The following is a 56,956-nucleotide window of genomic DNA, read 5'->3' on the forward strand; positions in this document are numbered from 1 at the left end:
TGGTGCAGAGCAGACCCGAGTACAGGTGCCGGTATGTCGGCCGGGTCAGCAGCCGCAGCCCCGTACTGACATCGGCGAAGCTACCGGCACCCCGCCGGTATTTCCGGTGCCGATCGTGGGCGCGTTCGTCACCGTCGAGACTCACGCCGATCTCCACGTTGTTGCGCGCGCATATATCGAGGAAGTCGGTATCGATCAGGACACCGTTGGTCTGCATCCCGAGCCGGACCCGCGTGGTGGGTTCCAAGATCTCGCGGGCGCGGCATGCGAAACGATCCAGCGTCGTATGCCCGACCAGCAGCGGCTCGCCGCCGTGGAATACGAGACCTACCGCGGGGAGCGCGAATCGCGCGGCATGGTCGCGGATCATCCGGCAGGCGTGGTCGAAGATCGCATCCGACATGGTCTTGGGCTGGTTCTTCCAGCTCTGGTCCGACATCTCGTAGACGTAGCAGTAGTCGCAGGCCAGATTGCAGCGACTGTGGATCTTCACGACGAACTGGGTGAACGGCAGGGCCTGTGGGAGAGCCTCGTGAAGTTCTCGGGCGTTTCGTTCGCCGGCCGGCCATTCTTCCGCCGCCGGGTCCTGCGTGGATTGCGCATTCGCTGTCATAAGGACTTCCTCACCGATTGCGGCGCCCGGGGTCCCGGCGCGCCTGGCGAGCGCCGGGACAGGTTGTACACGTTGGTCAGATGCCCGGTTCGATGAAGGAGTTGAAGTTGCCCTTGTTCTCGATGAAGGAGTTGAAATTACCTCGTTTGCGTTTGTCCGAGGCGTTCAGGTGAGCCCGGAGGGCGGCCGGTACGGACGTCGCTCCGGTGCACCGCCCGGCGAGCTCGACGAGGCCGGACCCGGCGATGGTGCCTCCAGGTACGGTGTGAATGGGCATGATGTGCCTTTCTCTCGGTACTTCCGGGTGATCCGATGTCGCCTCACGCAACGCACAACCGGCTGCTGAACGATGTGGGAGTCGAGCGTGGGCGCCCGCGAATCGGTTTGGGCGCACGGCCGACCGGATCCGTCTCGGGTGTTCGGGATTCGCCTCTCGCCGATGTGCCGCCCACCGGTAACGCTACGTGGGCCCGGCCACCGGTGGTATCGGTCATTCACCCAGTCGTCGAACCGGTGATATCGGACTGTCGACCGGCCGGCCCTCGGGAATGCGGCGGATCGTCGAGGTCGAGCGTTACCCGGGCCAAGGTACGTCGATTGCTCACGCCGAGTTTGGGAAACGCCCGGTACAGGTGATAGGAGACCGTTTTGGGACTCAGCTGCAACCGGGACCCGATCTCCCGGTTGGTCGCGCCGGTGGCGGCGAGGCGCACCACCTGTAGCTCCTGGGGGGTCAGCCGAGCGGCCGCGGCCGGCCGCGTATCCACTCCCTCGCCCGCGGCGCGCAATTCCGTGCGAGCGCGTTCGGCCCACGGTAGGGCACCGAGGCGTTCGAAAGTGCGCTTCGCCCCCTGCAATACTGTGCGCGCCTTCGACGGGGAGCGTTCACGACGCAGCCATTCACCGTAGAGCAGACCGGTGCGGGCATGGTCGAACCAGCGCTGCGCGTCGGCATGCAGAGCCAGCGCACGCGCGAAGGCTGTGTCGTCCCCCTCGAGTAGTCCGCGGCAGCGGAGCAGGTGTGCCTCGATCCAGGGCGCGGGGTTGGCGTCATACCAGCCCCGCAGCAGCGACATCAATTCTTCCGTCCGTGCCCGCTCGCACCGCGCGACGGCTTCGAAGTGGTCGCTGATCAGGGGGATCCAGCAGCCGATGGCGCGGTCTCGATGGTCGGCCACCGCTTCGAAGTGGCCCGCCGCTGCCTCGTGGCGTCCGTGACCCAGGTCGAGCAGACCCAACGCCCAGCGTGCCTTCACCGTGCTGGTCGTATCGAAGGGCGAGGTCGTTCCGGGCATACTGTCCTCTGCCAGTCTCCGGCAGCGTTCCTGCTCGCCACGCACGGCGGCGAGAACCGCCAGATTGGCACCGGTGCGGGCGGCTCGGTCGGGCTGGTCTATCTCATGCGCCAGCCGCAGACTCTCCGTGAGTACTGTCTCGGCTTCCTGGAAGTGGCCGAGCAATATCTCGGCGGTACCCAGGGCGCTGCCGACGATCGAGAGCCGGCCCGCCATGCCCTGCTCATGACAGATTCGCTTCAATTCGAGCAGATCGGTGCGGGCATCGTCGATCTCGCCGACGCCGATCGCCTGCACAGCGAGCATGAATCGGATCGAATAGTCCTCGGCGAACTGGGTTCTGCCGATGTGCACAGCGCGGCGAACGGTACGAATCGCGTGGGCTCGATCTCCGCCGAGTTCGCCGCAAGCGATCTGGCCGTCCAGGACGGCCAGATATCCGTCGCGGGCGGTACCGAGTTCCAGGGCGGCGAGAGCGGCACGTGCGGTGCGTATCCGGGACAGGTCCGGGTCCGGCCATGCCGCTCCGGCCGCGTGGAGGTGCATCCGTGCCGCGGCGTCCGGATGCCCGGGGGACAGGTGCGCGGCGGCCTCGGCGAAGGCGTTGTACGCGCCGCGCGGGTCGCCCTGAGCCGACAGCATCCGGCCGCGCGCCGCGGACAGCCGTGCAAGGTCCGCGGGTTCGGCCTCGTACGAGGCGATTTCATCCGCCAGGCCGAGGGCCCGGTGCACCTGGCCGGCTTCGACATTGGCTTCGAGAGCCACCATGAGCCGACGGTGACGGTCGGCCGGGTGAAGTGACAGCCGGCCCGCATGTTCGGCGGCGACGGCGGCGCGCCGATAATCGGTATTGTGCCGGGCGTGGCCCGCGACGGCTTCCAGGGCGGCCGCGGCGGCTTCGTCGGGTGCGGTCGCGGCGGCGGCCAGATGCCAGGCCCGTAGCTCGGGGTCGTCGGTGTTCGCCGCGATTGTGGCGTGCACGAACAGCCGCATACTGAAGGGGGCCATCCGATAGGCTGCCGCCCGTTCGAGTGGATGCCGGAAGGTGATCGAGTATCCCGAAATGTTCACCACGCCGATTCGTTCGGCGGCATCCAGAGCGGCGGCGGTCGAGCCGAATTCGGTGAGGACGCGCATGGCGATGATCAGGCTTCCACTGTAGTCGGCGGCTACCACCAGCAATGCGATTCGGGTGTCTTCGGGTAAGGCGCGGATATCGCGCTCGTACTCGCGTTGCAGACGGTCGGACAGCGCCAGCGGACCCAACGTCGGGAGATCGGTGTTCGCGCTCGGCAGTTCGAGGAGCGCCAGGGGATTCCCGGCCGCGGTCTCGAGAACCCGCTCGCGGGTGTCCGTCGGCAGGCCGGGGAACCGCTCGGTCAGCAGCGCCCTCGATTCGTTCCTGCTCAGCGGCGTCAATTCTGTCGCCGGCAGCCCGTAGGCGGGGAATTGCTCGCGCGCGGTGACCAATACCGCGACCCGGTGCGTGGCGAGTCGTCGGGTGGCGAAAGACAGCGCGTCGATCGAAGGCCGATCCCACCAGTGCGCATCATCGATCAGGCACAGTATCGAGTGGTCGGCGGCCAGATCCGCCCAGAGCGCCAGGATCTCGAGACCGACCCGGTGACTGTCGTCCGGCCGCACCGGCCCGGTGCCGACCACCGAGTTCAGAGCCTCCCTGGCCGGCTCCGGTATCGCGCGCACCGCATCGGGTAGCGGAGCGAGTAGCTGGTGCAGACCGCCGTAGCGCAGATCGGCTTCACGCTCGGTGCCGCGGCAACGTAGCACGATCCAACTCTGGTCCACCAGATTCGTGGCACTGTCCAGGATCGTGGTCTTACCCAGGCCGGGCGCGCCGGTGACCAACAGTGAGCCGCCGTGGCCTGTTCGACTGCCTTCCACGAGCGTGGCGATCTGCTGAAGTACTTCGTCTCGACCGTGCGGCACGCGGTCAAAGTATCCTTTCCGGGTCATTCGCCGTCGCCGAGCCGCCTCCCTGCCGTGGGCAGTTCATCGGGCGCGTAACAACGCGGTGCGCGCAGGTCACGGCGGTCCTGGGTGTTCCGCGGCGGACCCGGTCAGGTGTATCGGCACCACGGACTCCACTCGGATACGCGAGGACGAACCGGCCGCGTCCGGTGCCGGCGATCGCGGCACCGGGTGCCTGGCACATCATCGGCACCCGCCCCGGCGGTAGGCGGCAGGTCGGCCGTCGCAGAACAATGGTTGGGCTGCCTCCGGGACTTCGTTGTCGATGCCGCTCCTCATGGTGCCTGTGCCATAGTGCTCAGGGACCGCAGCGAGAGGATGGTTCGCCCGGAATGCCGACTGCTCAACCGACCAAACGGGATCAGATCGTCGACGAGCTCCGTCGGATGATTCTGACCGGCGCGCTGAGTCGCGGGGAGAAGCTCCCCCAGGACGAACTGGCCCGACAATTCAATGCCTCGATCACCCCGGTGCGTGAGGCGATGCGATTGCTGGAGGCCGAGGGGCTGCTGGTGGCCGAGCCGCACCGCGGGGTGCGGGTGGCGGGGGTGGATCTGGATCGGGTCAAGGGCAGCTACGTCGTGCGCCGGCTCACCGAGAGCTATGCGATGAAGCGGGCGGTGGATCGGATGGCTCCGCGCGATATCGCCGCCGCCGAAGAGTTGATCGCGAGAATGAGAGATCATGCGGCTCGCGGGGATTCGGTATCGGTGCGCGAGCTCAATCGGCAGTTCCACTTCTCTTTCTACGAGCGGTGCGGCCTACCCGCCCTGTGCGACGAGATCGCCGGCATGTGGCGGTCCTTCCCCTGGGATCTGATGCTGAGCACCGACGCGTGGTGGGATGAATCCCAGCGCGAGCACCAGGCGATCGTGGATGCGGTGCGCGCCGGCGACGGCGCGAAGGCCGCCGAGCTGACCGAAGCGCATATCAGGAACGGGTATCTCGCGATCGCCGACCAGATCGCGGGGGAGTCGACCAGCGACCCGTTCGACCTGAACGTCGACTGAGCCGATGAGAATGCCGCGGTAGTGCACCTGCGCGCCGAACATCGCACCGAACCGGGCCGCGGCGTGATACAGGCGAGCGTGAAGGTGCCGGGTACGCGGTAGACCGTTAGGCCGGGAACCGGGTCGGGGCCGTCGGCGAAGACCCACGTGGACGGCGCGCGCCTCGGTGACGATCGTCCGGTGTACTCGGTCGCCGCAATCCGAACTAGATAATGCATGATCTGATCAATTTGTGCATTTTAGCGACTGTGATGCACCATCATGTCGGAGCATGACCCACGTCGAACGGATGTGCGCAGGTCAGACCGCAAGCCGAACCGACGCAGGAGCACCTCGATGGGTTATCAGGGGCAGGGTGAAAAGATCGCGATGGTGACCGGCGGGCCCATGACGCCGGGCGCACCACAGCCGAACCCCTCGGCGCGGCCGGTGACACGGTCCCGCCCGCCGACCTCGATCCACCGGGTGCACAGGTGCCGGCCGACGAGAATCGCGCACGGCGGTCGCGCACGGCATCGCGCGGGCCGAGCAGCCCGGCATCACGATGGCCGCCGTCGAGGAGGAGTTCCGGATGCTGGATCTCGTCGCCGCCCCGCCCACCGAAACCGTAGTTGTCGACCTGTGACAGGAGAAAAACGATGCGACGCCGCCGTGCGGTGCTGGTGGCACCCGCTTCCGATGAACGTAACGCGCGCAAGGCGCTGGCTTCCGGCGCCGACGAGGTCGTACTCGACCTCGAGGACGCGGTGACTCCGGACCGCAAGGACGAGGCCCGGGAGACCGCCGCCGCACTGGTCGCCGAATGCGGTGGCGAGCCCGCGATCTCGATCCGGGTCAACGCGCTCACCACCACCTGGGCGGTCGACGATCTCGCCGCCTGTGCCGCGGCCGGCTCCGCGCTGGGCTCGGTGGTGCTGCCCAAAATCGAATCGGCCGCCCAGCTCGCCGAGGTAGAGCGGTGCCTGGGCGACACGGACACCCGGGTACAGGCGCTGCTGGAGACCCCGCTCGGCATCCTGCGGGTGGCCGAGATCTGTGCGGGTTCGGCCCGGCTCGACGCGGTGATCATCGGTTACGCCGATCTCGGTGCGGCACTGGGCCGCGCGGCGGATGTCGCGCCGCAGGCCTGGTATCAGGTCCAGGAGTCCGTCCTGCTCGCCGCACGTGCCGCCGGGGTGTCGGCGATCGACGGCCCGCACCTGACCGTAGCCGACGACGAGGGTTTCCGATCGGCGAAACGGTGGGTACGAGACCTCGGCTTCGACGGCACCTGGGTGATCCATCCGGCCCAGCTCGCCGGGGCCACCGAGATCTTCACGCCGGGCGCGGCGGAGGTCGACTGGGCGCGCCGGGTGCTCGCCGCACTGGAGGAGGCCGCCGCCGGTGGAGCCGGCGCCGCACAGCTGGATGGGCGGATGCTCGATGAAGCGCTGGCGGTCGGCGCGCGCCGGGTACTGGCGCGAGCCGCGGAGCCCGCCTCTGGATGAGGGGCGCGCTCCGGGGCGTCGCTAGCTGTCGCGGACCGGCCGGCCGGCCGCCACCCATTTCTGGTGTCGTTTCACCGTGCGCTCGAAAATCCAGGAGATCTCTTTTCCGGTACGCCGGTCGAAGGCGAGCCCGATCATATGCGTGGGATCGTGAAAAGACGTCCACATCGGTGAGTCGATGACACATAGGGGGTCGGGGCGCTCGGGTGGATTCGCCGGCAGGAGTACCCAGATTCCCTCCAACGCCCGCCGAAAGGTCTCGCCGATGAAGTACATGAATCGCACCGCGACCTCGAGGTTCTCCTCGGTGGACATATCGTCGAAGTCCGAATAGCGGTGGAGCATCTCGTGTTCCGCCGTTACCAGGCCTTCGCGGGTCCACAGGTGGCCGGCGAGTTCGGGAACGTCGACCTCGACGAACTCGTTCTCCACGGCTTCCTGTTGCATCTGTAACCACGCCCGAAAGAGTTCGTCGTTCTGGACCGCCTGGTCCTCCGGCGTATCCCGGACCGTTGTCGGTTCACCTGTCGAGGGCATCGATTCTCCATTTCCGCGTTGCCGCGAGCTTATTTCATGACCCGGGTGGCGGCGAAGTCCCGGCACTCTCCTATTCCGATCCGGCACAATCCCTTCGGGCCGCGGAGGGTGGTCGCCGAACCGTTTCGCTACACCAGGTGCGGCGGCGCGGGTGGACCGGTAGCACCGACTGCGCCCGGTGGAACGGTCCCGGACGCCAGGCCGGCGGTCGAGGACGAGCTGATGCCGCACGGCGCCGATGACGGCCGGCCGGACCGAGCGAACGAGATCGGCCACGGTCACGTTCGCGCCGACGGCGATACGCAGCGGCACGACATTGAATACGGCACCGGCCGAGCGGCGCAGCACGGCCGTGGTCCGGGCCGCGAGGCCCACCAGCACATCGTGGTGGCGGATGAGCCGAGCCGGATACGACACGAACGCCGCCGTCACGAGGTCGGTGTCGATGCGGCCCAGGCGTTCGGCCGCGGTGGCGATCAACAGTATCGATTCCAACGCCGGGTCCACCGGCCGGGACGGGCCGGCGGCGCCGTCGGCGATTCGCACGTACGCCCACTCCAATTCCAGTCCCGCGGCGATTCCGGCTCTGCGCAACAGGCCCGTGTCGAGGTCGGCGTCGATATCCACGTACATCGCGATACTGATCGGAACATCCGGATGGAACTGCTGCAGTAGCCACAGCGCGGACTGTGCCGAGGACAGCCCGAACCAACCCCTACCCATCGCACCACCAGTAACCTCCCCGATCCCCCCGTTGACCATTTCCGCAATAACGTAGCGGCGGAAAGTCGGCGCGATACCCCTATAATTCGGGGCAGTGACCGCGAGTGGGGATTTCGATGTTGCGGCACGAATCCGGCGGACGTCGCGCAGTGACAGGTCCTTGCCTACCGGTCGTCGATACCGATCGTCGCGCACCACGACCCGCCGCTGCCCTGAGATCCGGTGGTGAATCGGGTGGCCGTGGCTGCCTGCACCCGTGTCGAGCTCAGTGCGGTGCGGTCGCGCGCCGTGATATCGGCCCGAGCGGGAGGATTGCGGTCGCGACGAGTGCCGCCGCGCCGAGGGCGATCATCGCATACGGCCACCATGCGCGATCGGCCGTCGTGACCACCTGGTCCGCCGGCGGTGCGGCGGCGCGGGGCAGGGCGTCGGTGGCCGATCGCACAGTGTCGGAGATTCCCGCGACGACACCGGCGACCGGGCCGACGCCCTCGACCAGTTGTCCGGTCCCGCCCGTCAAAGCGTGCCCACCGTCGTCGAGCAGTACGAGGCCGTCGCGCAGTTGCCCGGACCCGTCGGCCGCCAAGGCCATTCCCGCCACGAACTCGGCGTTCGGGTCGGTGAGTTCGTAGGCGAGCCGGCGTGCGCCGTCGCGTAACTGGGTGAGTTGATCGAGAGTGGACGGGCCCAGACCGTGGGTGTTCAGCGTCTCCACAAGCGTGCCGAGCTGTGCGGCGGCGGTCCGGGACGCCGGGTCCGGCGACCTGCCGAGAGTGTCGGCGAGGGCGGTGAGTTGCGCTGTCACTCCACCCTGCATGTCTCCGAATCCGGTGAGCCGGTCGACGACCTCGTCCACTCCTGCGTTGATCTGGGACGCGCCGTCGCCGAGTAGGCCCACGCCGCCGTTGAGCTGGTCGAGTCCGGTCGCCAGTTGCTCGCCGCCGTCTCGTGCCTCTCGGAGGCCGTCGGAGAGCTGATGGGCGCCGTCGTCGAGTTGGTGGCTGCCGTCGGTGAGCTGTCCGACGCCGGCGTCGAGTATCGCCAGCGGGAGTCCGGCCTGCTGCAGGTTGCTCCGGGCCGCGCCGATACCGCCGTCCGGGTCGGACGGTCCGGTCGATCGGGACACGGTCACCGTCGTCTCGGGGGTGTCGGAGTAGGCGAAGGTGGAGCCGCCCGCGACCAGGACCAGACCGGCTGCGGCGACGGATATCGGGACACTACGTGAACGCACGAGCGCCGACGTTAACGTGCCTCATTGTGAGTTCTCTGAGGCCGGTGAGCTGTCCGGCGTGCGGACTGCCGGGCCATGACAGCCGATCGAGGTCGTCCTGCGCATGCCGGGGTGGTCGATCGGGTGTCGCGCGTATACGGCACCGGGACCGCACGGTGGTTCGGCGCCGCCTCGGCGAGCGCCCGGAGCACGGTCGGAACACCCGTGCCGCCGAACCCGCTGCGCCCGGGGCGACCACTCAGGTTGTCGCGGTCAGTAGGTCGGCCAGTCGGCGGTAGTCGACTTCCCGGCCTTCGGTGAAGGTCGCGGCCTTGCGTTCACCGTTGCCCAGGGAGCGCAGGAATCCCTTCTCCTCGGGAATGCCGGCGGCATTGAAAACCATGAACGACACCTTGTCCTTGGCGACGGCGATCACGGCGACATGATTGCCGTCGATGAGGTAGTGCGGTTTGCCGTACTGCAGACGTTCTTCGACGCCGGGCAAGGTGTCGAAGACGAGCCGGCGCAGCTTCTCGCACAGTGTCGCCTGCCAGGGCTGGGTTCTGGCGATGTACTGGGTGACTTTGTCGTCCATGATGAAGTCCTTTGTCGATTCCTGCTGTGCTGGAGGGGTTTCGGGGGTCAGGATGCGGCGGTGATCGGTGCCCAGTCGTCGATCTCGTGGAAGCGGCGCAGTTCGGCCAAGCCGCTGAGTATGCCGAGCCAGGCGGGGTAGGGCGGATTGTTCTGGTCGAAGCCGCTGGACACCAGGGTGAGGCGGGTTCTGCCGCCGGAACCGGCGAGTTCCCAGGTGCTGATACCGCCCGGGCCCCAATCGATACCGACGCGTTCCCCGGGTACCAGTTCGACGATATGCGCGGGATGCGGGTCGGCGTCGAGTCCGCCCATGGCGAATCGGCCGTCGACCTCCGGTTCGATCTCCACCGGGTAGCCGAACCACTGCGACACCTTCTCCGCGGAGATCAGTGAGTCGTAGACCACGGCCGGCGCGGCATCGATCTCGACGGTCGCGTTCAGTTCGGCACCGGTGAAGTCAGCGCGGGCGGTGAGTGGGCGACCGTCGAGATAGTCGACCAGATTGGCCAGCGACAACGCCCAGAACGATTGGAGAACGCCGCGAATACTCGCGCCGGTGATGATGTCGTTGAAGTCGAAATGACTCTGCGTGAAGGTGATCCGTGTTTCGTCGTTCTCGACACCCACCGATATCTCGGTGGTGGTCCACACGCCGTCGAGCAGCCAGGACAACTGAATGGATGTCTCGGTGCAGTCGACGACTTTCTGATGGGGCGCATCGCCTTCCGGGATGGAAGGACCCCAGAAGTCGTATCGCCGCGGCAGGTCGATATCGGCCTTCTCGGCGAACCAGGCAGTCACTGCCTGCGGGTCGGTGAATGCCTCGAACGCGGCGGCGGGGGAGAGCCGGTCCGGACGCTGAGGATGAGCGGTTCGGTCATGATCGATCCTTCTCGAAGGGGTAGCAGGCGACGGCGAGTTTGAAGGACTCTCCGTCGCTACCGCCGTATTTGGTGAACAGTCTTTGCAGGGCGGCCTGTAGATCTGTGAGGAATTCGGCGCGCTGGTCCGGGTGTAGCGCGATCTGGCCGGAAATCCCCAGCGACGGCAGATCCGGATGGGTCAGGTCGATATCCGCGACATCTCGCTGCACCTCCTCGGTGAGGTCGAGGAGATGTCCCAGACTCATCGCGTCGCTCGACCGGCGGGTGCCGATATGCCCGACGAGCCGGGGCGAGAGCCAGTAGGACCGACCGGCCGCCTGATACACGCCTTCACGCAGATTGCGCACCGTGCGCTCGGCGATCTGCCGGACGAGCCCGTGCTCCACCAGTCGTTTGACGTGGTAGTTGACCCGCTGCGGGGACTGCTCGAGCAGTCGGGCCACATCGGCACAGGTCGCGGGCTCGGCCAGGGCGCGCACGATCTCGATCCGTCGTGGTTTGAGCAGTACCTCCGCTTGCTCGACCGAGTCGAGATAGATCACTTCCCTCACAAAAAAAGATTTTTACATACAAAACAAGGTTTGTGAACTGTTTCGCGGAAGTCTGCGACTGAGCCGGCGTCACCAGGAAGAACGCCTGCTCGCGATGGGGGGAGCTGCCGGTGGAATCGCCGGGGGCGATGTGCCACATCGGCCTGCGCCACGGGGCATGCAACTGCTGGTCCGAAGCGTCGGCGCTGACATTCGGGTGTCCGCAGGATCGGCACCGCGACGATGTTCTGGGGCCCTGTCCTCTGGGTGCGCGGTGGCCGGCGACGGGGTGACCGAGGAGCGGAACAGTGACGCGGTCGGCATGGGGCGAGCTGAAAATTGCCGATCATTCGATCGGCTGCATTCCGACTGGCCGGTGAATCGTTTGCGGTCGAGCGGCCGACTCGGAGTCACATCGAGGGATAACTCGGCCGTTAGTTGCGTGGTTTCGAAGAAGTCAGCGCTTGACATCCGCGCGTGTCTTCGGTCAAGCTGCCGATGTCGATGTTCAGATCGACCGTTCGATCGGTTGGTTCGGAGGTTTGCTGATGCCTGAGGCGGTGACACCACCGGGAGTGGTGATTGCTGCGCTCGAGTCGTTTCTCCGGACGGAGTGTCCGGGAATGGTGAACGGCCCGTTGCGTGTCGAACTTTTGTCGGGAGGGCGGTCGAACCTGACCTACCTGCTCACCGACGGCCGCGAGCGCTGGGTGCTGCGCCGGCCGCCACTGGGCCATGTGCTGGCCACCGCGCATGACATGGGCCGGGAGTACCGGCTGCTCAGCGCGTTGTATCCGACGGACGTGCCGGTTCCGCGCCCGCGGGTCGCCGCCGGGCCCGGCGTGCTGGACGCACCCTTCTACATCATGGACTTCGCGGACGGGGAGATCCTCCGCGAGCGCGCGCGGCTGGAGGCGTTCGCCGACCGGGCTCCGGCGGCGGCCCGGAGTCTGGTCGAAGTGCTGGTCCGGCTGCATCGGCTCGATCCCGAGACCGTGGGTCTGGGTGATCTCGGACGTCCCGTGGGCTACCTGGAACGGCAGGTGCGCCGGTGGGGTCGGCAATTGGCGGCTTCGCACAGCAGAGACCTGCCAGATCTCCTGGCGCTCGGCGACCGGCTGGGCCGGGCACTGCCCGAGAAGCAGCGTGCGAGCATCGTCCACGGCGACTATCGCCTCGACAATGTGGTCATCGATCCGGCCAGCACGAGCGTGGCCGGTGTCCTGGACTGGGAGATGGCAACGCTCGGTGACCCGCTGACCGATCTCGCCTCGATGGCGATCTGGTGGGACGGGATCAGCGGTCTGGACAGTCCGGTCGCCGCGGTACCCGGCGATGTTCCCGGATTCCCCGCGGGCCACGCCCTGATCGAGGCGTACGCGCACGAGACCGGCTGGGAACTGGACGAATTCGCCTGGTACCTGGGCTTCGCCTACTACAAGGTCGCGGTGATCTTCGAAGGTATTCACTACCGCGCCCAGCAGGGGCTGACCGTCGGTGAGGGGTTCGACCGCCTCGGCGGCATGGTCCCCGATCTGGTCGAACGTGGTCACGCGGCCCTGAGCGGAAGGGGCCCGCGGTGACCACGCGGGCGCGCCCCGCGACGTATCGAACCGGAGGGGCGCTACGCGACGGCCCACCCACGCCGCGGATGGCGGTAATCCGTCGTCGGGCAAGCATATTCGGGCCGGTGTGTTCAGAGGGGCAGCCGTACTGCGGGTTCGGGCCGCAGTACCGCCGTCGCGATCGACTCGATATGCACCTCGTCCGGTCCGTCGAATAGGCGCAGGGCCCGGTGTCACCCGTACATGGCGCCGAGCGGCGTGGCGGGAAGCTCGTTTGCGACCATGAACGGCTCCTTTGCAAAACCGATCGATTGATCGGTCGACCTATAGGTTCAGTCCGCGGGCCACGTCAATGACGGACACGCACGAGATCCGCCGCGAACTCGGTGTACTGCCGGGCGGTCGTTTCCGGCGACATGCCACCCGAGGGTGACCACCACTGCGGCAGCGCCGTGCAGAGGGTGACGATCGCGCGCGCCGCGTCGCGCGGGACCGGAGTGTCCATCAGGCCGCGCCGGCAGCCTTCCACGACCTCATCGTCCACCATGTCCTGGACATCGCGGCGGGCGCGGACGATGCGCGACCGGTGCGGCTCCTCGAGGCTGCGCATCTCGCTGGCCCCGAGGAAGCCCAGTTCGCGGCGGTAGGTGTGGAACAGCGCGAGGCATTCGACGAGGAGGGTCAGTCGTTGCACAGGACCGTCGCCTTCGGCGCGCGCGGAGCGGCAGCGCTGCTGCAGGTCGGCCATGGTCAGATCCAGGAGGGCGATGAGCAGATCCTGTTTGGTCGGCCAGTGGTGGTAGATCCCGGCCACGGAGAGGTCGGCGCGCTCCGCGACATCGCGGATGGTGGCCCCGTGGTATCCGAGTTCCACGAACGCCTCCAAGGCCCCATGCAGGGGAGCGGCGAGTCGGAGGGGCGGGAAATCACGCCACGACGCGGCGGCGTCGCTGCCGGGCACGGCGGCGCGCAGCAGTTCGTCGCGGTCGATACCGAAGAGCCGGGCGGCCGCGGTCAGCCGGGCCTCGGTAATCCTGGTCAGGCCGTTCTCGGTCGCGCTCCAGGTGCCCACACTCACCCCGACGGCGGCCGCGACCTCCCGGATGGTGAGTCGTTTGTGTTTCCTGGCTTCGCGGAGGCGGTGGCCCAGCGCTTCGCGATCCTCGTCGATGCCGCGCTCGTCCTGTGCCCGCTCTGTCAAGCCCGTACTCCTTCCCTGATGGCTGCGGTCGCGTCCGTACCGGCCGGCCCGCGGTCGCGACCTGCGTCGTTCAACCTACCGCTCGTCCGCTCGGTTCGGGATGCGGTGGCGTACCCCGGAATCGGGCGGTGGGGCGACGAATTGCCGGGCGCTGATGCCGTGGGTGAGGATGGCGGCGAGTTCGCGATAGGCGGCGGCGTCGTCGAGTCCGGTGCGCCCGCGGACGCCGCCCTGCTGGATGCGCACCATCATGGTGGCGGCCAGGTCGGCGGCGAACGCGGCGTGTACGCCGCGGAATTCCCCGGTGGCGACCCCGTCGTCGATGAGTTCCTGGACGCGGCGGGCGGCGATGCGGGTATTGCGTTCGTAGACCTCGCGGGCGGGGGCGAAGGCGTCGAGGTCGGTCATGAACCGGTCCGAGGCCGCGGAGAGGGCCGCGCCGACCGCGGTGAGGTAGGCGGCGATGCGCTCCAGGGCGCCGGAGGTCGCGGAGACCTCGGCCTCGACGGTTTCGGTGGCGCGTTTGAAGAAATGCACGGTGGCGGCGCTGACCAGCTGTTCCTTACTGCTGGCGAGGGTGTAGAGCGTGGATTTGGAGCATCGCAGGCGCGCCGCGATGGCGTCGAGCGTCAGGTGGGCGAACCCTTCGGTGAGGAACAGTCCCACCAGTTCGTCGAACAGTTCGGTGCGGCGGGGGGTCGCGAAGGTCGAGCGCTGCTCCATACGGGAAATAGTACTGCGAAGCTCCTTGCAGTACTGATTCCGGAACAGTACTGTGCTGGGGAGTAAAGTACTACCCTGCGTATCATCGGAGGATTTCCTGTGGCTGTCGATCGACTTCTGCCCACCGACGAGGCACGGGATCTCATCCGGCTGACCCGCGATGTGGCCGATAAGGTGCTGGCCCCGATCGTCGACGAGCACGAGAAGGCCGAGACCTATCCCGAGGCCGTATTCGCCACGCTGGGCGAGGCGGGACTGCTGAGCCTGCCGTACCCCGAGGAGTGGGGCGGGGGCGGCCAGCCCTACGAGGTGTATCTGCAGGTATTGGAGGAGATCGCCGCGCGCTGGGCCGCGGTCGCGGTGGCGGTGAGCGTGCACAGTCTCGCCTGCTACCCGCTGATGGAGTTCGGTAGCGCGGAGCAGCGGCGGCGGTGGCTGCCGGAGATGCTGGGCGGCGGCACGGTCGGCGCCTACAGTCTGTCCGAGCCGCAGGCGGGTTCGGATGCCGCCGCGCTGACCTGTAAGGCCACCGCGGTCGAGGGCGGCTACCGGGTCCGCGGGGCCAAGGCATGGATCACCCACGGTGGTATCGCCGATTTCTACAACCTGTTCGCGCGGACCGGCGAGGGTTCGAAGGGTATCTCGTGTTTCCTGGTGCCGAAGGACACCGACGGCCTGAGCTTCGGTAAACCGGAGGAGAAGATGGGTCTGCACGCGGTGCCGACCACCTCCGCGCACTACGACGATGCCTTCGTACCCGCCGAACGCCGGATCGGCGCGGAAGGGCAGGGCCTGCAGATCGCGTTCAGCGCCTTGGATTCCGGCCGGTTGGGGATCGCCGCGGTCGCGGTCGGGCTCGCCCAGGCCGCGCTGGACGAGGCGGTGGCCTACGCGCAGGAGCGAACGGCGTTCGGCCGCAGGATCATCGATCATCAGGGGCTGGGTTTCCTGTTGGCCGATATGGCCGCCGCGGTGGATTCGGCTCGCGCGACCTATCTCGACGCCGCCCGCCGCCGCGACGCCGGACTGTCGTATTCACGCCAGGCCTCGGTGGCGAAACTGGTCGCCACCGATGCGGCGATGAAGGTCACCACCGATGCGGTGCAGGTGCTCGGTGGTTACGGCTACACGCGGGACTTCCGGGTCGAACGCTATATGCGGGAGGCGAAGATCACCCAGATCTTCGAGGGCACCAACCAGATCCAGCGCCTGGTCATCAGCCGCCATCTCGCCGGCTGACCGGCCCGCCGCCGCCCGCGGCGACAGAGCGCGCCCGGTCTCGCCGCACTTCCTGGCGTACCGGAGTGGAGTCATCGGTGGTGTCGATGACCTCGACCATGGAGGCGGTGGTGTCCGCGGGCTCGCGTAGATTCTGGGACGAACAGGAAGAGGAGTCATGGCCCAAATGGAAGGCGCCGCGCACACCCGAACAGCCTCCGTCACCGCGGTCGGCCCGGTGGTGGTCCGGCCCGACGGCACCGCTCTCGCGTACCAGGTGAGCGGTCCTGCCACTGCTCCGCCGCTACTGCTCCTGCCCGGCCAGGCCAACTCCCACCGATGGTGGGACGGTGTCCGGCCCGGCCTCGCCCGCAACTTCCGGACGATCACCTTCGATTATCGCGGGACAGGCGACACCGAGGCGGACGATACGGAGGCCGCGGGCTGGACCACCGAGCTCTTCGCCACCGACGCCGCCGCGGTGCTGGATGCGCTGAGCTGCCCGTCCGCCCATATCTATGCCACCTCGATGGGCGGCCGGGTCGCGCAGTGGCTCGCGGCCCGGTATCCGGAGCGGGTGCAGCGCCTGGTTCTGGCCTGTACCTCCCCGGGCGGGAGACTCGCGCAGGAACGAGGCCCCGAAATACGCCGTTTGCTCGCGGATCCCGACCCGCGCCGTAGAGGCGCGGTGCTGCTGGAACTGATGTACACCCCCGCCTGGTCGGCCGCGCCGCCGCGCCGGTCGACCCTGCTGGGTGATCCGCGCATGACCGCGCGGGCGACGCGGGGGCATCTGCGCGCCAGCAACCGGCACGACGCGTCCGCGGTACTGGGTGAGATCCGCGCCCGGACCCTGGTACTCCACGGCGACGATGACCGTATGGTGCCTGTCGAGAATGCGGAGCTGCTCGCCGCAGCGGTTCCGGATGCCGTCGTCGAGATCTTCCCCGGTGGCAGGCACGGCTTCTTCGACGAGTTCCCGGCCGTCGGCGAGCGTGTCACGGAATTTCTCCTGCCGGGGTCCTGAATTCGCGCGGCCCGGTCGAGACGGACACCACCACCCAGGCGGCCGTGCGCTCAACCACCTCGTTCGTACAGCGCGCGAACGGTGTCGATCGTATCGGCCTCCGCCGGGGATTTGTCGTCGCGATAGCGCACGACACGGGCGAACCGGAGTGCCAGACCGCCGGGATAGCGGGTCGACCCCTGCACTCCGTCGAAGGCGATCTCGACGACCTGTTCGGGCCGCAGGCGCACGAGGTACCCCTCGGTCGGGCCGGCGGCGAGTTCGGTGAAGCGCCTGGTCTGCCACTCCAGCATGGCGTCGGTCATGCCTTTGAACGTCTTCCCCAGCATCACGAACTCGCCGGTGGCCGGATCACGAGCGCCCAGGTGAATATTGGACAGCGTGCCGGTGCGCCGGCCGGAACCCCATTCGACCGCGAGGACCACCAGGTCCACGGTGTGCACGGGTTTGACCTTGAGCCAGCCGGCACCGCGGCGCCCGGCCTCGTACGGCGCCGTCGGCGACTTCGCCATCACCCCTTCGTGTCCGGCGGCCAGTGTGCGGTCCAGGAACTGCTGTGCCGCCTCGGCCTCGGCGGTCACCAGACGATCCACCCGCTGGGCGCGGGGTACAAGTGCGTCGAGGGCGGCGAGCCGGTCCCGGGTGGATAGGTCGAGGAGATCGCTGCCGTCGAGATGCAGCAGGTCGAAAAAGAACACCGACAGCGGTTCGAGATCGCCCGGACGTTTGCGCCCGAACCGGGCGGCAGTGACCTGGAAGCGATCCGGTCGACCGTCGGGCCGCAGGGCGATGGCCTCCGCATCGGCGATCAGATCGGTGGCGGGCAGCGCGAGGGCGGCCGCGACGACCTCGGGGAGCCGGCCGGTGACGTCGTCGAGGCTGCGGGTATAGATCGAGACCTCCGATCCGGCGCGATGGATCTGCACCCGCGCGCCGTCCAGCTTGGCCTCGAGAACTGCTGTGCCGCCGAGTCGTTGGAGTGCGTCGGCGACCCCGGTTGCGGTCTGGGCGAGCATCGGCCCGACCGGCTGCCCCGCGCGCAACCGGAACTCGGCCAGCGCCGGCCGGCCCCAGGTGAGAGCCGCGGCCGCGACAGCGGGCAGCGCACCGGCCAGCATTGCCGCGCGCCGCACCTCGGCGGCGGGCACTCCGGCGGCTCCGGCGATCGCGTCGGACATCACGCCGGCCAGCGCGCCCTGACGCAATTCGCCGCTCAGCAGCCGGCGCAGGAAAGTCTGTTCGGTGGCGGTGGCCGTCTCGAACAGATCGCGCACCAGGTCGGCCCGCACGGTGCGGGAGCCCTTCCCGGCGACCCCACCGATCCGGGTGAACCGGGCATCGACGTCGGCGACCGTGAGCGTCGGTGTCGCGGCAGGCGGCGGCAGCGACCGCAACGCCGCCCAGCCCACACCGATCTGGCGTTGCGGCAATTCCCCGGAAAGCCAGGACGCGGTCACCGCGACCAGGTGCCCGTCACCGTCCGCCGCGACGCGACCGAGCAGCGCGGCGAGACGGTCGGTCTTGGCCCGCCGGGCGGACGTCGACGCGATATCGGCGGATGCGGCGGCGACCTCGGCTAGCAGCACGTCGACCAGCCTGGCACGCCCACTCGCCTCGGGCAATCAGCGCCACCGGTACAGCCCCGTGCCCGCCCGGGTTCACCCCGTTGTGGGGCCTACCGCCGGATGGTCTCCTTCGGCTATCTGCTGGGCGGTGGCGTAGGCGAGGTGCAGGAAGTCGGCGCGGCCGGCGCCGCCGTCGCTTCGGTCACCGTTCGGGTCGCTCGTGAAGCGAAGACGTGGCCGATGGCGTCGCTCATGGAACCAAGACCCCGCTCACCACTTCGGACCGGCCGGGGAGGCGGGAGAAGTTCCATTCATACTGCACCCCGCAATCGGGTCGGAACACCATGTGCAATGTGATGGCGGTTCCGGCCCGAGCTCGGCCGGCCACCCTGTGAGCTCGTACTTCCTCACCCTACGCCCGCCTTCCCCACGGTGTCGTGAAGAAAGAATTCCGCTACCGAGGAACCCTCGGTCGACAATGCGGATGCGCGCCGTCGGGGCCGGTGTGCTGTGCGGTGAGCGACACGGCGCTGAAATGACCTTGTGGTCGACCGGCCGGCCTCGGCGCATGGCGGCTTCGCCGGTCCGTAACCGGCAACGACCCACCTCCCGGAGCGAAGTTCCCGCGCCGGTCCGTGGCCTCCGGCACCCGGAGTGGCGGGAACCGCCGGCTCTTCGCCCTACCGCCGGCGGTCTCGGCGAGCCGGGCTTCCGGTCGGCGAACCTGTGGGTGAAAGCCGGGGTGTGGTCGCAGAGGAGAGCGATCGCTGTCTGGATGGTGGAACTCACAGCGCGATCGGCGATCGGCTGTGAGTGGCCCCCAATCCCCTCCACCGATGGCAAATTCGGCAGCGACTGTCGATACTGATGGAAATTGTTTGATTCGAGGGTGAGGGTAGTGAAGCCGCTTCTGGCAATCCTGGGAACTGTGCTCGTCGGTTGTGCGTGGTTGGGTGTATCCCCGACCCGCGCGTACGCGGATCCACCGGCCGACCCCGCGCAGCCGGAGGTCAACGATCCGTCACCGCTGCAGCAGTGGATCGACGGCACGATCCCGGCGCCGGCACAATTCGCGGGTGACGAGCCCGGATTGTCACTGTGGCGCGGGGTGTTGCCGTCGGCGACCGGCGATCCCATTTTCGATACCTGGCCCGCCGACCTCCCGAATTTCTCGCCCGGCCAGATCATCGAGCAACGGGACGTCACCGCGACGACCGCCGCGCGGATGGCACCGCCCATCTCGCGGGCGACGCTGCTGAAGTTCCGGTCCACCTCCGCCTCGGGCGGTCCCTCCTTCGGTACCGCGACATTGATCGTCCCGGCGGCCGCGTGGACCGGACCCGGGCCCCGGCCGGTGGAGGTGAACGCGATGCCGATCAATTCCCTCGGTTCGCACTGCACCCCCGGATTCCAGTTCTCGCACGACCTGCTGGATCGCCCGAACACCGATCTTCCGGTGTTCCTGCCGTCGGTCTGGCTGGCACTGAGCAAGGGACACGCGGTCCTCATGCCGGACCACGAGGGCCCGCTGATGGCGTACGCCGAACCCAATACCGCCGGGCATGTGATGCTCGACGCCATCCGCGCGGTTCGTACCTATGCGCCGGACGAATTCGCCGGCAGCCGTTACGTGTCCATCGGCTATTCCGGTGGCGCGATCGCCTCCTACGCGGCGGCCATGCTGCTCGACGAGTACGCGCCGGAGCTGCGCGACGTGCTGATCGGCGCGGCGGCGGGCGGTCTGGTCACCGACAATTCGAGCGTGGCCCACCAGTTCAACGGCAATATCTCTTCGGGGATCCTGTTGACGGTCGCGCTGGCCGTCGCGCGCGAACATCCGGAGATTCTGCAGTACATGAACAATCTCGGGCAGTGGGTGGCCACCTCGCCGCTGCGTGATATCTGTGGCGACGCCTCCGGCCCCCTCGGCGTGGTCGGCATTCCGATCGACGTCGCGGCGAATACCGCGAATGCGCTGGACAGTCCGTTCGCGGCGAAGATGTTCGAGCGGTTGGATCTGACGGGACGCACCTCCGCCGTGCCGCTGTTCATCTACCACGGCCTGCACGACCCGTGGATTCCGCTCGCCGACGCCGAGAACATGTATCGGCAGCAGTGCGGCCGCGGCGTATCCGCCATCTTCCGTGTCGTGGGCGGTGAGCACCTGCTCGGTTATGTCAGCGGCTATCCCGAACTCAGCGGCTGGATCGACGCGCGCTTGCGTGGCGAAGCCGCCCCGAGGGAATGTTGAGGTTCGCCGGCTTTCGGTCGGGTGGTTCGGGCTGTCCCGGCGCGCTGTCAGCATTCACTACGCGCCGGGATACCGCGTAGACGCTCGTCCAGCCAAATCATGGCATCGGGGTAGCCGAGGCCTACCGCGATGATGTGTTCGCCCGGCACATTGCGGTAGACCGCGGTGACACCGAGTGAGCACTGCTCCTGGTAGAGATTTCGTGCGCCCTCGGCCGGGATCCAGAACTCCTGTTCGCCGTTGTAGATGTAGAGCGGTGTCGCCGAGGCGCGCCCGGCCATCCGCGTCACCTCGTAGATATCGCGTGCCAGCGGCGAGCGCAGGGGGTCGGCGATATTCGCGGCGATATCGATCGGCAGCAGCAGCGCCCCGGGCAGCGCGAAAACGCTGATGCACTGGTCTTTCATCGGCGAGGTCGTCACCCACTGGGCGAGGTGGTTCATCCTGGCCAGGATCTCGGGCCGCTCGCGGGCGATACCGAAGACGGCCGCCATGAACACGCCCGAGGCCAGGTTTGCGTTCATACTGCGGGACAGGATCTCGAAGTCGGCGGGCACCCCGCCGAGTGCCGCACCGGCCAGTGCCGGTGCGAGTTCGGGCGCGTAACTCGCGATGAGTTTCGCCGCCCCGTGCGTGGCGATCGCGCCACCGGAGTAGCCGGTCATCGCGAACCTGCTCGCGCCGAACTCCGCCGCCCGCCAGCCGCGTACCGCGCGTACCGCATCCAGTACCGCGTGGCCCGCGACGTAGGGCTCGGCATAGGCCATCAGTGGGCCCTCGTGATCCGGAATGAGTACGGCGTAACCACGCAGTGCGGCCAGCTGGGTGGTGGGCGGTACGAAGTCGGTGACCGCGCTCTCGAACGAGAGACCGTGCGCCAGTGTGTAGCTCGGCGTGCACCGGCGGCCGAGCGCGTCGATCGGAAGGTTGTTGACCAGCACCGGCCGCGCCCCGGGCGCCGGTGAGCCGGTCGCCGGAATCACCAGCGTGGCCGTGGCGAAGGAGGGGCGACCGTGCGCGTCGGTGGTCCGGTACTTGAACAGCACCGCCTGCCGGATCGGCACGATGACCAGTGGCGCGGCCGCGGCGGTGATATCGCGGGCCTCGATCACCGCACCCGGGGGGAAGTCGGCGAGATCTGGCGGCCACAGATCGAATATCGGGTCGCCGACCGGCGCCGGCAGCACTGCCTGGCGCAGTGCTGCCAGCCCCGGCGCCAGGTCGTTCGTCTCCTCCAGGGGCGGCGCCGGTCGAGGTGCCGCCGCGATCGGCGGCGGCGGAATCACCTGGTCGATCCACTGCTGGATCCCGGGCAGGATCGTGCCGTGCACTTCCGCGGACAGCGGTGAGACGGGGAGTCCGGCGACCGGGAGAGCGGGCAGGGCGGGCGGCTGGGCGGCGGCCTGTCCGGTGAGCAACGGCGCGAGGACGAGCAACGCGAGAGTGACGGCACGCAAACGTCTCATGGCACACGCCCCTGGGTGCGATGTCGATACATCTGGCACCCGGGAGATGCGGTTTCCGTGCTCCGAAACATCCCCGGTCGTACCGGGGCCAGGGATTCAGATTACGTGATCTGCTCTCGATTACTGTGATACGTCACAAAATTGAGACGACCCGCTACTGATTCGAGACAGAGGCGCTGCGCATCATCCATCGAGTCGGCGCATCCGGGGTTCGGGACCGCGGACTCGGTCGCGGCGTCCGCGGTCAGGAGGCAAGCACCTGCGGGGCAAGTACTTTCAGCATGGAGTTGGCCCAGCGCATCTGGCGCAAGGTCTCGGGATGACAGCTCTCGGCGAGTTCGAGAAGGTCGATGTCTCTGGTCGTCTGTGCGCCCTGCGCGAGCAGCTCCCAGTCGAGTGAGACACCGGCGGCGACCCGATGCAGGTGGCGCAGGTCGACGAGCAGGAACAGCGCCGGTTCGCTGCGGCGTCCCAACAGGGTGCTGAGGCGTTCTTGGACGGGTGCGGTGCGTGGTTCGGTACGCGGATCGCTGTCGAGGTGGAGTCCGTAGTGGTGGCCGGCCCGGGCGAGTCGATGGACGTGCTCGGTGGACCAACCGGCGATATCGCGCGCCACGTAGTACACCTCGTGGTCGGCTCGGTGGCGGGCGGCCAGGGTGGTGAGGTCGAGGGCGAGTTTACGTTCGGAGCGGTGCAGCTCCCGGATCGCGAGGTCGAGTTTCACGGCTGTTCTCCCGCGGTCTCGAGGGTTTCGGTGGCGAAAGCCGTCCGGCCGCCGATGGTTTCCGCCACGTCGCCGCCGACGGGGTGTGAAGCCGTGGTGGTGGGTGCCGGCGCGGGGCCGTGGGTACCGATGGCGAGCACGGTGATCCGGGCGGCCGCGGTCTTGAAGATCGGCTGTTTGGAGGCCGGGTCCCAATCGGTGACGGTGAGTTCGTTGGCGGCGCGATCGTGTTCGGTACTCGCTCCGGTGGTGGCGTCCCAGTAGCCGTAATGGAAAGGTACGAACAGCACCCCGGGCCGGATTCCGCAGATACGGGCCTTGGCGCGCAGGGTGCCGCGCGCGGTGCCGATCGCCAGCAGGTCTCCCTCGGTGACGCCGGCGGCGTGCGCGTCCTCGGGTGAGATCTCCACCCAGACCTGCGGCGCGGCCGTCTGGAGCTGGGGTGCTCGGGCGGTTTTGGTGCGGGTGTGGAAGTGGTAGAGGGTGCGTCCGGTAGTGAGGACGAAAGGATAGTTCGAGCTCGGTGGCTCGTGCGGGGTGAGATACCCGGCCGCCTTGATGATCGCTTTGCCGGAGGGGTTCATCGCCCGGTACTCGGTGGGTTCGACGGGCGCTCCGGTGACCAGGTCTTTTCCGTAGGCTTCGCAGTAGTCCGGTGCGGCCGCGAATTCGCCGCCGGTGTAGAGGCGTTCGGTTCCGTCGGGATGATCGCTGGTGCAGGGCCATTGGATTCCGCTGCCGCCGCGGAGCTTGTCGTAGCCGATGCCGGTGTAATCGCACGGGCGTCCGGCACTGCACTTCTTCCACGCCTCGAACGCGGACTCCGGATCGTGCCACGGGGGGAGCGGTTCGCCGTCACGGTCGCGGAAATCCATGCGGCGCGCGTAATCGAGGAAGATGTCGAGATCGGCTCGCGCCTCGCCCGGGGGATCGGTCGCCTTGTCGGACAGATGCACGGTGCGGTCGGCATTGGTGAAGGTTCCGGTCTTCTCACCCCAGGTCGCTGCCGGCAGTACGACATCGGCGAGCGCGGTGGTCTCGGTATGGAAGATGTCCTGGACTACGACGAAAAGGCGCTCTTGGGCGAGGATCGAGCGAATGCGGCCGAGTTCGGGCATGGATACCGCCGGGTTGGTGGCGCTGATCCACAGCATGCGCACCGATCCCTGTTCGGCATAGCGCAGCATCTGCATGGCGTGGGTGGGCGGCGCATAGTGCGGGATCCGGTCGATATCGATATTCCACAGCTGCGCCAGCTCGGCGATATGGGCGTCGTTGTTCCAGTTCCGGAACCCGGCGAGGTCGCCGTCGGCACCGCATTCGCGGGTGTTCTGGGCGGTGGGCTGACCGTTCATCTGCAGCACGCCGCATCCGGGTTCGCCCAGCATTCCGCGGATCAGGTGCAGGTTGTTGACCTGCACGGCCGCCGCGGTGGCCTGATGTGACTGGTAGAAGCCTTGCAGTACCGTCGACAGCAGTGCTTCGGCAGTGCCCAGCACCCGGGCGGCGCGCCGAATATCGTCGGCGGGTACCCCGCACAGCTCGGCGGCTTTCTCGGGTGGGTATTCGGCGACCCGGTCACGTAGTGCGTCGAAGCCCACGGTGTGCCGGTCGATGTACTCGTGATCGATCCAGTCGTTGCCGATGATCTCGTGCAGGAGCCCGTTCATCAACGCGACATTCGTGCCCGGCAGCGGCGCCAGCCGCACGGTGGCGTATTCGGCGACCTTGGTCGAGCGGGGATCGACGCAGACGATCGCCGGTGGATCGTCGCCGGCGAGGCGATCCAGTATCCGGGCCCACAGCATGGGCTGGGTTTCGGCCATATTGTGGCCGAAGAGCGCGATCACATCGGCGTGGTCGATATCGGCGTAGGAACCGGGCTGTCCGTCACAGGCGAACGATTCCTTCAACGCTTCGGCCGCTGTCGCGGTGCACAGCCGGGTGTTGCCGTCGACGTGGTTGGTGCCGATGGCACCGTGCGCGATCACCCCCAGGGTGTAGTACTCCTCGAGGAAAAGCTGACCGCTGGTGTAGAAACCGATGGCGCTCGGCCCCTGCTCGGCGAGTAGGTGTGTGCTGTGTTCGACGATGCGGTTCATCGCGGTGTCCCAATCGGTGGCGACCAGTTCACCGTTCTCCCGGATCAGCGGCCGGGTGAGCCGTTCCGGGGAGGAGTTGGCCTGCCAGCCGAACAGGTCCTTGGGGCCCAGCCGTCCCCGGTTGACCCGGTCCACGGCCCGGCCTCGCACCCCGACCATGCGGCCGTCCTTGACCGCGATATCGAGGGCGTCGCCGTTGGAGTGCAGGATCGAGGCCGTCTGCACCCATTTCTCGACGTCCGCGCCGGCGAGGCCTTCGCCCAAATGCATATCCACCCGCACCGGCCACTCTTGTCCTGCCCCGTACGGCGTGCGGGTTCCCCATGGTTCGGCGATTCGATCCTTGGCCACCATGCCCGGCGCTTACCCGCCGTCTCCGCCGGACAAACCGGCGGGCACCAGGACGGGACCGGCGACGATGTCGCGGTCACCGGCCGCCGTACCGGCCGCGTTCCTAGGTGGTTCCGCGCTGCTTCCGGTCCGGATCGATCTCGTCGGCGCGCTCGAACTGCTGATTCAGCTCTTCGCGAGAGGCGGCCGCCTCACCGCGATGTGCGGCTGCCTGTTGCTGGAGGCCGGTCGCCCGGGCTTGCTGGGCATCGGCTTCGGCCGCGGCCGCACGGGCCTTGGCGGCGGTCTCGTCGGCGAGTGCCTCGCGCTGTCCGACCCGGTGGGCGCGTTCGGCCGCCTCGCCGCGGATATGCTCCGCCTCGATCCGGCGGTGTTCTCTGCGCTTGTTGGTGGCCGCCCAGATCAGTGCGGCAACGATCAGGACTACGACAACCGCGATGACAACGATCGCGATAATTGTGCTGGTTGCCATTTCTGTTCCTCACCTCGCGTGTGACTCGTCCATGGCATAAATCGACAATGGCCGCCGGCCGACGACGGGACCGGTCGCACGGCACCGTTTCCGAGGGCGTCAGTAGTAGTGGCGTCGCCCGCCGACCGCGCGGCCCATCGACCCCAGTGCCAGGAGCACCAGCCCGATGATGAGCAGGATGATTCCGATGATCCACAGGATCTGGATATTGAACAGGAATCCGATGACCAGCAGAATGATTCCGAGAATGATCACGACAGGACCTGGATTCGGTATCGGGAGTTACAGGACCAGCGGCCACTGTGCACCCCGGTGGTCCATATCGAGTGCGCCGGTGTGCGCAGGGCCGCACCGTGGCGCGGCCCCGTGGGGCCGGGAGCCGCGGCGACTGTTTGCCGGCGGGGCGCGTGGGCCGGGGAAACGGCCATCCGGGAGCATGCTGCCGTGGGCCGGGCCCGACGGGCTGTCGACCGGCGCGAGGCGAGCGAGAAAGGGTCGGCTTCGCGACGGATGGCGGTGTTGGTGACACACGCAAGCGCCATGACTTCGCCGGTTACGGCGTCCGCGCTGTTCATATCGCTCACCACACCCACCACCAGCTGCAACGGGCTCGATGTTCCAGATCTTCAGTACACGCCCGGCCCCCGGCAAAGTCAATGTCGTCACCGGCGGGCTCGGCCGGGACGCGGTATCGGGGTCACGGCGGCGAATCGCCGGGTGGGCGCGGCGCCGGCGTCCGGCGATCCGCCGAGGGGCATGATCGATAGGGGGCCATCGGCGCTCGAGGAGGATCCATGCGGAGTCCATCGATCCACGTCGCCTCGCTGTGGCAGGGCGAGGAAATCTATCGCAGCGAACTCGGCACCCTGACCAGGCTCACCGCCGACAATTTCCCCATCCTGTCGGGACTCTCCATCAAACGCCTCACATTGGCCCCCGGCGCCTTCCGCGAACCACACTGGCATGCCAATGCCACCGAGCTCACCTACTGCACGGCCGGCCGGGCGCTGGTCTCGGTGCTGGACGACGCCAGCCGCTTCTCCTCGTTTCTGGTCTCGGCGGGGGAGATGTTCCATATCGACTCCGGTGCCCTGCACTACGGCGAGAACATCGGCGATACCGATGCCGAGTTCGTCCTGGCGTTCCGGCACGAGCGTGCCGAAGATTTCGGTGAGCGCCTATTCCCGCAAGGTCGTGGCGGCCGCTCGACCCTTAGCCGGGCTGTCACCGGACCGGCCGCACGACCTTCTCGGGGGTGCGGCCCGATGTCGCCCGCCTGCCACGCCGGCACCGGTGGGGTCGTTCCCGGGGCTGCCCGGACGGCTCTGCGTAGATCCGCCGGACAGCCGGTCGGCGCGTACGCACCGACCGTGGTACCGGTGGGCTCGCCGATGCGGACGGGTTGTTCGCCGGGTCACATCCGCCGGCCGGAATAGTCCCACCGGCCCACGGGTTGGAAACAGCTGTCGGCGTCCGGACAGCCCCGGGCCTCACCCCTTTTGTCGCTACGAGCGACCACTCGCCGAGAGGCGCTTGTGGGACGTCGGCATCCGAGTCACGGCGCCCGACGGCGTCCGGCTCGACGCCGCCAGGTGGTTCACCTGGCGGCGTTCTTCATCGATGGCCGGCCCGGGTCAGCGCGCCGCGGCGGCACGGTGGGCGGCACCGACCGCGCGTTTCGCGATGGCCCAGCGGTGGACCTCGGACGGCCCGTCGTAGATGCGGAACGGCCGGACTTCGCGCGAGAGCCGGGCCAGCGGCATGTCCGCGGAGACGCCCAGCCCGCCGCAGAGCTGGATGCTGCGGTCCACGACCCGGAAGATGGCCTCGGCGGCGAAGGTTTTGGCGATCGAGGTCGCGTTCCCGGCCTGCTCGCCGTTGTCCAACTCCCAGCAGGCCCGGACCAGCAGTGCCCGGGTGGCCGCGATATCGATCTCGTTATCGGCCACCATCTTCTGCGCGAGACCGAGATTGCCGATGACCGAGCCGAAGCCTTCGCGTTCGGCGACGTAGGCGACGGCGACATCGTGGGCCCGGCGGCAGGCGCCGAGCCAGCGCATCACATGGGTCATCCGGGCCGGCCCCAGTCGGACCTGCGCGTATTCGAAACCGCGGTCGACGGCACCGAGGACCGCGTCGTCGGGTACGAACAGGTCCTCGAAGAAGACCTCGCAATGCCCGCCGATCATGGCCCGGTCCAGGGTGTCGATATGCCGGCCGACGCGCAGGCCGGGAGTATCGGCGGGCGCGAGGAACATGGTGGCACCGCCGCGCCGGCCCGGCTCGCCGGAGGTGCGGGCCATGATGATGAAGAAACCGGCACCGTCGGCACCGGTGATGAAGTGTTTGTGGCCGTTGATCCGCCAGCCGCCGTCCACCTTCGCCGCCCGGGTGGCCAGCGCCGAGGGATCCGACCCGGCGCCGGGTGCGGGCTCGGTCATCGCGAAGGCGGAACGCAGGTCACCGCGGGCCAGCGGTTCCAGGTAGCGGGCTTTCTGCTCGGGGTCGGCGATATGCGCGAGCATATGCACATTGCCCTCGTCGGGCGCGGCGATATTCAGCGCGGTCGGGCCGAACAGCGAATACCCGGCCTCCTCGAAAACCGGCGCGCGATCGGACATGGACAGCCCGTGCCCGCCGTATTCCACCGGGGCGTGCGGAGCGAACACACCGGCCGCCCGCGCCCGCTCCTGCAGGGTCACCCGGATCTCGTCGCCGCCGGCCGCGGTGATATCGCCGCCGTGGGCGTCCTCGACCGGCAGGACCGACTCGCGGACGAAATCGCGGGTGCGTTCCACCAAGGCTGCTACGTCGGCGGAATAAGTGAGATCGATCGGCACAGCGGTCCTCCTGGCGTTCCGGCGGATCGCTGAGACAACCGAGCGATCGCTCCGAGTGAACACTCTCATCGGCGCGGGCGGATGTCAAAATGATGCGCTCAACTGCACACAACAGTGCACAGCAATGTTCGGGATGGTGTTCGGTTATCCTGAACACTATGCCCGACCCGATCACCGACGACCCGGTACCGCCGCATAAGGCGATCCGGGCGGCGCGCCGCCGGGGCGGGTTGTCGCTCCGCGAGGTCGCGCGGCGCATCGGGGTGAGCCCCGCGACAATGAGCGCGCTGGAGAACGGGCACACCGGCCTCTCGGTGGACCGCCTCACCGATCTGGCCACCGCCCTCGGCGTTCCCGCGCGGGATCTGCTCGGCGGCTCCGGTGCGGCGCGCCCGGCGGTGCCGGTTGCGCGCGAGACGGCCGCACCGGGGGAGTGGCGGGAGTTCGGTCCGCCCGGCTTCGATCCGGTACTCACCGCCGCGATCGCTCTGTTCGTGGAGATCGGCTATCACGGCACCACGGTGCGGGCGCTGGCGCGGCGCGCGGGGACCAGCGTGCCCGGCCTCTACCACCACTACCGCGACAAACAGGAAGTGCTGGTGCGCATCCTCGACCTCACCATGGACGATCTGCACCGGCGGGTCCGCGGCGCGCGCGCCGAGGGCCGCGACGGCGTGGAGCGGGTGCGGCTGATCGTGGAGGCGCTCGCGCTGTTCCACACCAATCGTCGGGAACTGGGTTTCATCGGCGCCAGCGAGATGCGCAGCCTGCTGCCCGCCGACCGTGCCCGGATCGCCGGCTCGCGCCGCGAACTCCAGCGGATCCTCGACGACGAGATCGCCGCGGCCGCCGCCGCGGGTGGTCTCACCACCCCGCACCCGCGGGCGGCGGGGCGGGCGGTCGCCACCATGTGCACCGGGATCGCCCAGTGGTATCGGGAGGGCGGCGGCGCCACCGCGGAGCAGATCGCGGCCGAGTACGGGGAATTGGTCCTCGATATGCTCGGCGCCGCGGCGCGGCCCGGCGGATCCACCGCGCCCCGCCCGCCGATACCGTGACCACGCGCTGCGCTTCGCCTCCGACCGCGTGGTACGCCACCGTCGTGCACGCCGGATCCGGCGGACGGGTGACCGGCCGGATCGCCTCGCGCCCGGCCGAAGCGTTTCCGCGAGGCTTCCGCGTGCGCCCCCGGCGCAGCGCGGCCGGCAGGCTGTCGCCGAGGACGGTGCCGATCACCGCGCCCTCCACCATGTTCTCGGCCGAGTCCAGTCCGGCGAGGGCCCCGATATCGGCGGCTGCCGGCCGCGCTCCGCGGCCACCTCGTCGATCCGGCGCGCGGCCCATTCTCGGTCGGCCGCGGAGACGGTTTCGCAGGGCGCGACCGGTAGGCCCGGCTGGGCGGTGAGTACGTCGTGCAGTGAGCTACCCGGTTCGTCGATCGCGGTGAGGACGTCGCGCACGGCGGCCACCGAGAGTCCGGCCACCTCGGTGAGTGCCCGGACGAGCGCGAGCCGCCGCACATGCGCCGAACCGTAGCGGGCTTGGTTGGGCTGGTCGGTTCGCCGGGCGGCAGGAGTCCTTCGCGCTGGTAGTACTGGACGATCGCGACGCCCGACTCCCGGCGCAGTTCGCCATCCGCATCCGCTGCCGCCTCTTCGCTCGCGTCGTCCCGGGGTCCGATCATGTCAGCCGTCGTCCCGGCCCGGTGGCCTGGTCGTGGCTCAGGTGGGTGGCAGCTCTGCCACTCGCGGGGCGGCCGCGCGAACCGCTGCCGCTGACCGGACATTTCCGAGGCGGCCGGGCAGGAAGGTTTGGATTCAGAGTGATCGAGACCGGCGACGGCACGCCGGTCGCTCCTTAACGTCTTGTCCAGCATCCGGGAGTCCGCCGCGGGCGGCACCGGCCCGACGATGCCGCGGCCGGTCCCCGGCGCGGTGCGATCCGGAGAACTCGATGAAACGACCCGTTGCCCTGTTCGGGGTAGCCGCCGCGACGTTCGCCCTCGCGGCGTGTGGAGGCGGGGTGACCCAGACCGGTGTCAGCGGTCCGCCGCAGCCCGGCGGAACCCTGCGGTACGGCCTCTCCCAAGCGCCGACCTGCTCCGATCCGGCGCAGGGCGGTACCAACCAGACGATCTACGTCAGCCGTCAGATCGCCGACTCGCTCACCGATCAGGACCCGAGGACCGGCGAGATCCGGCCGTGGCTGGCCGAGCGCTGGGAGGTGAGCCCGGACGCGCGCACCTTCACGTTCCATCTCCGCGACGGGGTGACCTTCAGCGACGGCACCGCGCTGACGGCGGAATCCGTCCGTGGCACGCTCGATTCCATCGTGCACGTCCTGGGTGGCGCCAAAGCACCACTGGCCGCCACCTACCTCGCCGGCTACACCGGTACCGATGTGGTGGACGCGCACACCGCGCGGGTGCGCTTCGGCACCCCGAATGCGCAGTTCCTGCAGGCGACCTCGACCCCGCAGCTGGGCATCCTCGCTGCCGCCACCACCGCGAAAGAGGCCGAACAGCGCTGCCTCGGCGATACCGTCGGCAGCGGTCCGTTCACCTACGCCGAGTACCGTCAGGGTGATTCGGTGACGCTCGAAAAGCGTGCCGGATACGGCTGGGGCTCGGCGGTATTCGCGCACCAGGGTGAGGCCTATCTCGACCGGATCGAATTCACGGTGGTTCCGGAATCCGGGGTTCGCACAGGCAGTCTGGTATCCGGTCAGCTGGACGCGACCAGCGACGCCCTGCCCCAGGACGTGCCGCAGATCGAAGCCGCGGGCGGACAGGTGGCCACCGCCGCCAACCCCGGGATCACCTTCGGTCTGCAACCGAATGTGACGAGGGGCCCGCTGCGCGACCGCGCGGTACGCACCGCGCTGCTGTCCGCGGTCGACCGGCAGGAACTCGTCGATACGGTGCTGGGCCCGCAGTTCCGGCCCGCGACCGGCCCCCTGGCCCATACGACGCCCGGCTACATCGATCTGAGCGGGGAGCTCGGCTTCGATATCGACGCGGCGAAGCGGGCGCTGGACGCGGCGGGCTGGGTCCCGGGCGGCGACGGTATCCGCGCCAAGAACGGGGAACGGTTGTCGTTCGGGGTGCTGTTCAGCGCGGCATTCGCCGGCAACCAGGCAATTCTGGAACTCCTTCAACAGCAACTGCGGGGGGCGGGTGTGGAGTTGCGGCTGGAACCGGCCGCGATCGCCGACTACACCGTGCGGCAGAACACCAAGGATTTCGACACGATCTACTACAACGTGACCCGCGCCGACGGCGATATCCTGCGCACCAATTTCGGTCTGGATGCCCGGAACCTGAACGACCGCGGCGCGATCCCGCAGCTCGACGCTGCGCTGTCCGGCCAGCTGGCCACCGTCGACAGGGCGCAGCGGGGCCGGCTGATCGAGCAGGCGCAGCGGCTGCTGCTCGACGAGGGGCTGTGGATCCCGACCATCGAACTCGCCCAGGCCATCGGGGTCGCGAACACGGTGCAGGGTTTGACCTTCGAGGCGTCGGCACGACTGCAGTTCTACGACACCTGGTTGAGCGGCCGATGACCACGCTGACCCGTTATGTGCTGCTGCGTGTACTCCAGGCGGCCGGCGTGCTGTGGGCGGCGTTCACTCTGTCCTTCGCGGTGCTGTACCTGCTTCCCGCCGATCCGGTGCAGCTCGCTGTGGACGCCAACCCCGGCACCCCGGTCGACGCCGCCGCGGTCGCCGAACTGCAGGCCCGGTACGGGCTGGACAAACCGGTGTGGGAGCAGTATTCCACCGCGCTGATCCACGCGGTGCGCGGTGACCTGGGGCATTCGCTGAGTACCGGGCAGACCGTCGTCGAGGCCATCGGGGAAGCACTGCCCTCCACCCTGGCGCTGGCCGGTACGACGCTGGTGCTCGCCGTGGTGTTCGGCGCCACCCTCGCGCTGGCCGCCGCCTATACCGAACGCACCCGGTTGCGCGATCTGCTGACCGCGCTGCCGCCGGTCGGGGCGGCCATGCCCACCTTCTGGGTCGGATTGATCCTGCTGCATCTGTTCTCGTTCCAGTTGCGTTTGGTGCCCGCGTTCGGCGGTACCGGGTTCAGCGGGACGATCCTGCCGGCGATCACCCTCGCCGTGCCAGTGGGCGCGGTGATCGCGCAGGTGCTCTACACCAACCTGATCGCCACCTGGAATCAGCCGTTCGTGGCGGTCGCCTTCGCCAAGGGCGCGTCCCGCGCCTGGGTGCAGCGGCGGCATGTACTGCGCGCGGCGGTCGGACCGGCACTCACCATCGCGGGAGTCTGGGTGGGCACGGTGCTCGCCGGGTCGGTGATCGTGGAAACGGTGTTCGCGCGCGCCGGTGTCGGTCGGCTGACCCAGACCGCGGTGCTGAACCAGGACATTCCGGTCGTGCAGGGCATCGTGGTGTTCGGCGCGGCGGTGTACGTGCTGGTGAACCTGCTGGTGGATCTGGTGTATCCGCTGGTGGACGCGCGGGTGGTGGACGGGTTCCGCGGGAAGGAGACGGTCCGTGTCTGAGGTTCGCGAACTCATCGCACCGCCGCGCGAGAAGGCCCGGACACCGCGCCGCGGGCGGACCACGGCCGGGGTGGTGTTCGCCGGGGCGGTGCTGGTCCTGGTACTCGGCTGGGCGACCGTGCCCGCCCTGTTCACCCGGGGCGACCCGCTGACCGGTGTACCGAGCGAGAAGTTCCGCGGCCCGAGTCCGCAGCACTGGTTCGGCACCGACAATCTGGGTCGTGACCTCTACACCCGAGTCGTGCACGCGGCCGCGCTGTCGCTGACCGCGACCGTGCTCGCCGTGGCGATCGGGCTGGTGGCCGGGTCGCTGCTCGGGGTGGTGTCGGGTGTGGTGGGCGGAACCTTGGACAGCTTCGTCATGCGTGGTGTGGATGTGCTGCTGTCGATTCCGGAACTGCTGGTCTCGCTGGCCCTGGTGACGGTGCTCGGTTTCGGCACCGGCAATGTCGCGCTCGCCGTCGGTGTCGCGCTCATCGCACGGTTCGCCCGGGTGATGCGCGCCGAGGTGCTGCGGGTACGGCAGGCGCCGTACGTGGAGGCCGCCCGCGCCTGCGGGGTGCGCTGGTACGGGGTGCTCTTCCGGCACGTCCTGCGCAATTCCTGCGCCCCGGTCGCCGCGCTGGCCGCCGTCGAGTTCGGTCTCGCCGTGCTGGCCGTGTCGTCGCTGAGCTTCCTCGGCTACGGTGCCGCGCCACCGACGCCGGAATGGGGATCGCTGATCTCGGAGGGACGCAATTATCTCGCCACCGCCTGGTGGCTGACCACGTTACCCGGCCTGGTCATCGTCGCGGTGGTGCTCGCCACCCAGCGCCTCGGCCGGGCCTTCGCCCAGGAGGGACTGCGGTGACACGTCCAGAAGTCGTCCGTGCCCGGACCGATCACCCCGCCGCCCGCATGTGGACCGGCCACGAAGCGGCACCCGCCGGACCGGAAGCCGGTGATCCGCTGGTGGCCGCGGCGCGCCGGATTCGCGGATTCCTGCGCGCCGGCCGGCGGTTCCAGGCCGGACTGGCCGAACAGCAGCCGCGACTCTTCCTGACCGGGTGGTCGCTGTGAGCGCGACCGGGGGCCCGCTGCTACAGGTCGAGGATCTGGTGGTCGAATACCGTACCGCCGCGGCGTCGACCACCGCGGTCGACGGAATATCCCTCACGATCTGCACCGGGGAGACGGTCGCGGTGGTCGGGGAGTCCGGGTCGGGTAAATCCAGCCTGGCCCACGCGGTGATCGGGCTGTTGAGCGGTGCCGGAGCGATCACCGCCGGTAGGGTGACCTTCGCCGGAGAGCGGCTCGACCGGCTACCGGCCCGCGGATGGCAGCGGATCCGCGGCGCCCGGATCGGTTTCGTACCGCAGGATCCCGCGGTTTCGCTGAACCCGGTGCTGCGCATCGGTGACCAGGTCGCCGAAACGTTGCGGATCCACGGCCGCGCGGACCGGCGTACCGCCCGGGCCGAGGCGATCCGGATCCTGACCGAGGCCGGAATCGATCGCCCGGCCCTGCGGGCCCGGCAGTTCCCGCAGGATCTGTCGGGCGGCCAGCGCCAGCGGATACTGATCGGGATCGCTTTGGCCTGCGGTCCGAGCCTGGTCATCGCCGACGAACCGACCAGCGCGCTCGATGTCACCGTACAGCGGCGGATCCTCGACCATCTGGCCGGCCGCACCGCCGAATCGGGTACCGCGGTCCTGCTGATCACCCACGACCTCGGTGTCGCCGCCGACCGCGCCGACCGGATCGTGGTGATGCGGCACGGCCGGATCGTGGAATCCGGCACGGCCGCCGAAGTGTTCACCGAGCCGCGACACGAGTACACCCGCCGGCTGCTGGCCGCCGCCTCGGGAACGGGCCGGCCGCGCCGTCCCGAACGTGCCTCCGCCGTCAGACCGCTGTTGTCGGCTCACGGCCTGCACAAATCCTTCCGGGCGGCGCGCGGCACCACGCTCGCGGCCGTCACCGATGTCTCGTTGACCGTCGGCCGCGGCGAAACCCTGGCGATCGTCGGTGAATCCGGCTCCGGCAAGTCCACAACCGCGCGGATCATCGCCCGGCTGGAGCGACCCGACCACGGCACCGTGGAATTCGACGGCACCGATATCGGCGGGTTGCGCGGGGCCCGGCTGCGCGAGTGGCGGCGGCGCGTTCAGATCGTGTATCAGAACCCGTACGCCTCGCTGAACCCGAAACTGACCGTCGGCGCCATCGTCGCCGAACCGCTGCGGGCCTTCGGGGTCGGTGACCGATCGACCCGCGGCGAGCGGGTCGCCGAACTGATCGACCAGGTCGCGCTGCCCGTCTCCGCCGCGCAACGCCGCCCGGCCGAACTGTCGGGTGGGCAGCGCCAGCGGGTGGCCATCGCCCGCGCCCTGGCCCTGCGCCCGGATCTGGTGATCCTCGACGAACCGGTGTCCGCGCTGGATGTCTCGGTGCAGGAACAGATCCTGGACCTGCTCGACACGCTGCAGACCGAACTGTCGCTGAGCTACCTGCTCGTATCCCACGACCTCGCGGTGGTCCGCGGGATGAGCGATCGGGTGGCGGTTATGCGGGAGGGCCGCATTGTGGAGACGGGCCCGACCGCGGAGATCTTCGAAACGCCGCGCCACGAGTTCACCCGGGAACTGCTGCTGGCGGTCCCGGGGGGCGCGCGCCGGCACCGGCCGAGAGAAAGGACCGCCTGATGACGCAGGTGTCGCCCCTGCTGTTCGCCGTCGAATTAGTGGGTACCGGAGTGCATCCCGCGTCCTGGCGGCGCCCGGACTCGCGGGCCGAGGACCTCTTCACCGCCGGGTACTGGGTCGACGCGGCGGCCGCCGTGGACCGGGCCGGCCTGGATCTGGTCTTCCTGCCGGATTCGTTCACCCTGCAATCGGACGGTGCGCGGGGACGCCTCGAGGCGGTCGGTATCGCCGCCCGGGTCGCGACGTCCACCACCCGGCTCGGCGTGATCCCGCAGGCCCCGGTCACCCATACCGAACCGTTCCATCTGTCCAAGGCCATCGCGAGCCTCGACTACGCGACCTCCGGCCGGGCGGGCTGGGAGGTGACGGTATCGCCGGGCGCCGAGCAGGCCCGCCTGTTCGGCCGTAAAGCCGAGCAGTCCGAGGATTCGCTGTGGCACGAAGCCGGCGAGGCGATCGAGGTGGTCACCCGGTTGTGGGACAGCTGGGAAGACGACGCGGAGATTCGGGACGGCGCCACAGGCCGGTTCATCGATCGCGACAAACTGCACTACATCGATTTCGCCGGAGACAACTTCTCGGTGAAGGGCCCGTCGATCACCCCGCGTCCGCCCCAGGGGCAGCCGCTGATCGCGGTGCGCGCCTCCGGTCCGCTCGCGACCCGGACGGCGGTGCGGTACGCCGATCTCATCCGGATCACCGCCCCGGATCCGGCCACGGCCGCGGAGACCCGGTCGGTCCTGCGCTCCGCGGTGGCTGCGTCCGGTCGCGATCCCGGGCAGGTGCGGGTGCTGCTCGATCTCGAGGTCCATCTCGCGCCGACGGCGGCACTGGCCGCGCGGGAGGTGGCCGAACTGGAGGAGTGGACCGCCACCGCCGGTCCGGACGGTCTGCGCCATGTGGGGACTACCGACACCTTGCAGGAGCTGGCCGAGCAGGTGCGGCGGGAATGCGCCGCGGACGGGATCGTGCTTCGACCACTGGCCCTCGTCCCGTTTCTGGACCGGCTCCCGGCGCCGCTGACCACCCTGCGCGGCAGGCTCGGCCTGCCGCGTCCGCACAACCGCTACGCGACCGAACGGGGCTGATATGCCGAGAACGCAGCCGGGTAAGCAGATCCATCTCGCCGCACATTTCCCGGGCGTCAACAACACCACCGTCTGGACCGATCCCGAATCCGGTAGCCAGATCGACTTCGCATCCTTCGTCCACCTGGCCCGGACGGCCGAACGTGGACTGTTCGATTTCTTCTTCCTCGCCGAAGGGCTGCGGCTGCGCGAGCACCGCGGCCGGATCCACGACCTGGACGTGGTCGGCCGTCCCGATACCTTCACGGTGCTCAATGCCCTCGCCGGGGTCACCGACCGGCTGGGCCTGGCGGGCACCATCAACACGACCTTCAACGAACCATTGGAGCTGGCGAAACAGTTCGCGACCCTCGATCATCTGTCCGGTGGGCGGGCCGCCTGGAACGCGGTCACCTCCTCCGACGCGTTCACCGGCGAGAACTTCCGTCGCGGCGGCTACCTCGAGCACGCTCAGCGGTACACGCGAGCCGCGGAAGTGGTCGAGGCGACCCGCACACTGTGGGACAGTTGGCCGGCCGACGCGCTGGTCGTCGACCGGGAGCAGGGTGTGTTCACGGCGCCGCTCCCCGAGTTCCGGTATCGCAGCAGCCAGTTCGATATCGAGGGTACGTTCGTCCTGCCGCGCAGCCCGCAGGGATATCCGGTGCAGTTGCAGGCCGGGGATTCCGAGGAGGGCCGGGAATTCGGTGCCGCCACCGCGGACGCGATCTTCAGCCGGCACGGCGAACTCGAAGTGGGACAGCAGTTCTACACCGATATGAAGGGTCGGCTCGCCAAGTACGGCCGCCACCGCGACGATCTGCTGATCTTGCCCGCGGCCACCTTCGTCCTCGGCGACAGCCGGGCCGACGCCGAGGAACGCGCACAGCACATCCGGCGCCGGCAGGTCGGCCCGCACACCGCCATCGCCTTCCTGGAACAGGTCTGGGGCCGCGACCTGTCCGCCTACGACCCCGACGGCCCACTGCCCGATATCGAACCGCTCGACGATGCGACCATCACCCGGGGCCGGGTGCGGCACGCCCGGGATCCGGGTGCGGTCGCCGCGCAGTGGCGGGCCCGGGCCGAGGCGGAGAACCTGACGATCCGCGAACTGATCATCGAGGTCACCGCGCGTCAGCAGTTCGTCGGATCACCGGCGGAGATCGCCGCCGAAATCGACCGCTACGTGCAGGAGGACGCCGCCGACGGATTCATCCTGGTGCCCCACCTCACCCCGGCCGGGCTGGACGAATTCGTCGACAAGGTGATCCCGGAACTGCAGGATCGCGGCACCTACCGCACCGAGTACACCGGCGCGACCCTGCGCGAGCATCTGGGTCTGCGCCATCCCCATCGAGCCGACGAGAAAGTGCGCGCCTCATGACGGTCCCCCTGTCCGTTCTGGACCTGTCGCCGATCAGCACCGGATCCACCGCCCAGCAGGCGATCCGCAACACCATCGACCTCGCCCGGCACGCCGAGTCATGGGGTTACCGGCGGTTCTGGGTGGCCGAACACCATTTCGTCGCGGTCGCCTCCTCGGCGCCGACCGAACTGATCGCGCTCATCGCCGGCGCCACCGAGACCATCCGCGTCGGTTCGGCCGCGGTCCAGGCCGGCTACCGCACCTCGGCCTCGGTTGTCGAATCGTTCGGCACCATCGACGCCCTGTACCCCGGCCGTCTCGATCTGGGCCTGGGGCGTTCGGCACACCGGATCGGGCAGCTCCGATCCGCGGCCGCGCCGACCGCGCAACGTCGGACCGAGGTCCGCGACGGGGTGGTGCTCCCGCCACCCTTCGCGCCCCACCGGATCCGCGATACCACCCGCCTGGCGGCCTCGCTGGAAGCGCTGCGGCTACCGGGCGCCGAACCGCTCGACTACACCCGGCAGGTCGAGGAGATCCGGGCGCTGCTCGCCGGCACCTATGCGACCGCCGACGGCATCGCCCTGCACGCCGTGCCGGGGGAGGGCGCCGGGGTCGAACTGTGGTTGTTCGGCAGTAGCGGCGGCGAGAGCGCCCGGCTGGCCGGTTCGCTGGGCCTGCCGTTCGTGGCCAACTACCACGTGTCCCCGGGGACCCTCCTGGAAACCGTCGAGGCCTACCGGACGGCGTTCCGTCCCTCACCGCGCTATCCGCGACCGTACCTGGTGGTTTCGGCGGATGTCGTGGTCGCCGCGCAGGAGCCGACCGCCCGGCATCTGGCCTCCACCTACGGCCACTGGGTGGCGAGTATCCGCAGTGGCGCGGGCGCCGCGGAATATCTCGACCCCGATACCGCGCCGCCGTTGACCGACGACCAGCAGCGGCTGGTCGACGACCGGGTGAACACCCAATTCGTCGGAACCCCCGCCTCGGTCGCCGCCCGCCTCACCGCCCTGCGCGATCTCACCGGCGCCGACGAACTCGTCGTCACCAGCGTCACCCACCGGCACGCGGACCGTCTCACCTCACACCGCCTCCTGGCCGAGGAGTGGGGCCTGGCCCGTGCCCGCGCCGCCTAGCTACGCCCGTGGAGCTCAGAAGGCCCCGCCCGCCCGAGGCGGGTGGGGACGCACCGGTGTTCCACCGGGCCTCCTCGGACACGAGAAAGCCCACGATATCGGCGATATCGCCGGGCTCGCTCGGATATGGACAGTCGACATACTCGACTAACTATCCTGCCTCGTCAACTGTTGATCATCTAAACTGCTCGACGTGGCAGTGAACGATCACGACCTGGTTGCCGCCCTCGGCGGGCTCTATCGTGAGGTGAACGCGTTCTATGGGGCGATAGCCCGCGAATTCGGCCTCACCGCTCAGCAGATCGCGCTGCTCTGCCTGGTCCAGGCCCAGCATCCGACATTCGGCGAACTCGCCGCCGCGCTCGGCTGCGACAAAACCAATATCACCGGCATGGTGGACCGGCTGGAACGCCGCGGTTATGTGGCCCGGCAACCGGATTCGGCCGATCGCCGGATCAGCCGGGTGGCGCCGACGGCCGAGGGAGTGGTGATCGGCGCCGATATCCAGGCGGCGATCGCCGGAAAACTCGCCGCCACCCTGCCGCACGTCGCCCGGATCGAACTCGCCGCCGCCGCAACTGATCTGGTCACCGCCCTGTCCGACCGCGGCGCAGCGCGTTAGCCGTCGCTACCCGGCCACCGGCTGCGCCGTATGACGGCTCGCCGGTTTGGGCAGCCCGAAATGGTCGCGCAGGGTGGTTCCGGTGTACTCGGTCCGGAACAGCCCGCGCTGCCGCAGAATCGGGACCACGGTTTCGGTGAAGACCTCGAGGCCGCCGGGGTAGTAGGGCGGCATCACGTTGAAACCGTCCGCGGCGCCGGAGCGGAACCACTCCTCGATGGTGTCGGCCACCTGCTCCGGGGTGCCCGCGAAGACCCGGTGCCCGCGCGCGCCCGCCAGCCGGTGCAGCAGACCGCGCAGGGTCGGCTGTTCCCGCTGGACGATTCCGGCCACCACCTGCCGCCGACTCGCCGAATTGTCGGTGACATCACCGGCGTCGGCGAACAATTCGACCGGTACCGGTTCGTCCAGTTCCAGGTGCCGCAGTGATTCGTGGGCCAGCGACTCCAGCTGCTTGATCCCGTACTCGGGCACGGTGAGCTCGTTGAACTCCCGTTCCAGCTGCTTCGCCTCCGCCTCGGTCCCCGCGATGAACGGACTGATTCCGGGCAGGATCTTCACCTGGTCTGGTGCGCGGCCGAAATCCGCCGCCCGCTGTTTGATATCGCGGTAGAAGACCTGGGCGTCGCTCAGCCGCTGATGCGCGGTGAAGATCGCCTCGGCATACCGCCCGGCGAACGCGCGGCCGTCGTTGGACGCGCCCGCCTGGACCAGGACCGGATACCCCTGCGGCGTGCGGGCCGAATTGAACGGTCCGCGTACCCGCAGATGTTCGCCCGCGAAATCGATGGGGTGGATCTTGTCCGGGTCCGCGTACCGGCCGCCGGCGCGGTCCAGCAGGATGGCGTCGTCCTCCCAGCTGTCCCACAGTGCGGTGACCGCGTCGACGAACTCGCGGGCCCGGGCGTAGCGTTCGGTGTGATCGGGATGGCGGTCCAACCCGAAATTGGCGGCGGCCAGATCGGTGCCGGTGGTGACGATGTTCCAGCCCGCTCGGCCGCCGGAGATATGGTCCAGCGAAGAGAACAGCCGGGCCAGGTTGTAGGGCTCGTAGTAGGTGGTGGACGCCGTGGCGATCAGACCCAGATGTGTGGTCGCCGCGGCGATCGCGGTCAGCAGCGTGATGGGTTCGAGTCCGGGCGCGGCGTTGTAGGCCACATTGGTCCGCAGCGCCGGTCCGTCGGCGAAGAACACCGCGTCGAAGGTGGCGGCCTCGGCGGTCCGGGCGATCTCCTGGTAGTAGCGGACATCGTAGATTCGGTCGGGGCGGCTGGCCGGATGGCGCCAGGCCGCCTCGTGGTGTCCGGCGGGGTAGATGAACGCGTTGAGGCTCAGCCGGCGTGGTTCGGTCATCGTGCATCGTCCTCGTAGTGAGTGGGTTCGGTGGAGACACCGAGCGCGGCCAGGAGTTGTTCGCGATAGTGGGCGACGGCGGGATCGCCGTGCCGGCGCGGGCGGACCTGCGCGATGGACAGGTCGACGGCGATGCGGCCCTCGTCGAGGACGAGCACTCGATCGGCGAGCAGCACCGCCTCGTCCACATCGTGCGTGACCAGTAGCACCGCCGGGCGGTGCCGGGCGCAGAGATCCTGGAGCAGTCCGTGCATCCGGATGCGGGTGAGCGCGTCCAGCGCGCCGAACGGTTCGTCGGCGAGCAACAGTGCCGGTTCGCGGACCAAGGAACGGGCCAGCGCCACCCGCTGCTGTTCACCGCCGGACAATTCACGGGGCCAGGCATTTTCCCGGCCGGCCAGGCCGACCTCGGCCAGTGCGTCACGACCGCGCTGTGCGGCACCCGGACCGCTCAAACCCAGGGTGACATTGTCGAGCACTCTGATCCACGGCAGCAGCCGGGAATCCTGGAACACCACCGACCGCTCCCGGGGGACGGTCAGTTCACCGTCGCCCGCGACATCGTGGTCCAGTTCGCCGAGTGCGCGCAGCAGGGTGCTCTTACCGGAACCGCTCCGGCCCAGCAGCGCCACGAACTCACCCCGCGCGATATCGAGATCCACCCCGCGCAGCACGATCCGGTCGCCGAACCCGCGCCGCAGAGCGCGGACTCGTACGGTCAGTCCGACAGTGTCTGTCGCCATGCGAGCGCCCTCCGCTCCAGCGCGCGAACGGCCAGGTCACCGAAAAGACCCAGCAGCCCGTAGATCACCAGTCCCACCACGATCACGTCGATCTGCCCGTAGGTGCGCGCCTGGGTCATCAGATAGCCGATACCGCTGGTGGCGTTCACCTGCTCGACCACCACCAGAGCCAGCCAGGAGATGGTGACCGCCAGCCGTAGTCCGGTGAAGAATCCCGGCAGTGAACCGGGCAGCGCGACCCGGCGGACGAAACCCCACCGGGACAGTCCGACCGTCCGCGCCAGCTCCACATACCGCGCGTCCACTCCGCGCAGGGAGGCATGCGTATTGATGTACACCGGCACCAGCACACTGGCGGTGATGACGACGAGTTTCATCTCCTCGCCGATCCCGAACCACACGATGAACAGGGGGATCAGCGCGAGGGTCGGGATGGAGCGTTTGATCTGCACCGGACCGTCGACCAGTGCTTCGCCGATTCGGCTCAGCCCGGAGACCAGCGCGAGCACCACGCCGATCGCCACCCCGAGTACGAGACCGATCGCGGCACGCTGCAACGAGGTGAGCAGGTTGGACTGCAGGGTGCCCTCGGCGATCAGATCACCCGCGGTCCGGGCCACATCCCACGGCGCCGGCAGTGTTTCGGCATCGAGCGCGCCGGACAGCGACCCGATCACCCAGGCGGCCAGCAGCAGTACGGGCCCCAGCGCGAAACCGAACGGTATCGGCCGGCCGGGCCCGAGGCGAACCCGGCGGCCGGTCCGGGCCGACCGGGCCGGGGGTGCGAGCGGGACGGAATCGGCCCGTGCGCCCGCGGAGATACCCAAGGTGGCCATTAGCGCCCCTCCTGTTCGAATCGTGCGCCCACGGCGGGCACGGTTTCACTGATCACCTGGTCGAACCGGGTGTCGAAACCGTCCGCGGCCTCGACCTTGCGCGGCAGCTGACCGGCCGCGTCGATGACATCGATGGTCGCCTGCTGGGCATCGATCAGTTTCTGATCCAGATGGGGAAAGGTGAACTCCCCGAGTGAATCGACGATCCGGCCGGCGTCGTCGGCGCTGAGCTTCTGATTCTCGATGTAGTAGATCCGGGCCCACTCGTCCTGGTGCGTATTGGTCCAGTGGAACGCCCGCACGAAGGCCCCGACCAGGGCGCGCAGCGCGGCGGACTTCGCCGGATCCTGGGTCGCCTCCCGCCGGGAGTACAGATAACCCACGCCGTAATAGATACCCGTGGCTTCCGAATCGGCGATCACGGTCGCGCCCGGAGTACGCAGGAACCGGGTGAGCCGCGGCTCGTTCAGCGGGGCGATATCGACCTGCCCGGTGCGGACCGCATCATTGAAATCGGCCAGCTGTAGCCGCACCAGCTCGACATCGGACGTGGTCAGACCGGCTATGTCCAGGGCGCGCAATACCGCCGCCTGCTGAGCCGTCCCTTCGGCATAGGCGATCTTCTTACCCTTCAGATCGGTCAGCCGGGTCGCGAGGACATTTGGTGCGACAGCGAGTTTTATCCCCGCCGGATCGGTCTGATAGGCGGCGATGATCGGTACGTCCTGGCCGGCGGCCAGGGCATGGATCGGCGGCACATCACCCACCGGCGCCACATCGGCCGCCCCCGCCCGGAATGCCTCCAGGATCTCCGGGCCGCCGATGAAATTCGCGAACTCCACCTCGAACGGCAGTTTCTCCAGTTCACCGGAGGCGCGCAGCGCGGTCTGGAAACGCTCCTGCTGGTCGGCGACCACCAGGGTGGTGCCCGGCGGAACCTCGGTGGGTAGCGGCGTGTCGAGCGCGGCGCCACCGGGCCCGTCACTGCTGTCGCACCCGGTCAGCGCCATCCCGACAGCGGCGGTAGCGAGAAGCATCGCGACCGACCGGAGTCGGAAACGTGCGGTAAGAGAACGAGACTGGTGCATAGCGGCATTGAAACAACGTCGCGGTCACGAGGGAATGATTAATAAGACGGTGATCCGAACTGTATCCCACCATCCCGCCGCCGGAGCCGGCGCGGGCCCGACCGCGGAAGCCGGCCGCCCGAGTGAGCGGTCGAAACGACTCCCGGCTCCCGCGGACGGATCACCCGCCCGGCCGGAGGCGGCCGCCGTGGGGCAGTTCCCAGGCCGCCGCTGTCCGGACGCCGGTGCGCGCGTCGGTGACATCACCAACGTGATACCACTCCATCCGCACCCGCGCGGGTACGAGTTCGACGACGCCGTAGCCGTGGGAGTCGAGCTCGGTGTAGTGGATGTGCCGGTTGAGTGCCCGCACCGACTCCGCGAGCGCGACCGAACCGGTGCGCGGCGGGGTCGGCAGCATATCTCCGATCCCGGTGGAGGTCACCGACGGGACCACGAATTCGACTCCGGCGGTAGGTCCGCCGGGGTATCGCGCGGCGTCGAGCGGGGCGTCGGAGGCCCAAGAGCTGTGGATATCGCCGGTGAGGAAGACGACGTCGCCGCCGCGGTCGGTCAGGGCCTGGAGGAGGCGGTGGCGGTCGGCGGGGTAGCCGTCCCACTGGTCGGTGTTGAGCACCACCCCTCGCGGGGGATACCGAATACCTCGGTGACCGCCGCGCTGGTCTCGGGGTCCAGCGGTGGGAACGCCAGCGGCGCGATCATGACCGAATTGCCGACCACCTGCCAGCGGGCGGAGCCGGAGACCAAACCGGCGGCGAGCCATTCCATCTGGCGCGCTCCGGTCAAGGTACGGGCCGGGTCGTCACCTTCCCGGGTACCGAGCTCCGGCTGCCTGTCCCGGTAGCTGCGCAGATCCAGCATGGACAGTTCGGCGAGGGTGCCGAACCGGAGACGGCGGTAGATCCGGGTTTCCCCCGCTGTGGTCTGCAGCCGGACCGGCATCCATTCCGTGTACGCGCGGATCGAGGCGGCGCGCCGATCCGCCCAGCTGCCCTCGGACGCGGGGTCGTGGTTTCCCGCGCCGCCGGACCAGGCGTTGTTCGCGGTTTCGTGGTCATCCCAGGTGCAGATGAACGGCACCCGCGCGTGCAGGGCCATGAGGTCGGGGTCGGTTTTGTACTGGCCGTGCCGGATCCGGTAATCGGTGAGCGAGATGATCTCGTGCACCGGCTCGTGCTGCCGGACCGTCCCGGCGTGGCCCTCGAACGATCCGGAGCTGTATTCGTAGAGGTAGTCACCCAGATGTATGACGGCGTCGAGATTATCGCGGGCGGCGAGATGACGATAGGCGGCGAAATAGCCCGCTTCCCAGTTGGCGCACGAGACCACACCGAAACGCAGGCAGGCCGGGGAGTCCGCTTCGGCCGGGGCGGTACGGGTCCGGCCGGCGGGCGACGTCGCACCGAGGGCATGGAACCGGTAGTGGTAGTCGCGCGCCGGGGCCAGACCGCGTACATCCACCTTCACCGTGTGATCGGAGTCCGCGTCCGCGATGAACGAGCCGGCGGCGACCACCATGGTGAATCCGGCGTCGTCGGCGATCTCCCATCGGACGGTGGCCGGGGCGCCGATCCCCGACCCCGGCAGGGCCTGTGGTCCGACGGTCACCCGGGTCCAGAGCACGACGCCGTCGGGTAGCGGATCACCGGAGGCGATGCCGTGCCCGAACACCGGACTCGCCGCATACGCGGCCGGTGCGGGTAACGCGGCCGCGGCGGCGGTCACCGCCCCCGCGCGTAGTACGGTCCGGCGGTCCAGTGCGACCGGGACCCCGATGTTCGAAACGCTGCCGTTTCCGCTCACGTTCTCCGATCACAGCCGATCGAGCGGGAATCGGCAACTCGGGGTACGCTCAGGCTGCTTCGGCGGCCCGCTGACGGAGTTCGAAGAGCACCCGGCGCGCGAGATAGCCGGCCGCCCAGGGGGCGAATTCGCGGGCGATCCAGGCGCCGTGCCGGTCGTCGAGCCCGAGAAGTCGGCAGGTGTGTCGCAGGTCCTCACGCATCCACAGGGTGTCGCGCTGGGTGGTGTCGCTCATAGCCGCTCCGATGTGCCGGGAAATTGCAAAGCGCGTTGTGCGAATATCGTCATTGCGGCACCGGATGTTTCGCGTAGCGGCTGGCTCGCCGTCACCGGCGGGTATCGAATTCCCGGTGTTTCGGGTGCTTCTGCTTACGGCGGTACTGTTTACCCGACGGGATCGGCCGGGCGGCGTTCGACGAGCGCCGAGCATGCCGGCGTCGCCAGCCGGCCAGATCCGGGCGTTCATCGGGTGGCCGGGAGTCGGGCGGAGGCGGTATCGAGATTCGTGGTGGCATACGGCAACGATCCTGATCGTGCCCACGGCGCGCAAGCGAAATATGGTCCGGCGCGCAGCTGTGGCCGCCCGGTTCCGAAATCGCCGCCGCGGTCTGCCCGGATTTCCGCCACGGTCGCGGCCTACGGGTTGACCCCGCCGACGCCGGCGGGCATGGTGAGTCGATGACCGGTGACGAGGTCCGCCGCGGGGTTCCGGTGACGAACTCGGACCAGCCGCTGTTCGACGGCGCCGAGGCGACCAAGCGGGACCTGCTGGATTATTTGGAGGCGGTCGGGGAACGCCTCCTGCGGGTACTGCGGGACCGCCCACTGTCGGTGGTTCGCGTCCGGCCGGGGCAGGAACCGTTCATGCAGAAGAACCTGCCGAAGTACACCCCCGAATGGGTCCGGCGGACAACAGTCTGGGCGGATAGTTCGCGGCGCGAGATCTCCTATGCGCTGTGCGACGATATGCCGACCCTGCTCTGGTTCGGTAATCAGCGCGCCGTCGAATACCACCCGACTCTGACCACCTCCGATCCCGGTCCGGGGCCGACGCATCTCGTCCTCGACCTCGACCCTTCGCCCGGACAGACCTTCCGGCACGCGGCCGAGGCGGCCCGGCTGATCCGGGCGGCATTGACGGACGCCGGATTGACCGGCGCGGTGAAGACCAGCGGCGCCAAGGGCGCCCATGTGTTCGTGCCGATCGCGCCGGGTACCCGCCACGAGGACGCGGCCGCGGCGACGCGGGCGATCGCCGCTCGGGCCGAACGCCTCGATCCCGGATTCGCCACCACCGCGTTCATCAAGGAGGACCGCGGAGGCAAGGTATTCCTCGATCCGACACGTACCGGCGGCGCGACCGTCGCCGCGGCCTACAGTCCGCGTATCCGTCCCCGGGTGCCCGTATCGTTCCCGCTCGCCTGGTCCGATCTGGACGAGGTGACGCCGGCGGATTTCACGATGCGGACGGTACCGGCCCTGTTGGCGGATACCGACCCCTGGTCTGCCGCCATGCCGGCACCGCAGGCGCTTCCGGCCGATCTGGTCGCGGAGGGCCATACCATCCCGATTCCCAGGGTCCAGGCGATGCATGAGGGCAAACGGCGCGCCCGTGCCCGCCGGACCACCTGACCGCGCCGTTTCGCGGACGGGAACCGGTGGCCGCGGCACCGAGCCACCGCGACGTGCCGGATACCGAGCGAGCGGGTGGGTGCCAGTGCGAGTATCGACACGGGCGTAGCGGAATCCGGACCGCCGCCGGCGGCGGGTAGGACGGCGCGATGTACTGGGTGGCGGGTGTTTTCGCGGTCTTGCTGGCCGGGTGTGCCGACCGGTACGGATACCACCGGGACGAAATGTACTTCCTGGCCGCGGGCCGGCGGCTCGACTGGGGATATGCCGATCAGCCACCGCTGGTGCCGTTGCTGGCCCGGGCGATGGCCGCGATCGACGCGGATTCGCTGGTGGTGCTGCGGCTCCCGGCCATCGTGGCGGCCACCGTGGTGATCGTATGTACCGGATGGGCGGCCCGTGAACTGGGCGGCGGCCGGGCCGCGCAGACTCTGGCCGCCGCGGCGGCGGCCTCCTCCGCGCTCCTGCTCGGCGGCGGTCATCAGCTCGGCACCGTGATCTTCGATCTGGCGGTGTGGTCGGCGGTGGTGGTGACGGCACTGCGACTGCTGCGGCCGGAATCGGATCGGCGCTGGTGGTTGCTCGTGGGTGTGCTGGCGGGGATCGGCGTGCAGAACAAGACGCTGCTGGCATTACCGCTGCTGGTTCTCGCGTGCGCACTCCTGCTGCTCGGCCCCCGAGAGGTTTTCCGCACCAAGTATTTTCCGGCCGCGCTCGCGATCGCCGCGGTGATCTGGGCGCCGAATCTGTGGTGGCAGGTGCGCAACGGGTTGCCGCAGGTCGAGATGAGCCGGGCCATCGCGGGCGGTTCGTCGGGCACCTCGGACGGCCCGGCCGCCTTCGTGTTGCTGCAGTTCGGCCTGATGGGTCCGCTGATGGTGGTGCTGTGGGGCGCGGGACTGTGGTGGCTGGCCCGGCAATCTCGCTACCGCGCCTTCGCGCTCGCCTACGCCCTGCTGTTCGTGGCGTATCTGGCCGCCGGGGGCAAGGCCTACTACCTGGGCGGGATGTACCCGGTGCTGCTGGCCGCGGGCGCCACCGCACTGGTAGCCGTTCTGACCCGCACCCGCCGGCGTCGCGCCGCGACGGCGGCGGTTGTCGCGCTGAACGCCGCCGTATCGGCGGTATTGTTCCTGCCGGTTCTCCCCGTGACCGCCCTGCGCGATTCGCCGATTCTCGCCCTCAACTACGACGCCGGCGAAACGGTCGGCTGGCCGCTGTTCACCGACCGGATCGCAGCGGCCAGAGCCCGGCTGGCACCGGACGCGGACATACTCACGGCCAACTACGGCGAAGCCGCGGCCATCGAGCGTTTCGGCGACGCACACGGTCTCCCGGTCCCGCACAGCGGTCACAATTCCTATTGGTGGTGGGGGCCGCCGGCTGATTCCCGCCCGATCCTCACCGTCGGCCTCACCCACGCGGAAGTCGCGCGCTTCTGTGCCGATTCCGTTCCGGAAGCGGCGGGCCGGATCGACAACGGGCTCGGAATCGATAACGACGAGCAAGGAGCGGCGATGTATGTGTGCCGTACCGTCCGCGCGCCCTGGGCGCAGCTGTGGCCGGCGCAGCGGGAGCTGGGTTAGTCGTCCCGGCCACCGGCCGGTCGTTCGCAGCGATCCGGACCCACTGGTTCCGGATCACCGAAGGCGCGGTGCGTGAGCACTGGGCGAATCGCGACGATCTCGGTCAGGCCCAGCAACTGGGCCGGGTGCCACCGACAGGGGGCTTACCTGTTCGGATGCGGCCGGTCCATGAGTCCGGTGCGGCGGGCGCCGGTGCCGTCCGCCGCCACCCCGTGAGACCTTCCGGACGCTCGGCGGGAGTCCGAGCGAAAGCCCGGGTGGGGGCCGTCATATCGGTTGGGCGGCCGCCCGAGAGTGTGTGGCGGCGGCCAATAGGGGAGAGCGCCCGGCCCGTGGCCGGGGCGCCGGCTGCGGACCGGATGGACTTCCGCCCGGTCACGGTGTCGTTTGGCTCGGGGTCCGGCGGGTATCCGCCCGCCGGACAGGAGGTAGCACATGACTCGGACGGCACAGCCGCCTACGCGGCAGTCAGCGGACGACCGGTCGGTCGGCGAACTCGTCGATGTGGCCACCATCCAGGTGAGCAGGCTGGTTCGCGACGAAATGCGCCTGGCCAGGCTGGAGATGCAGGAGAAGACAAGCGCCGCGGCCAAAGGCGCCGGGCTCGCGGGCGTGGGTGGGCTGCTGATTTTCTACGGCGGCGCGGCAGTGATCGCCGCCGTGGTCCTGGCGTTGGCGCTGGTCCTGCCGGGGTGGGCCGCGGCCCTGATCGTCGGCGCCCTATTACTCACCGGTGGGGCCGCCCTCACCTGGTTCGGGAAGCGGAATATCACGGCCGGCGCACCACCGGTGCCCACGGACGCCCTGGCGGGGGCCCGCGCCGATTTCGAGACCGTCACCCACCGGAGGTAGCGATGACCGAGAACGGAGGACGATCCGTCGACGACGACCGGGACGCATTGCGGCGCGACCGCGATCAGGTCCGGGAAGAACTTCGGGAGACGGTGGACGAGCTCGCCGGGAAGTTCGATGTGCGGGCGCGCGCGGAGGAATCCGCGCATCACGCCGCCGACGAGGTGCGGCACCGGGCCGGGGAGGTGGAGCGTACGGTCCGCGATCGCGCCGGTCAGGTGCAGGCGCAGGCCCATCAACTCCTCGAACGGGCCGAAGCCGGGACGCCCGCGCCCGTGGCGGCGAGTGGCCGGAAGACCGCGGCATTCCTGCGCGGTTATCCGGTACCGGCCGTGACCGCGGCTCTCGCCGCCGCGGTGGTGGCCTGGCTGATCGTACGAGGCAGGAAATCATGAACCTGCTGTACAAGCCGATCGGCACCGTGGCCGGGGTGCTCGGCGGGATCGCGGCGCACGCGGTGTTCCGTCAGCTCTGGCGCCGGGCCGCCGGACAGGACGAGGCCCCGGCCGCGACTTCTCCCGACTACGGCTGGCGGCAGGTCCTGTTCGCGGCCGCTCTCCAGGGCGCGGTGTTCGGTCTGGTCAAGGCATCCGTCGATCGTGCCGGGGTGCTCGCGTACCACCGGATGACCGGGAAATGGCCGACCTGAGAGATCGGGATCGACGGCGGCGCCCGCCCGCCGTCGAACCGAACAACGGTGGCCGCGGCGTGCGGAGCTCAGCGGCCGGGTCCGGCCCCGTCACGGTGACCGTGATCCGGCAATCAGCGGCAGGTGATCCCGGCGCAGGCAGTGAGGGTGGTCAGGCGCCGGTCGAGGGTGGCGACCAGGCCGGCGTGTGCGGCGCGTCCCTCGGGGGTCTTGATGAGGTTGGTCAGCTGGTACGGGTCCGTGTGCAGGTCGTACAGCTCGTATTCGCGCTGGTCGAGCGGGCGTTCTCGTTCGTACCAGCGGGCGTAGAGGTAGCGGTCGGTGCGGACGGCGCTCCAGGACGGCATATCGAGCGTGTAGATGAGCGGGGTGTCGGTGCCCGGAATCTGTTCCTGGGCTATGCCGTCGCGGCCCGTGCTACCCGGACCCCCGTACTCGGCGACGAAATCATTACGCCATCCGGTGGTTTCGCCGGCCAGTACGGGTGTCAGGGAGCGGCCGTCGATCCGGTCGGGGATCGGGAGGCCGGCCCAGTCGAAGATGGTCGGGGCGAGATCTGTGGACAGGGCCATGGTGCCACGGCGGCCGGGCCGGATTCCGGGCCCGGTGACGGCGAGCGGCACCCGCATGGATTCTTCGTAGGGCGCCATCTTCTGGGTCAGCCGGTGCGCGCCGAGGCTGTAACCGTTGTCGGAGGTGAAGATCAGGTAGGTGTTATCGAGTTCCCCGGTACGGTCGAGAGTTTCGACGATCCCGGCAACCATCTCGTCCAGTGATTTCAACGCCCCGAGCCGATTGGTGTAGTCGGGATCGTTGGTCACGGTGATGGTCGCGGCCCGCGGGCCCGCCGTATCGATCAGCCACGACGGCTTGTCCGATACGTCGGACTCCTGATAGTTCGGGGACCGCGGCGCGGCGGTCGGCCGGGTCTCGGCCACGTGCCGGGGTGCGGGCGGGATCGGGAAGTGTGGCGAGGTGGAGGCGGCGTACCAGAAGAACGGCTGCCCCGCGGCGGCGGCGTCGGTGATGAACTGCTCGGACTTGGCACGGATCACGTCGGTTTCGTAATCCTGCGGCGCCACACCGTATTTCACGAACGTGCCGTTCTCGTTCAGCGTGTAGTTGTAGCCGGAGTACAGGAAGTTGTCGACTCCGGCGTGCCAGTCGTCCCAGCCGGGCGGGATATGCGCGGGGTCGTCTTCCAGCCCGTTGAGGTACTTGCCCGCCATACCGGTTCGGTAGCCCGCGTCGTGCAACGCGGTGGCTATGGTGTGGGATTCGTTGCCCCGGGCGCGGAAGGTCTCGAAGCCGCCGACCTCGCCGGAATTGGTGAGGACACCGGTGTTGTGCCCGTACCGGCCGGTCAGGATGGCGGCACGGGCCGCGCAGCAGATCGGCATCGGCGCGAACGCGTCGGTGAACTCCACCCCGCGATCACGGACGAGTGCGGCGGTCCGCGGCATCGCCTGCCACACCGGCGTGGCCGCCGAATCCAGGTCGTCCGCCAGGATCACGACCACGTTCGGCCGCTGATCGACGGGTTCCGGGGCGGCGGCCACCACGGATACGCCCCCGGTCGCCCCGAGCAGCACCGCGACCACCGCGGACAGGGAATTACGCACTGATCGAGCAGAACCCATGAGAACTCCTCGCGAGCGTTGGTCGACGGCCGTACGAGCCGGTTCCCGGCATCCAGCGGCCACAACCCTAGCCCAGTGAGGCGGGCGGACACCCGCGATCGCGGGCTGGGAGATATGCAGTCGCTCGGCCGGTGGGCGTGTACCCGCGCGGCGCCGACCTCGTCGCCCCCTTGCGTGGAATCGCGGATGCGTTCTTCGCGGCTCGCACACCGGCCCGGCCCGGCGCATGACCCGCGACTCGCGCGGTGCACCGAGGCGCCGGGTTCACCACACGTGGCCGCTTCGGTTCGGCCTCGCCGTCACCGAAGCGATTCCACGTCGCGGTCCGCACGCCAGGCCTGGGCCAGCAACATCAGCAGGTGCTGTTTCAGCTGAGACGTCCGCGGATCGTCGGACCGTCGCGCGGCCAGCGCCGCACCGGTCATCCGCAGGAACTGCTGCCGGGTGACGCCGAAATTCACGAAGAGTTCCTCGGCGGTGGCGCCGCCGAACGGAGCCCAGCGGATCGCGAAAACGAGCATCGGCTTCGTCCCCGGGAGCAAGGATCTCGTGGCGTCCAGGGCAGCGCATTGCCGTAGTGCGGTCCGGACCCATGTGGTGGCAACGGAGAAGTCGGTGTCAGGTGCGGGCATGTTCGCCTCCGGAGCGGTCGGCGGCGCGGTGGCCGGGGGTGTCGGTCTCGGTGACGACCGCGAAAACCGGGAATCTGCCGTCCCGTGGCCGCGGCCGGAAACGCACCCGTACCGGGCCGCTGGTGACCAGCGGAACGTGGCCTTCGATCGAGGTGTACACCCACGGGCCGTCGTCGAGTTCGACCACGGCGACCGTCAGCGGCGTCGTCTCCCCACGCCCGCCGATGACGCCGCGATCCACCACCCGCCACGACAGGATCGAACCGGCGCCGTTGGACGGCACCCATTCCAGGCTGTCGGACGCGCACGACGCGCAGTCGACGGTCAGCGGTGCGTAGAGCCTGTCGCACCGTGCGCACCGGCGGATCATCAATATGTCTTCCGAGGGCGGAACGCCCACGTAGCCGCTGGTGCCTGTGTGGTTCGAATCGGAGGGGTACATGGAGACCTTCACGGAGGGAGCCGACGGATGCCTCCAGCGTGCTCGGCGTGTGTTATCTCGACCACGGTCGAATGACCGGGGGTATACCTATTTGTGACATGAACCCCGTCGATTCCGTAACACGGGGCGCCGCCCGTCCGGGCCGTTCGGTGAGGATCACCGACGGAGTCGGCGCCGTTCCTAGTGGTCGCGGTGGAACAGTGGCCCCGCGACCAGGGCTATCTGAGCGACGGCGCGGTCGATGGTCCCGGCGGGCTGGAAGAGGTGGCTCAGTGCCAGCCGCACCACCGCTTCGACCCGAGTGTCGAGCTCCGGCTCGTTGAACGCGTCGAGGGGATACCGGGCGCGGAGGATGGCGGTAAACGCGGCGGTGGCCCGGCCCAGTACGGGTTCGGGTTCGGTCATCAGAGTGGGGAGCAAGGTGGTGTCGGCGCCGGAGCGGCCGGCGAGCACCGCCTTGAGCAGGGTGTTGTCGGCCGCACTGCGGAGGGTGTATTCGGCGGCGGCGGTGATCCCGGCGAGCAGGTCGCCGGGCTCGGCGGTGACGGTTTCGGTGACACCGGCGAGGAAGGAGTCGAGTTCCCCCGCGATGACGACCTCGGCCAGATCCTGTTTGGTGCCGATCTCCTTGTAGAGCACGGGGCGGCTCACCCCGACCTCCTTGGCCACCCGGGACATGTTGACCGCGCCCCACCCCTCGGTGCAGGCCAATTCGCGCGCGGTCTCGATCACTCGCTCCCGGAGTAGTCGGCGCATCTCGTTCTGGAAATTCGGCGCGTCAGCCACGGCAATCACCTTACATCACATGCGCGAATGTTCTTCTATTGACAGAGATGGCATACATGTATGTAATAAATACACTTATATGCAAAGTGTAAAGGACGGTGCCGGTGATGCGCGCGCCGACCGAGGCGCCCGTCGCCGAAGCGGCGGCCGCACGGAAGTGAGGAGGGCGACGATGACGACGTCCGAGCAGAGTTCGCACGACGCGGTGACGCCGCAGTGGCGCGACCGAAAGCGGTACCTGTGGTTGTTCGGGCTGGTGGCACCCACCTCGCTCGGTCTGGCCGCGGTGCTGGTGTGGGCGAGCCACCGGCTGGGGTGGGACCGGCCGGCGGCGGTGTGGTGGTGGATCGGCCCACTGCTGGTCTATGTGCTGCTGCCGATCCTGGACCGGTTCTTCGGGCCCGACGGCCAGAACCCGCCCGAAGAGGTGATGGAACAACTGGAGCGCGATCGCTACTACCGCTGGTGCGTCTACGCCTTCATCCCGTGCCAGCTGGCCAGCCTGGTGTTCGCCGGCTACCTGTGGACCGCACCGGACCTCTCCTGGCTGGGTATCGAGGGCGGGCTCGGACTGTGGTCGAAGATCGGGGTCGCGCTCACCGTCGGTGTCATGGGTGGTGTGGGTATCAACACCGCACACGAGCTCGGGCACAAGAAGGACGAACTCGAACGCTGGCTGTCCAAGATCACGCTGGCGCAGACCGGTTACGGGCATTTCTATATCGAGCACAACCGCGGTCATCACGTCCGGGTCGCCACGCCCGAGGACCCGGCCAGCGCCCGGTTCGCCGAATCCTTCTGGAGTTTCCTGCCGCGCAGCGTATGGGGTGGGCTGCGGTCGGGGTGGGCGCTGGAGCGAACGCGGTTGCAGCGGATGGGTAAAAGCCCGTGGACCCTTCGCAACGATGTGCTCAACGCGTGGGCGATGACGGTGGTGTTGTGGGGTGTGCTGGCGGTGTTGTTCGGACCGGGCGTACTGCCGTTCCTGCTGCTCCAGGCCGTCTACGGATTCTCGCTACTGGAGACGGTGAACTATCTCGAGCACTACGGCCTGCTCCGGCAGCGCACGGAATCGGGCCGCTACGTCCGGTGCACGCCCGAACACAGCTGGAACTCCGATCACCTGGTGACCAATATCTTCCTCTTCCACCTGCAGCGGCACAGCGACCATCACGCGGCGCCCACCCGTCGGTACCAGACCCTGCGCAGTATGGATGGCGCGCCCGAACTGCCCGCCGGCTATGCCGGCATGATCACCCTGGCCTACTTCCCGCCGCTGTGGCGGAAAGTGATGGACCATCGCGTGCTGGCCCATTACCGGGGCGATATCACGCGGGTGAACATCCAGCCGAGCAAGCGGCAGCGCGTGCTCGCCCGGTACGGGGTCGCGAGCTGATGGCGGTCTTCTCCTGCCCGGTGTGCGATTACCGCTACGACGAAACCACCGGCGCCCCGCGCGAAGGTTTCCCCGCGGGCACGGCGTGGTCGGCGGTGCCCGACGACTGGTGCTGCCCGGACTGCGGTGTGCGAGAAAAAATCGATTTCGAACCGGCCGTCCCGATGAAAGGACAGTGATATGACCACCGGATACAAATTGTTCCAGTGCGTGCAATGCGGTTTCGAATACGACGAAGCGCTCGGCTGGCCCGAGGACGGTATCGCGCCCGGCACCCGCTGGGACGATATTCCAGACGACTGGTCGTGCCCCGATTGCGGAGCGGCGAAAGCCGATTTCTTCATGGTCGAGGTGGACCGCGCCTGAACGGATCACCGAAGCCACCGATTCGGCTCCGGCCGCTGGGCTCAGTAACGGGCCTCGTCGACGCTGCCGCCGAGCAGGGCCGTGGTCGTCGGCTCGGAGGCGTCGGCGATCGTGCACGATCACGGATTGGCCGAGTTCCCGCCGCGACCGCGGCATGTCCGCCCACCGGCTGGCACCCGGCCACCCGCGTGCCGCGTTCGCTGACATAGGCGACACCCGCTCATCCGGCACTTCGATCTCTACCCGGAAAACGGGGTCCGCCCGAGAACCACCGTCCCGCCACCGGCGAAGCCGCGCGCGAAGGACCCGGACATGACGCGCCGTCGGCACGGGCCGGCCGGTTCGGCTCCGGCCGCTCGACCGCTTCCTCCCGTCCACCCACCGGTGCACTTCGGGTACCGCGCGGCGCGGACCGTGCGTGCCGTCGTCTCGACCCTTTGACCGCAAAGGATCGGGCGCTGCCGGTCGTATGGTTGCCGAGGCACCGGGAGGCTGTCCCTCTTCGTGATCACGGTTTAGTAACAGGTGTGGTGGGTAGCACGGCCGATGTCGGCGCTCCGACGCACTACCGGAGCGAGTAGCGCACCCAGTGAGGAGCCGTGATGGCCAACGGATACCGCGAGTCGGATCTCGAGTCGGAAGTGTTACCGCTGTCGGGAATGCGGTTACAGTGGCGCGCCACCGACCGCTGCTTCCGGGTGACCCAGCCGCGACCGGGCGGGGAAATCGTCACCGAGGCCGGCGAGGACGAGCTGCTGTGGCGGTCGTGGTCGGGTCGCGCGGATATGGCCGTCGGCGTGTCGGGGCCGACCGAATCGAATACCCCGGGCCGGTGGTGGGTGGTGTGGGGCGAATACGTGGGTGACCCGGTGACGGTCGTACTCGCCGACGGCGCCGCACCTCCGGTGCGGATCGTGGGCGGATTGTGGGTCAGTGAATGGAGCGGACCCGAACAGGCCGCGGTGGTCACCACGGCGACGCAGCGCACCGAGGTGCGCTTCGCGCCGCCGTCGTTCCTGCCCCCGCCGCTGGCCGCGCTGGGCGATGGCACGAGCGGCTGCTGGGTGCACGTGGCGACCCCGGCCGTCTTCCGTCGCCGCGGCACCGTGGCCCACGCGTAAGCTGCTGCGGCCCTGCATGCCCGGTCGCCCGGCGCGATCTCGGCGATGATCGCCGATACGATGACCCCGGTGGCATTCGAACACGCTCATATCCGGATCGGGTTGATCACCGTGGCCGGTTTCCTGACCGCTTTCGCGCCGGCCCGACCAGGCACCTGACGACCGCGATCACCCGGTGGTCCCGTGCGGCGCCGACCGGGTCACCGGCACGTCCTCGGCGAAGTCGACCACGAGGTCCCGCCGG

The 56,956-nt window shown here is 68.8% G+C and carries 51 protein-coding genes and 5 pseudogenes (2 of these 56 running past the window's edge); 26 read left to right on the plus strand and 30 right to left on the minus strand.

Annotation, left to right across the window (positions count from 1 at the left end):
- The 3 genes from NGR01S_RS11935 to NGR01S_RS11945 all read right to left on the minus strand — a co-directional run.
- Nucleotides 1–613: the beginning of an FxsB family cyclophane-forming radical SAM/SPASM peptide maturase gene (locus NGR01S_RS11935; RefSeq protein ID WP_063036231.1), read on the minus strand. It extends 623 nt beyond the left edge of the window; the window shows 613 of its 1,236 coding nt (coding positions 1–613); it begins with the start codon at nucleotides 611–613; its stop codon lies beyond the left edge, outside the window.
- A 76-nt stretch (nucleotides 614–689) separates the two neighbouring features.
- Nucleotides 690–890, minus strand: a complete 201-nt coding sequence (locus NGR01S_RS11940; RefSeq protein ID WP_063036232.1) for a hypothetical protein — start codon at nucleotides 888–890, stop codon at nucleotides 690–692.
- Nucleotides 891–1,107: 217 nt separating this feature from the next.
- A complete protein-coding gene (locus tag NGR01S_RS11945; protein WP_169811898.1) occupies nucleotides 1,108–3,855 on the minus strand; it encodes a helix-turn-helix transcriptional regulator in 2,748 nt (915 codons plus the stop codon).
- A gap of 374 nt (nucleotides 3,856–4,229) precedes the next feature.
- Here NGR01S_RS11945 and NGR01S_RS11950 point away from each other — a divergent pair, with 374 nt between their 5' ends.
- Together NGR01S_RS11950 and NGR01S_RS11955 are read left to right on the plus strand one after the other, a co-directional pair.
- Nucleotides 4,230–4,907 (plus strand): GntR family transcriptional regulator, encoded by a 678-nt coding sequence (locus NGR01S_RS11950; RefSeq protein WP_063036234.1) that lies wholly within the window; start codon nucleotides 4,230–4,232, stop codon nucleotides 4,905–4,907.
- Nucleotides 4,908–5,545: 638 nt separating this feature from the next.
- On the plus strand, nucleotides 5,546–6,394 hold the full coding sequence (locus tag NGR01S_RS11955) for an HpcH/HpaI aldolase/citrate lyase family protein (protein ID WP_245664539.1): 849 nt from the start codon (nucleotides 5,546–5,548) through the stop codon (nucleotides 6,392–6,394).
- Between the two features lie 21 nt (nucleotides 6,395–6,415).
- Here the strand turns inward: NGR01S_RS11955 and NGR01S_RS11960 are convergent, their stop codons facing one another.
- The 5 genes from NGR01S_RS11960 to NGR01S_RS11980 form a co-directional block, all read right to left on the minus strand.
- Nucleotides 6,416–7,654 carry a condensation domain-containing protein gene (locus NGR01S_RS11960; protein WP_063036235.1) on the minus strand — a complete coding sequence of 413 codons (1,239 nt, stop codon included), beginning with the start codon at nucleotides 7,652–7,654 and terminating at the stop codon, nucleotides 6,416–6,418.
- A 265-nt stretch (nucleotides 7,655–7,919) separates the two neighbouring features.
- Entirely contained in the window at nucleotides 7,920–8,885 is a 966-nt protein-coding gene (locus tag NGR01S_RS11965) for an MMPL/RND family transporter (protein ID WP_063036236.1), read from the minus strand.
- Between the two features lie 238 nt (nucleotides 8,886–9,123).
- A complete protein-coding gene (locus NGR01S_RS11970; RefSeq protein ID WP_063036237.1) occupies nucleotides 9,124–9,459 on the minus strand; it encodes a DUF1801 domain-containing protein in 336 nt (111 codons plus the stop codon).
- Nucleotides 9,460–9,506: 47 nt separating this feature from the next.
- The gene (locus tag NGR01S_RS11975; protein ID WP_218020759.1) at nucleotides 9,507–10,262 is read right to left on the minus strand and encodes an SRPBCC family protein; all 756 of its coding nucleotides are present in this window, start codon (nucleotides 10,260–10,262) and stop codon (nucleotides 9,507–9,509) included.
- A gap of 76 nt (nucleotides 10,263–10,338) precedes the next feature.
- Nucleotides 10,339–10,896 carry a winged helix-turn-helix domain-containing protein gene (locus NGR01S_RS11980; RefSeq protein ID WP_063036238.1) on the minus strand — a complete coding sequence of 186 codons (558 nt, stop codon included), beginning with the start codon at nucleotides 10,894–10,896 and terminating at the stop codon, nucleotides 10,339–10,341.
- Between the two features lie 602 nt (nucleotides 10,897–11,498).
- Between NGR01S_RS11980 and NGR01S_RS11985 the strand changes: the two genes are divergently transcribed.
- A complete protein-coding gene (locus NGR01S_RS11985; RefSeq protein WP_245664540.1) occupies nucleotides 11,499–12,458 on the plus strand; it encodes a phosphotransferase family protein in 960 nt (319 codons plus the stop codon).
- Between the two features lie 113 nt (nucleotides 12,459–12,571).
- On the opposite strand, the pseudogene NGR01S_RS32465 reads toward NGR01S_RS11985, so the two are convergent.
- The 3 genes and pseudogenes from NGR01S_RS32465 to NGR01S_RS11995 all read right to left on the minus strand — a co-directional run.
- Nucleotides 12,572–12,700, minus strand: a pseudogene (locus tag NGR01S_RS32465) (hypothetical protein); the annotation flags it as partial.
- An 89-nt stretch (nucleotides 12,701–12,789) separates the two neighbouring features.
- The gene (locus NGR01S_RS11990) at nucleotides 12,790–13,641 is read right to left on the minus strand and encodes a TetR-type transcription factor C-terminal domain-containing protein (RefSeq protein ID WP_063036239.1); all 852 of its coding nucleotides are present in this window, start codon (nucleotides 13,639–13,641) and stop codon (nucleotides 12,790–12,792) included.
- 147 nt (nucleotides 13,642–13,788) lie between these two features.
- Nucleotides 13,789–14,364, minus strand: a pseudogene (locus NGR01S_RS11995) (TetR/AcrR family transcriptional regulator); the annotation flags it as partial.
- A 99-nt stretch (nucleotides 14,365–14,463) separates the two neighbouring features.
- On the opposite strand from NGR01S_RS11995, the gene NGR01S_RS12000 reads away from it, so the two are divergent.
- Nucleotides 14,464–15,603 carry an acyl-CoA dehydrogenase family protein gene (locus tag NGR01S_RS12000; RefSeq protein WP_063036240.1) on the plus strand — a complete coding sequence of 380 codons (1,140 nt, stop codon included), beginning with the start codon at nucleotides 14,464–14,466 and terminating at the stop codon, nucleotides 15,601–15,603.
- Nucleotides 15,604–15,760: 157 nt separating this feature from the next.
- Nucleotides 15,761–16,609: an alpha/beta fold hydrolase gene (locus NGR01S_RS12005; protein WP_307718770.1), complete on the plus strand. Its 849-nt coding sequence runs from the start codon at nucleotides 15,761–15,763 to the stop codon at nucleotides 16,607–16,609.
- 50 nt (nucleotides 16,610–16,659) lie between these two features.
- On the opposite strand, the gene NGR01S_RS12010 is transcribed toward NGR01S_RS12005, so the two are convergent.
- On the minus strand, nucleotides 16,660–18,195 hold the full coding sequence (locus NGR01S_RS12010) for an ATP-dependent DNA ligase (protein WP_063036241.1): 1,536 nt from the start codon (nucleotides 18,193–18,195) through the stop codon (nucleotides 16,660–16,662).
- Between the two features lie 877 nt (nucleotides 18,196–19,072).
- Between NGR01S_RS12010 and NGR01S_RS12015 the strand changes: the two genes are divergently transcribed.
- On the plus strand, nucleotides 19,073–20,425 hold the full coding sequence (locus NGR01S_RS12015; RefSeq protein ID WP_245664542.1) for a lipase family protein: 1,353 nt from the start codon (nucleotides 19,073–19,075) through the stop codon (nucleotides 20,423–20,425).
- Nucleotides 20,426–20,472: 47 nt separating this feature from the next.
- Here NGR01S_RS12015 and NGR01S_RS12020 read toward each other — a convergent pair whose 3' ends face one another.
- The 5 genes from NGR01S_RS12020 to NGR01S_RS31515 form a co-directional block, all read right to left on the minus strand.
- Complete coding sequence (locus tag NGR01S_RS12020) at nucleotides 20,473–21,891, minus strand: lipase family protein (protein WP_063036242.1); 1,419 nt, start codon at nucleotides 21,889–21,891, stop codon at nucleotides 20,473–20,475.
- A 244-nt stretch (nucleotides 21,892–22,135) separates the two neighbouring features.
- Nucleotides 22,136–22,615 (minus strand): hypothetical protein, encoded by a 480-nt coding sequence (locus NGR01S_RS12025; protein WP_063036243.1) that lies wholly within the window; start codon nucleotides 22,613–22,615, stop codon nucleotides 22,136–22,138.
- Nucleotides 22,612–25,068 (minus strand): molybdopterin oxidoreductase family protein, encoded by a 2,457-nt coding sequence (locus NGR01S_RS12030; protein WP_063036352.1) that lies wholly within the window; start codon nucleotides 25,066–25,068, stop codon nucleotides 22,612–22,614. The genes NGR01S_RS12025 and NGR01S_RS12030 overlap by 4 nt, the downstream gene beginning before the upstream one ends.
- A 103-nt stretch (nucleotides 25,069–25,171) precedes the next feature.
- Nucleotides 25,172–25,540, minus strand: a complete 369-nt coding sequence (locus NGR01S_RS12035) for a hypothetical protein (protein ID WP_063036244.1) — start codon at nucleotides 25,538–25,540, stop codon at nucleotides 25,172–25,174.
- A 99-nt stretch (nucleotides 25,541–25,639) separates the two neighbouring features.
- Nucleotides 25,640–25,795, minus strand: coding sequence for a DUF6131 family protein (locus tag NGR01S_RS31515; RefSeq protein WP_168165651.1), 156 nt, complete (start codon nucleotides 25,793–25,795; stop codon nucleotides 25,640–25,642).
- 539 nt (nucleotides 25,796–26,334) lie between these two features.
- Between NGR01S_RS31515 and NGR01S_RS32470 the strand changes: the two are divergent.
- Nucleotides 26,335–26,712, plus strand: a pseudogene (locus tag NGR01S_RS32470) (cupin domain-containing protein); the annotation flags it as partial.
- 462 nt (nucleotides 26,713–27,174) lie between these two features.
- On the opposite strand, the gene NGR01S_RS12045 reads toward NGR01S_RS32470, so the two are convergent.
- Complete coding sequence (locus tag NGR01S_RS12045) at nucleotides 27,175–28,380, minus strand: acyl-CoA dehydrogenase family protein (protein WP_063036246.1); 1,206 nt, start codon at nucleotides 28,378–28,380, stop codon at nucleotides 27,175–27,177.
- Nucleotides 28,381–28,538: 158 nt separating this feature from the next.
- Here NGR01S_RS12045 and NGR01S_RS12050 point away from each other — a divergent pair, with 158 nt between their 5' ends.
- Nucleotides 28,539–29,438, plus strand: a complete 900-nt coding sequence (locus NGR01S_RS12050; RefSeq protein ID WP_063036247.1) for a TetR-type transcription factor C-terminal domain-containing protein — start codon at nucleotides 28,539–28,541, stop codon at nucleotides 29,436–29,438.
- A gap of 174 nt (nucleotides 29,439–29,612) precedes the next feature.
- Here the strand turns inward: NGR01S_RS12050 and NGR01S_RS31945 are convergent.
- Nucleotides 29,613–29,924: pseudogene (locus tag NGR01S_RS31945) on the minus strand (MerR family transcriptional regulator); the annotation flags it as partial.
- Nucleotides 29,925–30,333: 409 nt separating this feature from the next.
- Between NGR01S_RS31945 and NGR01S_RS12060 the strand changes: the two are divergent.
- From NGR01S_RS12060 to NGR01S_RS12095, 9 genes are all read left to right on the plus strand, one after another.
- On the plus strand, nucleotides 30,334–31,941 hold the full coding sequence (locus NGR01S_RS12060) for an ABC transporter substrate-binding protein (protein WP_063036248.1): 1,608 nt from the start codon (nucleotides 30,334–30,336) through the stop codon (nucleotides 31,939–31,941).
- A gap of 5 nt (nucleotides 31,942–31,946) precedes the next feature.
- Nucleotides 31,947–32,906 carry an ABC transporter permease gene (locus NGR01S_RS12065; RefSeq protein ID WP_063036354.1) on the plus strand — a complete coding sequence of 320 codons (960 nt, stop codon included), beginning with the start codon at nucleotides 31,947–31,949 and terminating at the stop codon, nucleotides 32,904–32,906.
- Between the two features lie 13 nt (nucleotides 32,907–32,919).
- Nucleotides 32,920–33,756, plus strand: a complete 837-nt coding sequence (locus NGR01S_RS12070; protein ID WP_063036353.1) for an ABC transporter permease — start codon at nucleotides 32,920–32,922, stop codon at nucleotides 33,754–33,756.
- Nucleotides 33,753–33,965, plus strand: a complete 213-nt coding sequence (locus tag NGR01S_RS30920; RefSeq protein WP_157107219.1) for a hypothetical protein — start codon at nucleotides 33,753–33,755, stop codon at nucleotides 33,963–33,965. The genes NGR01S_RS12070 and NGR01S_RS30920 overlap by 4 nt, the downstream gene beginning before the upstream one ends.
- Entirely contained in the window at nucleotides 33,962–35,590 is a 1,629-nt protein-coding gene (locus tag NGR01S_RS12075; RefSeq protein WP_084480774.1) for a dipeptide ABC transporter ATP-binding protein, read from the plus strand. Before NGR01S_RS30920 ends, NGR01S_RS12075 begins: the two co-directional genes overlap by 4 nt.
- Entirely contained in the window at nucleotides 35,590–36,678 is a 1,089-nt protein-coding gene (locus tag NGR01S_RS12080) for an LLM class flavin-dependent oxidoreductase (RefSeq protein ID WP_063036250.1), read from the plus strand. The genes NGR01S_RS12075 and NGR01S_RS12080 overlap by 1 nt, the downstream gene beginning before the upstream one ends.
- A gap of 1 nt (nucleotide 36,679) precedes the next feature.
- Nucleotides 36,680–38,044 (plus strand): NtaA/DmoA family FMN-dependent monooxygenase, encoded by a 1,365-nt coding sequence (locus tag NGR01S_RS12085; protein ID WP_063036251.1) that lies wholly within the window; start codon nucleotides 36,680–36,682, stop codon nucleotides 38,042–38,044.
- Complete coding sequence (locus NGR01S_RS12090) at nucleotides 38,041–39,165, plus strand: LLM class flavin-dependent oxidoreductase (protein ID WP_063036252.1); 1,125 nt, start codon at nucleotides 38,041–38,043, stop codon at nucleotides 39,163–39,165. The genes NGR01S_RS12085 and NGR01S_RS12090 overlap by 4 nt, the downstream gene beginning before the upstream one ends.
- 193 nt (nucleotides 39,166–39,358) lie before the next feature.
- Entirely contained in the window at nucleotides 39,359–39,787 is a 429-nt protein-coding gene (locus NGR01S_RS12095) for a MarR family winged helix-turn-helix transcriptional regulator (RefSeq protein WP_063036253.1), read from the plus strand.
- Nucleotides 39,788–39,793: 6 nt separating this feature from the next.
- Here the strand turns inward: NGR01S_RS12095 and NGR01S_RS12100 are convergent, their stop codons facing one another.
- The 6 genes and pseudogenes from NGR01S_RS12100 to NGR01S_RS12125 form a co-directional block, all read right to left on the minus strand.
- On the minus strand, nucleotides 39,794–41,140 hold the full coding sequence (locus NGR01S_RS12100) for an LLM class flavin-dependent oxidoreductase (RefSeq protein WP_063036254.1): 1,347 nt from the start codon (nucleotides 41,138–41,140) through the stop codon (nucleotides 39,794–39,796).
- The gene (locus NGR01S_RS12105; protein ID WP_063036255.1) at nucleotides 41,137–41,883 is read right to left on the minus strand and encodes an ABC transporter ATP-binding protein; all 747 of its coding nucleotides are present in this window, start codon (nucleotides 41,881–41,883) and stop codon (nucleotides 41,137–41,139) included. Before NGR01S_RS12105 ends, NGR01S_RS12100 begins: the two co-directional genes overlap by 4 nt.
- On the minus strand, nucleotides 41,859–42,719 hold the full coding sequence (locus NGR01S_RS12110; protein ID WP_063036256.1) for an ABC transporter permease: 861 nt from the start codon (nucleotides 42,717–42,719) through the stop codon (nucleotides 41,859–41,861). Before NGR01S_RS12110 ends, NGR01S_RS12105 begins: the two co-directional genes overlap by 25 nt.
- Nucleotides 42,719–43,756: an ABC transporter substrate-binding protein gene (locus NGR01S_RS12115; RefSeq protein WP_245664544.1), complete on the minus strand. Its 1,038-nt coding sequence runs from the start codon at nucleotides 43,754–43,756 to the stop codon at nucleotides 42,719–42,721. The genes NGR01S_RS12110 and NGR01S_RS12115 overlap by 1 nt, the downstream gene beginning before the upstream one ends.
- Before the next feature lie 211 nt (nucleotides 43,757–43,967).
- Nucleotides 43,968–45,565: pseudogene (locus NGR01S_RS12120) on the minus strand (alkaline phosphatase D family protein).
- 94 nt (nucleotides 45,566–45,659) lie between these two features.
- The gene (locus NGR01S_RS12125; protein WP_063036258.1) at nucleotides 45,660–45,845 is read right to left on the minus strand and encodes a hypothetical protein; all 186 of its coding nucleotides are present in this window, start codon (nucleotides 45,843–45,845) and stop codon (nucleotides 45,660–45,662) included.
- 443 nt (nucleotides 45,846–46,288) lie between these two features.
- Here NGR01S_RS12125 and NGR01S_RS12130 point away from each other — a divergent pair, with 443 nt between their 5' ends.
- The 5 genes from NGR01S_RS12130 to NGR01S_RS12150 all read left to right on the plus strand — a co-directional run bounded on the left by NGR01S_RS12130 (nucleotide 46,289) and on the right by NGR01S_RS12150 (nucleotide 50,329).
- A complete protein-coding gene (locus NGR01S_RS12130) occupies nucleotides 46,289–47,242 on the plus strand; it encodes a DNA polymerase domain-containing protein (protein WP_063036259.1) in 954 nt (317 codons plus the stop codon).
- Between the two features lie 149 nt (nucleotides 47,243–47,391).
- Nucleotides 47,392–48,828 (plus strand): glycosyltransferase family 39 protein, encoded by a 1,437-nt coding sequence (locus tag NGR01S_RS12135; protein ID WP_063036260.1) that lies wholly within the window; start codon nucleotides 47,392–47,394, stop codon nucleotides 48,826–48,828.
- A gap of 435 nt (nucleotides 48,829–49,263) precedes the next feature.
- Complete coding sequence (locus tag NGR01S_RS12140) at nucleotides 49,264–49,680, plus strand: phage holin family protein (RefSeq protein ID WP_063036261.1); 417 nt, start codon at nucleotides 49,264–49,266, stop codon at nucleotides 49,678–49,680.
- A 2-nt stretch (nucleotides 49,681–49,682) separates the two neighbouring features.
- Complete coding sequence (locus tag NGR01S_RS12145) at nucleotides 49,683–50,075, plus strand: DUF3618 domain-containing protein (protein ID WP_063036262.1); 393 nt, start codon at nucleotides 49,683–49,685, stop codon at nucleotides 50,073–50,075.
- Nucleotides 50,072–50,329, plus strand: a complete 258-nt coding sequence (locus tag NGR01S_RS12150) for a DUF4235 domain-containing protein (protein WP_063036263.1) — start codon at nucleotides 50,072–50,074, stop codon at nucleotides 50,327–50,329. Before NGR01S_RS12145 ends, NGR01S_RS12150 begins: the two co-directional genes overlap by 4 nt.
- 113 nt (nucleotides 50,330–50,442) lie before the next feature.
- On the opposite strand, the gene NGR01S_RS12155 is transcribed toward NGR01S_RS12150, so the two are convergent.
- The 4 genes from NGR01S_RS12155 to NGR01S_RS12170 all read right to left on the minus strand — a co-directional run bounded on the left by NGR01S_RS12155 (nucleotide 50,443) and on the right by NGR01S_RS12170 (nucleotide 53,829).
- Nucleotides 50,443–51,969, minus strand: coding sequence for a sulfatase family protein (locus NGR01S_RS12155; RefSeq protein WP_063036264.1), 1,527 nt, complete (start codon nucleotides 51,967–51,969; stop codon nucleotides 50,443–50,445).
- 299 nt (nucleotides 51,970–52,268) lie between these two features.
- Nucleotides 52,269–52,601 (minus strand): hypothetical protein, encoded by a 333-nt coding sequence (locus NGR01S_RS12160; protein ID WP_157107220.1) that lies wholly within the window; start codon nucleotides 52,599–52,601, stop codon nucleotides 52,269–52,271.
- Complete coding sequence (locus NGR01S_RS12165) at nucleotides 52,588–52,971, minus strand: Zn-ribbon domain-containing OB-fold protein (protein ID WP_245664545.1); 384 nt, start codon at nucleotides 52,969–52,971, stop codon at nucleotides 52,588–52,590. The genes NGR01S_RS12160 and NGR01S_RS12165 overlap by 14 nt, the downstream gene beginning before the upstream one ends.
- Nucleotides 52,972–53,223: 252 nt before the next feature.
- Nucleotides 53,224–53,829: a TetR/AcrR family transcriptional regulator gene (locus NGR01S_RS12170; RefSeq protein ID WP_245664546.1), complete on the minus strand. Its 606-nt coding sequence runs from the start codon at nucleotides 53,827–53,829 to the stop codon at nucleotides 53,224–53,226.
- A 172-nt stretch (nucleotides 53,830–54,001) separates the two neighbouring features.
- Between NGR01S_RS12170 and NGR01S_RS12175 the strand changes: the two genes are divergently transcribed.
- The 4 genes from NGR01S_RS12175 to NGR01S_RS12190 all read left to right on the plus strand — a co-directional run bounded on the left by NGR01S_RS12175 (nucleotide 54,002) and on the right by NGR01S_RS12190 (nucleotide 56,712).
- Nucleotides 54,002–55,225, plus strand: a complete 1,224-nt coding sequence (locus NGR01S_RS12175; RefSeq protein WP_063036267.1) for an alkane 1-monooxygenase — start codon at nucleotides 54,002–54,004, stop codon at nucleotides 55,223–55,225.
- A complete protein-coding gene (locus tag NGR01S_RS12180; protein ID WP_063036268.1) occupies nucleotides 55,225–55,404 on the plus strand; it encodes a rubredoxin in 180 nt (59 codons plus the stop codon). Before NGR01S_RS12175 ends, NGR01S_RS12180 begins: the two co-directional genes overlap by 1 nt.
- Before the next feature lies 1 nt (nucleotide 55,405).
- Entirely contained in the window at nucleotides 55,406–55,591 is a 186-nt protein-coding gene (locus tag NGR01S_RS12185) for a rubredoxin (RefSeq protein ID WP_063036269.1), read from the plus strand.
- Between the two features lie 602 nt (nucleotides 55,592–56,193).
- Nucleotides 56,194–56,712: a hypothetical protein gene (locus NGR01S_RS12190; RefSeq protein WP_063036270.1), complete on the plus strand. Its 519-nt coding sequence runs from the start codon at nucleotides 56,194–56,196 to the stop codon at nucleotides 56,710–56,712.
- Between the two features lie 168 nt (nucleotides 56,713–56,880).
- Here the strand turns inward: NGR01S_RS12190 and NGR01S_RS12195 are convergent, their stop codons facing one another.
- On the minus strand, nucleotides 56,881–56,956 hold the final stretch of the coding sequence (locus NGR01S_RS12195) for a nuclear transport factor 2 family protein (protein ID WP_063036271.1). Its footprint extends 392 nt past the window's final position; only the last 76 of its 468 coding nucleotides appear in the window; the start codon falls outside the window, past its right edge; its stop codon occupies nucleotides 56,881–56,883.

Origin of the sequence: Nocardia grenadensis NBRC 108939, from assembly GCF_001613445.1 — a bacterium.
In the GTDB taxonomy this organism is placed as follows: domain Bacteria; phylum Actinomycetota; class Actinomycetes; order Mycobacteriales; family Mycobacteriaceae; genus Nocardia; species Nocardia grenadensis.

Coding starts and splice junctions, on each gene's coding strand:
- NGR01S_RS12080 (WP_063036250.1), top strand. CDS start 35,590: ATGACGCAGGTGTCGCCCCTGCTGTTCGCCGTCGAATTAGTGGGTACC.
- NGR01S_RS12090 (WP_063036252.1), top strand. CDS start 38,041: ATGACGGTCCCCCTGTCCGTTCTGGACCTGTCGCCGATCAGCACCGGA.
- NGR01S_RS12125 (WP_063036258.1), bottom strand. CDS start 45,845: ATGAGCGACACCACCCAGCGCGACACCCTGTGGATGCGTGAGGACCTG.
- NGR01S_RS12135 (WP_063036260.1), top strand. CDS start 47,392: ATGTACTGGGTGGCGGGTGTTTTCGCGGTCTTGCTGGCCGGGTGTGCC.
- NGR01S_RS12005 (WP_307718770.1), top strand. CDS start 15,761: ATGGCCCAAATGGAAGGCGCCGCGCACACCCGAACAGCCTCCGTCACC.
- NGR01S_RS12130 (WP_063036259.1), top strand. CDS start 46,289: ATGACCGGTGACGAGGTCCGCCGCGGGGTTCCGGTGACGAACTCGGAC.
- NGR01S_RS12175 (WP_063036267.1), top strand. CDS start 54,002: ATGACGACGTCCGAGCAGAGTTCGCACGACGCGGTGACGCCGCAGTGG.
- NGR01S_RS12110 (WP_063036256.1), bottom strand. CDS start 42,719: ATGGCCACCTTGGGTATCTCCGCGGGCGCACGGGCCGATTCCGTCCCG.
- NGR01S_RS12020 (WP_063036242.1), bottom strand. CDS start 21,891: ATGAGACGTTTGCGTGCCGTCACTCTCGCGTTGCTCGTCCTCGCGCCG.
- NGR01S_RS12060 (WP_063036248.1), top strand. CDS start 30,334: ATGAAACGACCCGTTGCCCTGTTCGGGGTAGCCGCCGCGACGTTCGCC.
- NGR01S_RS12165 (WP_245664545.1), bottom strand. CDS start 52,971: ATGATCCGCCGGTGCGCACGGTGCGACAGGCTCTACGCACCGCTGACC.
- NGR01S_RS12155 (WP_063036264.1), bottom strand. CDS start 51,969: ATGGGTTCTGCTCGATCAGTGCGTAATTCCCTGTCCGCGGTGGTCGCG.
- NGR01S_RS12150 (WP_063036263.1), top strand. CDS start 50,072: ATGAACCTGCTGTACAAGCCGATCGGCACCGTGGCCGGGGTGCTCGGC.
- NGR01S_RS11970 (WP_063036237.1), bottom strand. CDS start 9,459: ATGGACGACAAAGTCACCCAGTACATCGCCAGAACCCAGCCCTGGCAG.
- NGR01S_RS12180 (WP_063036268.1), top strand. CDS start 55,225: ATGGCGGTCTTCTCCTGCCCGGTGTGCGATTACCGCTACGACGAAACC.
- NGR01S_RS11960 (WP_063036235.1), bottom strand. CDS start 7,654: ATGGGTAGGGGTTGGTTCGGGCTGTCCTCGGCACAGTCCGCGCTGTGG.
- NGR01S_RS12145 (WP_063036262.1), top strand. CDS start 49,683: ATGACCGAGAACGGAGGACGATCCGTCGACGACGACCGGGACGCATTG.
- NGR01S_RS12115 (WP_245664544.1), bottom strand. CDS start 43,756: ATGCTTCTCGCTACCGCCGCTGTCGGGATGGCGCTGACCGGGTGCGAC.
- NGR01S_RS12085 (WP_063036251.1), top strand. CDS start 36,680: ATGCCGAGAACGCAGCCGGGTAAGCAGATCCATCTCGCCGCACATTTC.
- NGR01S_RS12160 (WP_157107220.1), bottom strand. CDS start 52,601: ATGCCCGCACCTGACACCGACTTCTCCGTTGCCACCACATGGGTCCGG.
- NGR01S_RS12035 (WP_063036244.1), bottom strand. CDS start 25,540: ATGGCAACCAGCACAATTATCGCGATCGTTGTCATCGCGGTTGTCGTA.
- NGR01S_RS11955 (WP_245664539.1), top strand. CDS start 5,546: ATGCGACGCCGCCGTGCGGTGCTGGTGGCACCCGCTTCCGATGAACGT.
- NGR01S_RS11940 (WP_063036232.1), bottom strand. CDS start 890: ATGCCCATTCACACCGTACCTGGAGGCACCATCGCCGGGTCCGGCCTC.
- NGR01S_RS12190 (WP_063036270.1), top strand. CDS start 56,194: ATGGCCAACGGATACCGCGAGTCGGATCTCGAGTCGGAAGTGTTACCG.
- NGR01S_RS12185 (WP_063036269.1), top strand. CDS start 55,406: ATGACCACCGGATACAAATTGTTCCAGTGCGTGCAATGCGGTTTCGAA.
- NGR01S_RS12140 (WP_063036261.1), top strand. CDS start 49,264: ATGACTCGGACGGCACAGCCGCCTACGCGGCAGTCAGCGGACGACCGG.
- NGR01S_RS12100 (WP_063036254.1), bottom strand. CDS start 41,140: ATGACCGAACCACGCCGGCTGAGCCTCAACGCGTTCATCTACCCCGCC.
- NGR01S_RS12050 (WP_063036247.1), top strand. CDS start 28,539: ATGCCCGACCCGATCACCGACGACCCGGTACCGCCGCATAAGGCGATC.
- NGR01S_RS11950 (WP_063036234.1), top strand. CDS start 4,230: ATGCCGACTGCTCAACCGACCAAACGGGATCAGATCGTCGACGAGCTC.
- NGR01S_RS12105 (WP_063036255.1), bottom strand. CDS start 41,883: ATGGCGACAGACACTGTCGGACTGACCGTACGAGTCCGCGCTCTGCGG.
- NGR01S_RS11985 (WP_245664540.1), top strand. CDS start 11,499: ATGGTGAACGGCCCGTTGCGTGTCGAACTTTTGTCGGGAGGGCGGTCG.